59 protein-coding genes (2 of these 59 only partly in view) are annotated in these 54574 nt (G+C 70.9%); 27 read left to right on the forward strand and 32 right to left on the reverse strand.

Annotation, left to right across the window (positions count from 1 at the left end; all coding sequences use genetic code 11):
- Together ACIOD2_RS16775 and ACIOD2_RS16780 are read right to left on the reverse strand one after the other, a co-directional pair.
- Positions 1–401: the start of an ABC transporter ATP-binding protein gene (locus ACIOD2_RS16775; RefSeq protein ID WP_400538735.1), read on the reverse strand. It extends 1171 nt beyond the left edge of the window; only the first 401 of its 1572 coding nucleotides appear in the window; the start codon lies at positions 399–401; its stop codon lies off the left edge, out of view.
- An 80-nt stretch (positions 402–481) separates the two neighbouring features.
- Entirely contained in the window at positions 482–1624 is a 1143-nt protein-coding gene (locus ACIOD2_RS16780; RefSeq protein ID WP_400538737.1) for a BMP family protein, read from the reverse strand.
- 1425 nt (positions 1625–3049) lie between these two features.
- On the opposite strand from ACIOD2_RS16780, the gene sdhC reads away from it, so the two are divergent.
- The 5 genes from sdhC to ACIOD2_RS16805 all read left to right on the forward strand — a co-directional run bounded on the left by sdhC (position 3050) and on the right by ACIOD2_RS16805 (position 7584).
- Positions 3050–3493: a succinate dehydrogenase, cytochrome b556 subunit gene (gene sdhC / locus ACIOD2_RS16785; RefSeq protein WP_285456018.1), complete on the forward strand. Its 444-nt coding sequence runs from the start codon at positions 3050–3052 to the stop codon at positions 3491–3493.
- A 1-nt stretch (position 3494) separates the two neighbouring features.
- Positions 3495–3908, forward strand: coding sequence for a succinate dehydrogenase hydrophobic membrane anchor subunit (locus ACIOD2_RS16790; RefSeq protein ID WP_247060758.1), 414 nt, complete (start codon positions 3495–3497; stop codon positions 3906–3908).
- Positions 3909–3927: 19 nt separating this feature from the next.
- Entirely contained in the window at positions 3928–5682 is a 1755-nt protein-coding gene (gene sdhA / locus ACIOD2_RS16795; protein WP_400538740.1) for a succinate dehydrogenase flavoprotein subunit, read from the forward strand.
- Complete coding sequence (locus tag ACIOD2_RS16800; protein WP_328445266.1) at positions 5682–6452, forward strand: succinate dehydrogenase iron-sulfur subunit; 771 nt, start codon at positions 5682–5684, stop codon at positions 6450–6452. Before sdhA ends, ACIOD2_RS16800 begins: the two co-directional genes overlap by 1 nt.
- Before the next feature lie 253 nt (positions 6453–6705).
- Positions 6706–7584 carry a hypothetical protein gene (locus ACIOD2_RS16805; RefSeq protein WP_400538742.1) on the forward strand — a complete coding sequence of 293 codons (879 nt, stop codon included), beginning with the start codon at positions 6706–6708 and terminating at the stop codon, positions 7582–7584.
- Between the two features lie 87 nt (positions 7585–7671).
- Here ACIOD2_RS16805 and ACIOD2_RS16810 read toward each other — a convergent pair whose 3' ends face one another.
- Together ACIOD2_RS16810 and ACIOD2_RS16815 are read right to left on the reverse strand one after the other, a co-directional pair.
- The gene (locus ACIOD2_RS16810; protein ID WP_400538744.1) at positions 7672–9066 is read right to left on the reverse strand and encodes a S8 family peptidase; all 1395 of its coding nucleotides are present in this window, start codon (positions 9064–9066) and stop codon (positions 7672–7674) included.
- Positions 9067–9140: 74 nt separating this feature from the next.
- Complete coding sequence (locus tag ACIOD2_RS16815) at positions 9141–9374, reverse strand: SCO4848 family membrane protein (RefSeq protein ID WP_400538746.1); 234 nt, start codon at positions 9372–9374, stop codon at positions 9141–9143.
- Between the two features lie 43 nt (positions 9375–9417).
- Here ACIOD2_RS16815 and ACIOD2_RS16820 point away from each other — a divergent pair, with 43 nt between their 5' ends.
- The gene (locus ACIOD2_RS16820) at positions 9418–10668 is read left to right on the forward strand and encodes a D-alanyl-D-alanine carboxypeptidase family protein (RefSeq protein ID WP_400538748.1); all 1251 of its coding nucleotides are present in this window, start codon (positions 9418–9420) and stop codon (positions 10666–10668) included.
- Here the strand turns inward: ACIOD2_RS16820 and ACIOD2_RS16825 are convergent.
- From ACIOD2_RS16825 to ACIOD2_RS16855, 7 genes are all read right to left on the reverse strand, one after another.
- On the reverse strand, positions 10665–11111 hold the full coding sequence (locus ACIOD2_RS16825) for a winged helix-turn-helix transcriptional regulator (protein WP_400538750.1): 447 nt from the start codon (positions 11109–11111) through the stop codon (positions 10665–10667). The genes ACIOD2_RS16820 and ACIOD2_RS16825 overlap by 4 nt on opposite strands.
- Positions 11108–12109, reverse strand: a complete 1002-nt coding sequence (locus ACIOD2_RS16830) for an NADP-dependent oxidoreductase (protein ID WP_400538752.1) — start codon at positions 12107–12109, stop codon at positions 11108–11110. Before ACIOD2_RS16830 ends, ACIOD2_RS16825 begins: the two co-directional genes overlap by 4 nt.
- A gap of 8 nt (positions 12110–12117) precedes the next feature.
- On the reverse strand, positions 12118–13224 hold the full coding sequence (locus ACIOD2_RS16835) for an acyl-CoA dehydrogenase family protein (protein ID WP_400538754.1): 1107 nt from the start codon (positions 13222–13224) through the stop codon (positions 12118–12120).
- Between the two features lie 56 nt (positions 13225–13280).
- On the reverse strand, positions 13281–14297 hold the full coding sequence (gene yhjD, locus ACIOD2_RS16840) for an inner membrane protein YhjD (protein ID WP_400538756.1): 1017 nt from the start codon (positions 14295–14297) through the stop codon (positions 13281–13283).
- A gap of 88 nt (positions 14298–14385) precedes the next feature.
- On the reverse strand, positions 14386–14943 hold the full coding sequence (locus ACIOD2_RS16845; protein ID WP_400538758.1) for an AAA family ATPase: 558 nt from the start codon (positions 14941–14943) through the stop codon (positions 14386–14388).
- Entirely contained in the window at positions 14940–15971 is a 1032-nt protein-coding gene (gene trpS / locus ACIOD2_RS16850) for a tryptophan--tRNA ligase (protein ID WP_400538760.1), read from the reverse strand. Before trpS ends, ACIOD2_RS16845 begins: the two co-directional genes overlap by 4 nt.
- A gap of 46 nt (positions 15972–16017) precedes the next feature.
- Complete coding sequence (locus tag ACIOD2_RS16855; RefSeq protein ID WP_400538762.1) at positions 16018–16380, reverse strand: hypothetical protein; 363 nt, start codon at positions 16378–16380, stop codon at positions 16018–16020.
- 466 nt (positions 16381–16846) lie between these two features.
- Here ACIOD2_RS16855 and ACIOD2_RS16860 point away from each other — a divergent pair, with 466 nt between their 5' ends.
- The gene (locus ACIOD2_RS16860; protein ID WP_400538764.1) at positions 16847–17584 is read left to right on the forward strand and encodes a chitinase; all 738 of its coding nucleotides are present in this window, start codon (positions 16847–16849) and stop codon (positions 17582–17584) included.
- A 53-nt stretch (positions 17585–17637) separates the two neighbouring features.
- On the opposite strand, the gene ACIOD2_RS16865 is transcribed toward ACIOD2_RS16860, so the two are convergent.
- Positions 17638–18135 carry a MarR family transcriptional regulator gene (locus ACIOD2_RS16865; protein WP_323329653.1) on the reverse strand — a complete coding sequence of 166 codons (498 nt, stop codon included), beginning with the start codon at positions 18133–18135 and terminating at the stop codon, positions 17638–17640.
- 64 nt (positions 18136–18199) lie between these two features.
- On the opposite strand from ACIOD2_RS16865, the gene ACIOD2_RS16870 reads away from it, so the two are divergent.
- A complete protein-coding gene (locus ACIOD2_RS16870; RefSeq protein ID WP_400538766.1) occupies positions 18200–18673 on the forward strand; it encodes a cupin domain-containing protein in 474 nt (157 codons plus the stop codon).
- On the opposite strand, the gene ACIOD2_RS16875 is transcribed toward ACIOD2_RS16870, so the two are convergent.
- Positions 18670–19476 carry an exodeoxyribonuclease III gene (locus ACIOD2_RS16875; protein ID WP_400538768.1) on the reverse strand — a complete coding sequence of 269 codons (807 nt, stop codon included), beginning with the start codon at positions 19474–19476 and terminating at the stop codon, positions 18670–18672. The two genes, ACIOD2_RS16870 and ACIOD2_RS16875, sit on opposite strands and share 4 nt — an antisense overlap.
- Before the next feature lie 652 nt (positions 19477–20128).
- Between ACIOD2_RS16875 and ACIOD2_RS16880 the strand changes: the two genes are divergently transcribed.
- From ACIOD2_RS16880 to ACIOD2_RS16890, 3 genes are all read left to right on the forward strand, one after another.
- On the forward strand, positions 20129–20872 hold the full coding sequence (locus tag ACIOD2_RS16880; protein WP_400538770.1) for an MBL fold metallo-hydrolase: 744 nt from the start codon (positions 20129–20131) through the stop codon (positions 20870–20872).
- A gap of 458 nt (positions 20873–21330) precedes the next feature.
- Positions 21331–21915: a TetR/AcrR family transcriptional regulator gene (locus ACIOD2_RS16885; RefSeq protein WP_400538772.1), complete on the forward strand. Its 585-nt coding sequence runs from the start codon at positions 21331–21333 to the stop codon at positions 21913–21915.
- A 79-nt stretch (positions 21916–21994) separates the two neighbouring features.
- Positions 21995–22543 (forward strand): permease, encoded by a 549-nt coding sequence (locus ACIOD2_RS16890; protein WP_400538774.1) that lies wholly within the window; start codon positions 21995–21997, stop codon positions 22541–22543.
- Between the two features lies 1 nt (position 22544).
- On the opposite strand, the gene ACIOD2_RS16895 is transcribed toward ACIOD2_RS16890, so the two are convergent.
- Positions 22545–22841, reverse strand: a complete 297-nt coding sequence (locus tag ACIOD2_RS16895; protein WP_400538776.1) for an SH3 domain-containing protein — start codon at positions 22839–22841, stop codon at positions 22545–22547.
- A gap of 200 nt (positions 22842–23041) precedes the next feature.
- Positions 23042–24265: an NADP-dependent isocitrate dehydrogenase gene (locus tag ACIOD2_RS16900; RefSeq protein ID WP_247060730.1), complete on the reverse strand. Its 1224-nt coding sequence runs from the start codon at positions 24263–24265 to the stop codon at positions 23042–23044.
- A gap of 258 nt (positions 24266–24523) precedes the next feature.
- On the opposite strand from ACIOD2_RS16900, the gene ACIOD2_RS16905 reads away from it, so the two are divergent.
- Genes ACIOD2_RS16905 through ACIOD2_RS16920 form a run of 4 tightly spaced genes read left to right on the forward strand, consistent with a single transcriptional unit; the run spans position 24524 to position 26758 of the window.
- Positions 24524–25033 carry a hypothetical protein gene (locus tag ACIOD2_RS16905; RefSeq protein ID WP_400538779.1) on the forward strand — a complete coding sequence of 170 codons (510 nt, stop codon included), beginning with the start codon at positions 24524–24526 and terminating at the stop codon, positions 25031–25033.
- A gap of 25 nt (positions 25034–25058) precedes the next feature.
- On the forward strand, positions 25059–25439 hold the full coding sequence (locus ACIOD2_RS16910) for a DUF2203 domain-containing protein (RefSeq protein ID WP_400538781.1): 381 nt from the start codon (positions 25059–25061) through the stop codon (positions 25437–25439).
- Between the two features lie 9 nt (positions 25440–25448).
- On the forward strand, positions 25449–26048 hold the full coding sequence (locus ACIOD2_RS16915; RefSeq protein WP_400538783.1) for a class I SAM-dependent methyltransferase: 600 nt from the start codon (positions 25449–25451) through the stop codon (positions 26046–26048).
- A complete protein-coding gene (locus ACIOD2_RS16920) occupies positions 26045–26758 on the forward strand; it encodes a hypothetical protein (protein ID WP_400538785.1) in 714 nt (237 codons plus the stop codon). Before ACIOD2_RS16915 ends, ACIOD2_RS16920 begins: the two co-directional genes overlap by 4 nt.
- 48 nt (positions 26759–26806) lie before the next feature.
- On the opposite strand, the gene ACIOD2_RS16925 is transcribed toward ACIOD2_RS16920, so the two are convergent.
- Together ACIOD2_RS16925 and ACIOD2_RS16930 are read right to left on the reverse strand one after the other, a co-directional pair.
- Positions 26807–27250: a hypothetical protein gene (locus ACIOD2_RS16925; RefSeq protein ID WP_400538787.1), complete on the reverse strand. Its 444-nt coding sequence runs from the start codon at positions 27248–27250 to the stop codon at positions 26807–26809.
- Between the two features lie 193 nt (positions 27251–27443).
- Entirely contained in the window at positions 27444–27857 is a 414-nt protein-coding gene (locus ACIOD2_RS16930; protein ID WP_400538789.1) for a DUF2000 family protein, read from the reverse strand.
- A 49-nt stretch (positions 27858–27906) separates the two neighbouring features.
- Between ACIOD2_RS16930 and ACIOD2_RS16935 the strand changes: the two genes are divergently transcribed.
- Together ACIOD2_RS16935 and ACIOD2_RS16940 are read left to right on the forward strand one after the other, a co-directional pair.
- Complete coding sequence (locus ACIOD2_RS16935) at positions 27907–28686, forward strand: helix-turn-helix domain-containing protein (protein WP_400538791.1); 780 nt, start codon at positions 27907–27909, stop codon at positions 28684–28686.
- A 51-nt stretch (positions 28687–28737) separates the two neighbouring features.
- A complete protein-coding gene (locus ACIOD2_RS16940) occupies positions 28738–29319 on the forward strand; it encodes an HhH-GPD-type base excision DNA repair protein (protein WP_400538793.1) in 582 nt (193 codons plus the stop codon).
- On the opposite strand, the gene ACIOD2_RS16945 is transcribed toward ACIOD2_RS16940, so the two are convergent.
- The 3 genes from ACIOD2_RS16945 to ACIOD2_RS16955 form a co-directional block, all read right to left on the reverse strand.
- Entirely contained in the window at positions 29316–29882 is a 567-nt protein-coding gene (locus ACIOD2_RS16945) for a hypothetical protein (RefSeq protein ID WP_400538795.1), read from the reverse strand. The two genes, ACIOD2_RS16940 and ACIOD2_RS16945, sit on opposite strands and share 4 nt — an antisense overlap.
- 12 nt (positions 29883–29894) lie before the next feature.
- Positions 29895–30329 (reverse strand): TrmH family RNA methyltransferase, encoded by a 435-nt coding sequence (locus ACIOD2_RS16950; protein WP_400538797.1) that lies wholly within the window; start codon positions 30327–30329, stop codon positions 29895–29897.
- A 131-nt stretch (positions 30330–30460) separates the two neighbouring features.
- Positions 30461–31639, reverse strand: coding sequence for an MFS transporter (locus ACIOD2_RS16955; RefSeq protein ID WP_400538799.1), 1179 nt, complete (start codon positions 31637–31639; stop codon positions 30461–30463).
- Between the two features lie 109 nt (positions 31640–31748).
- On the opposite strand from ACIOD2_RS16955, the gene ACIOD2_RS16960 reads away from it, so the two are divergent.
- From ACIOD2_RS16960 to ACIOD2_RS16970, 3 genes are all read left to right on the forward strand, one after another.
- On the forward strand, positions 31749–32072 hold the full coding sequence (locus ACIOD2_RS16960) for an ArsR/SmtB family transcription factor (protein ID WP_400538801.1): 324 nt from the start codon (positions 31749–31751) through the stop codon (positions 32070–32072).
- Between the two features lie 196 nt (positions 32073–32268).
- Positions 32269–33456 (forward strand): MFS transporter, encoded by a 1188-nt coding sequence (locus ACIOD2_RS16965; protein ID WP_400538803.1) that lies wholly within the window; start codon positions 32269–32271, stop codon positions 33454–33456.
- Positions 33428–33649 carry a hypothetical protein gene (locus ACIOD2_RS16970; RefSeq protein WP_400538805.1) on the forward strand — a complete coding sequence of 74 codons (222 nt, stop codon included), beginning with the start codon at positions 33428–33430 and terminating at the stop codon, positions 33647–33649. Before ACIOD2_RS16965 ends, ACIOD2_RS16970 begins: the two co-directional genes overlap by 29 nt.
- On the opposite strand, the gene ACIOD2_RS16975 is transcribed toward ACIOD2_RS16970, so the two are convergent.
- Together ACIOD2_RS16975 and ACIOD2_RS16980 are read right to left on the reverse strand one after the other, a co-directional pair.
- Entirely contained in the window at positions 33646–33969 is a 324-nt protein-coding gene (locus ACIOD2_RS16975) for a DUF3017 domain-containing protein (RefSeq protein WP_400538807.1), read from the reverse strand. The two genes, ACIOD2_RS16970 and ACIOD2_RS16975, sit on opposite strands and share 4 nt — an antisense overlap.
- Entirely contained in the window at positions 33966–34823 is an 858-nt protein-coding gene (locus ACIOD2_RS16980; protein WP_400538809.1) for a bifunctional methylenetetrahydrofolate dehydrogenase/methenyltetrahydrofolate cyclohydrolase, read from the reverse strand. The genes ACIOD2_RS16975 and ACIOD2_RS16980 overlap by 4 nt, the downstream gene beginning before the upstream one ends.
- Positions 34824–35010: 187 nt before the next feature.
- Here ACIOD2_RS16980 and ACIOD2_RS16985 point away from each other — a divergent pair, with 187 nt between their 5' ends.
- Complete coding sequence (locus tag ACIOD2_RS16985; protein ID WP_400538811.1) at positions 35011–37875, forward strand: TNT domain-containing protein; 2865 nt, start codon at positions 35011–35013, stop codon at positions 37873–37875.
- 52 nt (positions 37876–37927) lie between these two features.
- Here ACIOD2_RS16985 and ACIOD2_RS16990 read toward each other — a convergent pair whose 3' ends face one another.
- Both ACIOD2_RS16990 and ACIOD2_RS16995 read right to left on the reverse strand, forming a co-directional pair.
- Positions 37928–38515, reverse strand: coding sequence for a pentapeptide repeat-containing protein (locus ACIOD2_RS16990; RefSeq protein WP_400538813.1), 588 nt, complete (start codon positions 38513–38515; stop codon positions 37928–37930).
- A gap of 44 nt (positions 38516–38559) precedes the next feature.
- Entirely contained in the window at positions 38560–39042 is a 483-nt protein-coding gene (locus ACIOD2_RS16995) for a VOC family protein (RefSeq protein ID WP_400538815.1), read from the reverse strand.
- A gap of 77 nt (positions 39043–39119) precedes the next feature.
- Here ACIOD2_RS16995 and ACIOD2_RS17000 point away from each other — a divergent pair, with 77 nt between their 5' ends.
- From ACIOD2_RS17000 to ACIOD2_RS17010, 3 genes are read left to right on the forward strand one after another with little or no spacing between them, the layout of a single operon-like run.
- Positions 39120–39959 carry a helix-turn-helix domain-containing protein gene (locus tag ACIOD2_RS17000; RefSeq protein WP_400538817.1) on the forward strand — a complete coding sequence of 280 codons (840 nt, stop codon included), beginning with the start codon at positions 39120–39122 and terminating at the stop codon, positions 39957–39959.
- Positions 39925–40353, forward strand: coding sequence for an acyl-CoA thioesterase (locus tag ACIOD2_RS17005; RefSeq protein WP_400538819.1), 429 nt, complete (start codon positions 39925–39927; stop codon positions 40351–40353). Before ACIOD2_RS17000 ends, ACIOD2_RS17005 begins: the two co-directional genes overlap by 35 nt.
- A 31-nt stretch (positions 40354–40384) precedes the next feature.
- The gene (locus tag ACIOD2_RS17010) at positions 40385–41107 is read left to right on the forward strand and encodes a class I SAM-dependent methyltransferase (RefSeq protein WP_400538821.1); all 723 of its coding nucleotides are present in this window, start codon (positions 40385–40387) and stop codon (positions 41105–41107) included.
- A gap of 1 nt (position 41108) precedes the next feature.
- Here the strand turns inward: ACIOD2_RS17010 and ACIOD2_RS17015 are convergent, their stop codons facing one another.
- The 4 genes from ACIOD2_RS17015 to ACIOD2_RS17030 form a co-directional block, all read right to left on the reverse strand.
- Entirely contained in the window at positions 41109–44435 is a 3327-nt protein-coding gene (locus tag ACIOD2_RS17015) for an error-prone DNA polymerase (protein ID WP_400538823.1), read from the reverse strand.
- Positions 44436–44990, reverse strand: a complete 555-nt coding sequence (locus ACIOD2_RS17020; protein ID WP_400538825.1) for a hypothetical protein — start codon at positions 44988–44990, stop codon at positions 44436–44438.
- 2 nt (positions 44991–44992) lie between these two features.
- Positions 44993–46540, reverse strand: coding sequence for a DNA polymerase Y family protein (locus tag ACIOD2_RS17025; RefSeq protein ID WP_400540372.1), 1548 nt, complete (start codon positions 46538–46540; stop codon positions 44993–44995).
- Positions 46541–47183: 643 nt separating this feature from the next.
- Positions 47184–47888: a hypothetical protein gene (locus ACIOD2_RS17030; RefSeq protein ID WP_400538827.1), complete on the reverse strand. Its 705-nt coding sequence runs from the start codon at positions 47886–47888 to the stop codon at positions 47184–47186.
- 348 nt (positions 47889–48236) lie between these two features.
- Here ACIOD2_RS17030 and ACIOD2_RS17035 point away from each other — a divergent pair, with 348 nt between their 5' ends.
- From ACIOD2_RS17035 to ACIOD2_RS17045, 3 genes are read left to right on the forward strand one after another with little or no spacing between them, the layout of a single operon-like run.
- Entirely contained in the window at positions 48237–48725 is a 489-nt protein-coding gene (locus ACIOD2_RS17035) for a GNAT family N-acetyltransferase (RefSeq protein WP_400538829.1), read from the forward strand.
- A gap of 46 nt (positions 48726–48771) precedes the next feature.
- A complete protein-coding gene (locus ACIOD2_RS17040) occupies positions 48772–49533 on the forward strand; it encodes a hypothetical protein (protein WP_400538831.1) in 762 nt (253 codons plus the stop codon).
- Positions 49530–50036 carry a GNAT family N-acetyltransferase gene (locus ACIOD2_RS17045; RefSeq protein ID WP_400538833.1) on the forward strand — a complete coding sequence of 169 codons (507 nt, stop codon included), beginning with the start codon at positions 49530–49532 and terminating at the stop codon, positions 50034–50036. The genes ACIOD2_RS17040 and ACIOD2_RS17045 overlap by 4 nt, the downstream gene beginning before the upstream one ends.
- A gap of 3 nt (positions 50037–50039) precedes the next feature.
- Here the strand turns inward: ACIOD2_RS17045 and ACIOD2_RS17050 are convergent, their stop codons facing one another.
- The 4 genes from ACIOD2_RS17050 to ACIOD2_RS17065 form a co-directional block, all read right to left on the reverse strand.
- Complete coding sequence (locus tag ACIOD2_RS17050; protein WP_400538835.1) at positions 50040–50834, reverse strand: hypothetical protein; 795 nt, start codon at positions 50832–50834, stop codon at positions 50040–50042.
- A 56-nt stretch (positions 50835–50890) separates the two neighbouring features.
- The gene (purH, locus tag ACIOD2_RS17055) at positions 50891–52453 is read right to left on the reverse strand and encodes a bifunctional phosphoribosylaminoimidazolecarboxamide formyltransferase/IMP cyclohydrolase (RefSeq protein WP_400538837.1); all 1563 of its coding nucleotides are present in this window, start codon (positions 52451–52453) and stop codon (positions 50891–50893) included.
- Complete coding sequence (gene purN / locus ACIOD2_RS17060; RefSeq protein WP_323329620.1) at positions 52443–53060, reverse strand: phosphoribosylglycinamide formyltransferase; 618 nt, start codon at positions 53058–53060, stop codon at positions 52443–52445. The genes purH and purN overlap by 11 nt, the downstream gene beginning before the upstream one ends.
- A 79-nt stretch (positions 53061–53139) precedes the next feature.
- A protein-coding gene (locus tag ACIOD2_RS17065; protein WP_400538839.1) for a DUF6350 family protein crosses the window boundary here: on the reverse strand, positions 53140–54574 show its 3' portion. 65 nt of this gene lie beyond the right edge of the window; the window shows 1435 of its 1500 coding nt (coding positions 66–1500); its start codon lies beyond the right edge, outside the window; its stop codon occupies positions 53140–53142.

The following is a 54574-nucleotide window of genomic DNA, read 5'->3' on the forward strand; positions in this document are numbered from 1 at the left end:
TCCGCCAGCCGGGCGCGGGCGGCGCGGCCGATGCCGTGCAGGCCCTCGGCGCCGAGGAAGACGTTCTCGCCGACGGTGAGGTTGTCGGCGAGCATGAAGTGCTGGTGCACCATGCCGATGCCGGCGCGGATGGCGTCCTGCGGGTTGCGCAGTCTCACCTCGTCGCCGTTGATCGCGATGGTGCCCTCGTCCGGCGGCTGCATGCCGTAGAGGATCTTCATCAGGGTGGACTTGCCGGCGCCGTTCTCACCACAGATGGCGTGCACCTCGCCGGCGGCGACGGTGAGGTTGACGTCGGAGTTGGCCACCACGCCAGGGAAACGTTTGGTGATCCCGGTCAGCTGGACGGCGGGCACGCCCCGGTCGGGGACGGCCGCGGCCGGGGCCTCGGCAGTGCTCATGGGCGGGAGAGTTCCATCTCTGTCAAAACACGTGAGGGCTCGGAGGGCGCTTGCCCTCCGAGCCCTGCCCGCGTTGTCAGTTACTTCTGCGGCTTGTCCGAAACGGTGATCGCGCCCGAGATGATCTGGGCCTTGTACCCGTCCAGGACGTCCTTGATGTCGTCGACCTTGCCACCGGAGGTGGCGTAACCGACGCCGTCGACCTTGAGGTCGAACCGCTTCGGCAGGGTCGTCAGGTCACCCTTGGCGACGGCCTCGATGTAGGAGAACACCGCGACGTCGACGCGCTTGAGCATGGACGTGATGATGACGTCCTTGTCGGCCGCGACGGTCTTCTGGTTGTACTGGTCGGAGTCGACGCCGATGGCCAGCGCGTTGCCCGACTTGGCGGCGTCGAAGACACCCTTACCGGAGGCGCCGGCGGCGTGGTAGATGACGTCCGCGCCCTTGGCGATCTCGGCCTGCGCCTTCGCGTTGCCCTTCGGCGGGTCCTGGAACCCGGAGAAGTCACCGGCCGGCGTGAGGTACTCGTCCTCGATCTTGATCTTGCTGGAGACGGTCTTCGCACCCTGCAGGTAGCCGGCCTCGAACTTCTGGATCAGCGGGGTGTTGACACCGCCGACGAAGCCGATGTGGCAGCTCTTGCTCTTGTACGCGGCGGCGACGCCGGCCAGGAACGAACCCTGCTCCTCGGCGAAGACCAGCGGCGTCACGTTCGGCAGCGTGATCGAGTCGTCGTCGACGATCGCGAACTTGGTGTTCGGGTACTTGGCCGCGACGGCCTTGACGGAGTCGGCGTAGGCGAAGCCGACCGCGACGATCGGGTTGAGGCCCTGCGAAGCCATCTGCTCGAGACGCTGCTGCTTGGCCGACTCGGCCTCGCTGGCGGACGCGGTGCTCTCGTTGACCGTCGTCACGCCCAGGTCGGACTTGGCCTTGTCGGTACCCGCGGCGGCGGCGTCGTTGAAGGACGCGTCACCCCGGCCGCCGACGTCGAAGGCCAGGCCGATCTTCAGCTGGCTGCCGTCGACCTTGCCACCGGTGGCGGCGGTGCTGCTCGCCACGGCGGGCGCGGCGGGCGGCTTCTGCGCGGTCACGCAGTCCGAACCGCCCGACGAAGGCGCGGCGCTGTTGTTGCTGCTGCCACCGCTCGAGTCCTTGGCGCACCCGGCCAGGGTGAGCACCCCGGCCATGGCCACGGCGGCCAGCGCGGTTCCACGCATGCGACGCAACGTGTGTCTCCCTCCCCGCTGATCCAGCGGATGGTCAAGGGCGCGTCCCGGCCCAACTGCCGGGTCGACCGCCAGACCGTACCCAACGGACAGGAATGCGCCATAGGAAAGGCACGCTACGTAACACAAACGTTTACTCACGAGTCGCACGCGCGACCGGATGTATACCCAACGTGATCATCGGGCTAGCCGCTCGCCACTTTCGCCGGGTTCGCGGGGGTCGGGACGGCCAAAATGCCGCCGGACGTCACCGATTGTGCCGGGCGTCCGTGATCGACGGCCAGCACGGTCACCCTGTGAGACGACGGGCTCAAGGGCCGGACGCGGCGCTTGGACGCTGGGCCTGGACCACGGTCGGTGATCGTCGCGAAGGTCTTGGCAGCGGATTGGAACCGCCCGCCTCACTGGACCCGGATTGCCACCCCGTACATCGGGGCGCTGCTCAGCTTCACCCCGCACACCTGGCGGCCACCGCCCGCAGCCCGCCGCTACAGGTGCTCCCTCACACCTCCCGCACCACCCGAGCTTTGATCCGCGTCCGGCGGCCGACTGCCCGGCGCCACCCCTCCGCACCCGGGGCCCCTGCCCGGAGCCCGCCGCCGCGCAACCACCCGAAACCACTCCCGCCTCCACCCAGCCGCCCGCATGCCCCTGGCGCCACCTCCGCACCCGCCGACCACTGCCTCGCGCCTGCCGCCATGGGCACCACCCCAGCCCTCCGGCAAACCGGGTCACCGCCCGAACCACTCGCGCCTTACATCCGACTGCCCGCCGCCTGCGGGCACCACTCTCAGCGCCCTCGCGACCGCCGCCATCAGCCCTCCGCAGACCGGCGTCACCACCCGAAGCCACTCGAGCCTTCATCCACGCCCGACACCCGACCGCCCGTCAGCACTCGGCGCCTCCATCCGCATCCGGCGGCCACTGCCGCGAGCGCGCCACCACGGGCACCACCCCAGCCCTCACCACCTGCCCGCCGAAACCTCGTGCGCGTTCGTGCGCGACGTGAGACCCACAGCCACCACCCGACCGGGCGTCCTCCGAGCGAGCGAACCGACCCCACAACGCCACCCAGCGTCCACAGTGGACCCCGATCGGCTGTGACGGCGCCCACATCGCGACACCGGCGCCGCAGGTGGAGGCGATACCCGCTGCGGCGCCCCGAAAGCCGTCACCCGTGTGCTCCAGACCACACCGCCGGGTGGCCCTGGCCCCACTCCGGTGTCTGGTCCATCACAGAGGGGAACCCGGAGGTAAGCCGTCCGTCCGAGGCGGGTCTAGCATCCTTTGCATCCACGCTCGATGACCCTTGATCTCGGCATTGCCGCCGTAGTTCGTCCCCAGTGGACCAGCGACGATCAGTGCGGACCTCACCGGTCACCCGGGCACAAGTCAGACGTTGGAGGCCGTTCACCGATGTCCACCACGGCGAGCACTGCCCCGGAGGCAGGGGCGAGCGATCGGGCGGGTGCCTCACGCCGGCAGGGGACCTTCTACCGGGGCGACCCCGGCATGTGGTCCTGGGTGCTGCACCGCATCACCGGCGTGCTCACGTTCTTCTTCCTGTTCGTGCACGTGCTCGACACCGCGCTGGTGCGCGTGTCGCCGAACACCTACGACCAGGTCATCGAGACCTACAAGACCCCGATCGTCAACCTCCTCGAGGTGGGCCTGGTCGGCGCGGTGCTGTTCCACGCGCTCAACGGCATCCGCGTCATGCTGGTCGACTTCTGGTCGAAGGGCCCGAAGCTGCAGAAGGCGATGCTGTGGGTGATCGGCGTGGTCTGGGTCGTCGTGATGGTCCCCGGTGCGTTCTTCATGCTGAAGCGCACCGTCGAAACGCTCTTCGGGGGTAACTGACATGGCCGACCTCGCCCTCGCGAACCCCCGCGCCCCGAAGCGCCCCGCCGCCCGCCGCAGCAACTTCGAGCTCTACAGCTGGCTGTTCATGCGGATCTCCGGCCTGGCGCTGATCATCCTGGTGCTGGGCCACCTGCTGATCATGAACATCCTCGACGGCGGTGTGCACCGGATCAACTGGGGCTTCGTCGCCGGCCGCTGGGCGTCCCCGTTCTGGCAGTTCTGGGACCTGGCGATGCTCTGGCTCGCCGAGATCCACGGCGGCAACGGGCTGCGCACCATCATCGACGACTACGCCCGCAAGGACAGCACGCGGTTCTGGCTGAAGATCCTGCTGTACGTGTCCATGGTCCTGATCCTGGCCGTCGGCACCATGGTGATCTTCACGTTCGACCCGAACATGCCCGCGAACTGAAGCCCGGAGACCTCCCACCATGCAGTTCCACAAGTACGACGTGGTGATCGTCGGCGCCGGTGGCGCCGGGATGCGCGCGGCCATCGAGTCCGGCCAGCGCGCCCGCACCGCGGTCCTCACCAAGCTCTACCCGACCCGGTCCCACACCGGCGCGGCCCAGGGCGGCATGTGCGCCGCGCTGGCGAACGTCGAAGAGGACAACTGGGAGTGGCACACCTTCGACACGATCAAGGGCGGCGACTACCTGGTCGACCAGGACGCCGCGGAGATCATGGCGAAGGAGGCCATCGACGCGGTCCTCGACCTCGAGAAGATGGGCCTGCCGTTCAACCGCACGCCCGAGGGCAAGATCGACCAGCGCCGCTTCGGCGGGCACACCCGTGACCACGGCAAGGCCGCGGTGCGCCGCGCCTGCTACGCTGCGGACCGCACCGGCCACATGATCCTGCAGACGCTCTACCAAAACTGCGTCAAGTACGGCACGGAGTTCTTCAACGAGTTCTACGTGCTCGACCTCGTCACCAGCCCGGACGAGGACGGCAACCCGGTCGCGTCCGGCGTCGTCGCCTACGAGCTGGCCACCGGCGAGCTGCACGTCTTCCAGGCGAAGTCGATCGTGTTCGCCACCGGCGGCGCGGGCAAGATCTTCAAGACGACGTCGAACGCGCACACCCTCACCGGTGACGGTCTCGGCATCATCTTCCGCAAGGGCCTGCCGCTGGAGGACATGGAGTTCTTCCAGTTCCACCCGACCGGCCTCGCCGGCCTGGGCATCCTGATCTCCGAAGCCGTCCGAGGCGAGGGCGGGATCCTGCGCAACGCGTCCGGCGAGCGGTTCATGGAGCGCTACGCCCCCACCATCAAGGACCTGGCGCCGCGCGACATCGTGGCGCGCTCGATGGTGCAGGAGGTGCTGCAGGGGCGCGGGTGCGGCCCGAACAAGGACTACGTCGTCCTGGACGTCACGCACATCCCCGAGGAGACGCTGAACGCGAAGCTCCCGGACATCATGGAGTTCTCCCGGACCTACCTGGGCGTCGACCCGGTCAAGGAGCCGGTGCCGGTGTTCCCGACCTGCCACTACGTGATGGGCGGCATCCCGACCAACATCCACGGCGAAGCGCTGCGGGACAACGAGAACGTCATCCCCGGCCTGTACGCCGCGGGCGAGGTCGCGTGCGTGTCCGTGCACGGCTCGAACCGCCTGGGCACGAACTCGCTGCTGGACATCAACGTCTTCGGCCGCCGCGCCGGCATCGCCGCCGCGGAGTACGCGCTGTCGCACGAGCACGTCGAACTGCCGGAGAACCCGACTACGGTGGTCGAGGAGCAGCTGGCGGGCCTGCTGTCGGAGCACGGTGACGAGCGCGTCGCCGACATCCGCAAGGAAATGCAGCAGACGATGGACTCGCACGCGTCGGTGTACCGGACCGAGGACACGCTGAAGCAGGCGCTGACCGACATCCAGGGGCTGAAGGCCCGCTACGAGCGGATCACCGTGGCGGACAAGGGCAAGCGGTACAACACCGATCTGCTCGAGGCCGTCGAGCTGGGCTTCCTGCTGGAGCTGGCCGAGGTGCTGGTCGTCGGCGCGATCGCGCGCAAGGAGTCCCGCGGCGGCCACGCCCGCGAGGACTACCCGACCCGCGACGACACGAACTTCATGCGGCACACCATGGCGTACAAGCAGGGCTCCGAGCTCGCTTCGGACATCCGGCTGGACTACAAGCCCGTTACCTTCACCCGCTACGAACCGATGGAGCGGAAGTACTGATGACTGCCATTGCCGAAGCTCCTTCGTCTTCCGCTTCCGACGAGCACACGCCGATCACCGTCACGCTGAAGATCCTCCGGTTCAACCCGGAGGTGGATTCGGAGCCGCACTGGGAGTCCTACGAGGTCCCGGCGCAGCGCACCGACCGGCTGCTGAACCTGCTGTTCTACGTCAAGGACTACCTCGACGGCACGTTCTCGTTCCGCCGCTCGTGCGCCCACGGCGTGTGTGGTTCGGACGCGATGCAGATCAACGGCATCAACCGGCTGGCGTGCAAGGTCCTGATGAAGGACCTGCTGTCGTCGTCCGGCAAGCCGACGACGATCACGATCGCCCCGATCAAGGGCCTGACGACGTTGAAGGACCTCTACGTCGACATGGACCCGTTCTTCGAGGCGTACCGCGCGATCAAGCCGTACCTGATCACGTACGGCAACGAGCCGACGCGCGAGCGCATCCAGTCGCAGGCCGACCGCGACCGCTTCGACGACACGACGAAGTGCATCCTGTGCGCTTGCTGCACATCTTCCTGCCCGGTGTACTGGAACGACGGCTCGTACTTCGGCCCGGCGGCGATCGTGAACGCGCACCGCTTCATCTTCGACTCCCGCGACGAAGGCGCCGAAGAACGCCTGGACATCCTGAACGACGGCGAGGGCGTGTGGCGCTGCCGCACCACGTTCAACTGCACGGACGCCTGCCCCCGAGGCATCCAGGTGACAAAGGCGATCCAGGAAGTAAAGCGAGCCCTGCTCTTCAAGCGCGTCTGACGCTTTCTCCCGCAGCTCCAAAGCCGTGAATGGCCCATTGAGGGACTTAGAGTCCCTCAATGGGCCATTCACGGCTTTCCGGGTTATCCACATGGGGTGGGTTATCCACAGGGGCGCTGATCAAGACTGGCGCGAGCGAAGGTTGGTGCCGCACGATCGGATCATGCCGAGACGAGGGCGATGGGCCGAGCACCCTGAACTGCTCAGAGAGCGAAGCCGGGACGGCGTGATCAGGGCGATCACACTGGAATCGTTGGGCCTGAGCAGCAAGGTCATCTACCGGAGGTGCCTGCCCAGCGGTCCCTGGCAACGCTTGCTGCCAGGAGTCATCCTGCTGCACAACACCACACCGTCGAGGCGCGAACAGCTCCTGGCTGCCCTGCTGTACGGCGGGCCAAGATCCATGATCACCGGCGCGACGGCTTGCCGACAGTACGGTCTCCGTGTGCCCGCCGCGTTCTCACCAGACGACGTGCACCTGCTGATTCACCAGCAGCACAAGGCATTGAGCAGCGAGTACGTGACTGTCGAGCGCACCTGGCGGTTGCCGGCTCCGCACGTGCGCCAAGACATTCCCCTGGCGCCACTCGTCCGTGCGGTCACGGACGCGACACGCCGGATCCGGACCGAAGAACCGATCGGCGAACTCCTCGTGGAGGCGATCCAGCGCGGAAGGTGCTCGCCGACGGCAATCGCTGCGGAATTGGATCGCGGAACCAAGCGCGGCACCGCACTGCCGCGCAGACTCCTTGCGGAATGGCTCGATCTTCGATCGGTCGCCGAAGCGCGGGCCAAGGAACTGAGCAAGCGCCTATCGGTTCCCCCGACGCACTGGAACCCGGTGATCCGTGACGCGATGGGGAACTACATCGGCCGACCTGATGGGTGGTGGGAGGACGTTGCACTGGCCTGGGAAATCGATTCCGTCGACTTTCACTTCTCCCGTGACGACTATGCCCGGACCCTACAGCGGAACACCAGATACGCGGCCGCTGGAATCACGGTGGTCCCGACCCTCCCGTCTCGCCTGAGAGACGACCCAGGCGGAGTCGTGCAAGAGCTCGAAGCCGCCTATCGAGCGGCAGCAGCTCGGCCACGCCCGCCCGTCCTCCTGGCACAAGAGGCGGCTTGAGCACTGCCGTGAATGGCCCATTGAGGGACTTAGAGTCCCTCAATGGGCCATTCACGGCAGTCGGAGCTTGGGAGCTGCGGGAGCGGGTTAGTGGACTGCGTCCAGGGCGTTTACCAGGCCGTGGCCGTAGTAGGAGTTGTCTCGTGCCGGGCCTGTGCACGTCGCCTCGGTGGTGGGGCACGAAACCGGGTCCGCTTCGCCCGTCAGGAAGCGGGACAGCAGCTGCGGTGGGATGCCGCGGAAGCGGGATGCCAGCAAAGCAGCGACACCCGCCGCGTGCGGGGACGCCATTGAGGTGCCGCACTTCGAGCCGTACAGGCCGCCGAAGACCGTTGATGACAGCGGGCAGGACGGGCCAGCGCCGGCGGGGGGTGTTTGGGCGAAGTCGCCGCCGGGGGCTGTTACGTCGATTGAGCCGTAGTTGCTGAACGACGACTTCGTGCCCGCGTAGCCCACCGAGGACACCGTCACCACTCCGTCGATCGCCTTCGGGAGGATGCCGCACGTCTTGTCCACCGGGTGGGGGCGGTTCGGGTCCGTGGTCTGCGTTGTCGTGTCGAAGCCCGAGTTGCCGGCCGCCGAGACGTTCAGGACTCCGTGGTGCGTCGAGTAGGTGATCGCGCGACGGACCGCTTCGTACGCCGCGGCGTCGCCCGGCTCCTTCGAGCAGAAGAACATGCCCGGGTCGATGTAGTAGCTGTTGTTCGTCACCGGGAAGCCGTGCTTCGCCGCCCAGACGAAGCCGCAGACCGCCGACTCCGGGAAGATGTAACCGTCGTCGTTGACGACCTTCACCGAGGCCAGGCGAACACCCGGCGCGATGCCCGTGAAGCCCGCCGCCGGGTCCTTGCCCGCGATCGTGCCCGCCACGTGCGTTCCGTGGTCGGACGTCGTGGGGGCCCACGACGCCGGCGAAAGGTCCGGCGCGCCCGTGATGCAGCCCGCGGACTCCGACGGCGAGATCGCGGCCTTGAGCGCCGGGTGCGTGGCGTCGATGCCCGAATCCAGCACGCCGACCGTCACCGAACGGCTGCCCTGGTACTTCTTGTTCGCCTCGGGCGCGTGGATCGCCTTCATGTCCCACTGCTGCGCCGACAGGTCACCCTCGGCGGCCACCGACTGGGTGTCCTCCAGCGTCCGGACCGCCCCCAGGGAGGACCGGGCAGCACCAGCGGAAGCCACGTCCTTGCCGCCCGAGTAAGCCCGGTAGACGCCGATCTTCTGCTGGAAGTCCGCGTTGCGCGAGCTGGCGATCGCGACGCCGATTTCGCCGTAGTACGCCACCTTCGTGCCGCACTTCGCGGCCAGCTCCTTGTCGACGGCCGACGCGCGCGTGCCCGGCTGGTAGGTGACGACGTACGTGTAGGCCGTGCTCGTGGTGTCGCAGGCGACCGGGGCGGCCTCGGCGGCCGGGGCGACGGCCAGCAGGCCACCTCCGACGACCAGCGCCAGCGGAGCCGCCATTCGGCGTAAACGGGACATTCCACCTCCATGTTCGGTGGCGTCAACCTAAGCCAGCCCGAAACCGGGCGCCACCGACCAAAGGTGGACAACCCTCAGGCGGCCCGCGCCGCCCGGAAGCCGCGCCAGCCCAGGATCCCGATGAGCGTCCCCAGCACGAACGACACGACGGTCAGCACGGCGTGCACCACGAAGTACGCGGTCGGCGAGCCGTCGGGCGTCCAAGACTGGTCGCTCGCCCAGAGGTTCTTGGCGAAGGTGATCCAGATGATCCACGACCAGACGCCGAAGGCCAGCAGGAACAGTGAGGTGCGCCGGGAAATCCGCATGCCCCTGAGTATGCGCGGGCGGCAACGACGCTAGATTGCGTGGGTGCACTCCGTCGCCTCCCGGTCGCTCAAGGTCTTCACGACGACGCTCACCGCCGGTCTCCTGGCCATGGGCACGCCGGTCCTCGCGGCCGCCGCGCCGCCGCAGGGAGCGCAGTGCGCGAACCACCAAGCGCCGCCGCCCGCGGTCGACACGTCGGAGAAGCCGGCCCCCGGCCGGGTGGCGCCCGCGCCGCTGCCGGTGCCCCAGGCGCCGGTCGGCGGCCCGCGGCTGGCCGAGTGCGGCCTCATCACCCCGAACGGCGCGCTCAACCCGCCGGAGGGCAACACCGCCGCGTCCTGGGTGGTGCAGGACCTCGACACCGGCGCGGTCATCGCGGCCAAGGACCCGCACGCCCGGCAGCGGCCGGCGTCGCTCATCAAGACGCTGCTCGCGCTCGTCGTCGTCACCCAGCTGAAGCCCGAGCAGGTGCTCGTCGCGACGAAGGAGGACGCCGAGCAGGAGTGCACCTGCGTCGGCATCGTCGCCGGCGGGAGCTACACCGTCGACCAGCTGCTGCACGGCCTGCTGATGCACTCGGGCAACGACGTCGCGCACGCGTTCGCCACGGCGCTCGGCGGGGTCGACGCCACGGTGACGAAGATGAACGCGCTGGCCGCCCGCATCGGCGCCCTCGACACCCGCGCCGCGACGCCGTCGGGGCTGGACGGGCCGGGCATGTCGACGTCGGCCTACGACCTGAGCCTGATCTTCCACTACGCGATGAAGCAGCCGGAGTTCGCGAAGACCGTCGCGACCAAGGACTTCGAGATCCCGCCCGTCGGCGGCAAACCGGCCATCCCGGTCTACAACGACAACAAGCTGCTCGGCGTCTACCCGGGCTTCCTCGGCGGCAAGACCGGCTTCACCGACGACGCCCGCCACACCTACGTCGGCGCGGCGCAGCAGAAGGGCAAGCGGCTCGCCGTCGTCATGCTGCGGGCCGAACAGAAGCCGACCAAGGTCGTCGACCAGGCCGGGAAGCTGCTCGACTACGGCTTCGCGCTGGAGGCCGACCACGCCGAGCCGGTCGGCCGGATCACCTACCAGTCCCCCGCCGCGACGCCCGAGAGCGGCGAACCGACGATCCTCCCCGACGGCAGCACCGCGACCAACAGCGGCACGTCCACCGCGGCGGCCGCCAAGGACGACCCGTTCGGCGTCACCGGCTGGATCATCACCCTGGTGGTGTTCCTGATCATCGTCGGCGCGTTCGTGGTCGGGCACCAGCGCAAGAAGGCCGAAGGGAACTAGCGGAACGCGGGCCCGAGCTCCGGCGTCACCTTGTCGGTGGCGATCGCGCCGCCGCAGTGCCCGCAGGCCACGTAGGTCTCGGTGATCTCGCCGCAGTCGTTGTGCCGCAACAGGATCGGCGGCCCGTCCGGCCCGGCGAGGTGCTTGTCACCCCACTGCATGAGCGTGACGACGGCGCCGAACAGGTCACGTCCGGCCTGCGTCAGGTGGTACTCCGGCCGGTCCGGAGTCGACTCGACGCGCGACAGCACGCCCGCTTCGACGAGTGTCTTCAGCCGCGCGGACAACGTCGGGCGCGGGATCGACAGGTTGCGCGCGAACTCGCCGTAGCGCCGGACGCCGAAGAACGACTCGCGCAGGATCAGCAGGCTCCACCGCTCCCCGACCAGGTCGAGCGCCCGGCCGACCGAGTCCGCCGTGAACCGGTGCCGGAGGTCGGTCACAGCGCCAGCACCAGCTTGCCGGTGTTCTCGCCGCGGAACAGCTTCAGCAGCGTCTCCGGGAACTTCGCGATCCCGCCCGTTACGACGTCTTCGCGCGCCTTCAGCTGGCCTTCGCGCACCCAGCCGGCCAGCGCCTCGATCGCCTCCGGGTACCGGTCGGCGTAGTCGGAGAAGACGAACCCGGTCATGGACGCGCGCCGCACCAGCAGCTGCATGTAGTTGGCCGGACCACGCGGGCCTTCAGTGCTGTTGTACTGCGAAACCGCGCCGCTCAGCACGATCCGGGCGCCGCGCGCGAGCCGGGCGAGCGCCGCTTCCAGGACGTCGCCGCCGACGTTGTCGAAGAAGACGTCGATGCCGTCCGGCGCGTGCTCCTTCAGGTCCGCGCGGAGGTTCCCGGCGCGGTGGTCGACGGCGGCGTCGAAGCCGTACTCCTCGACGAGCGTCCGGCACTTCTCCGCCCCGCCTGCGATGCCGACGACGCGGCAGCCGTGGATCTTCGCGAGCTGGCCGGTGACGATGCCGACCGACCCGGCCGCGGCCGACACCACGACGGTCTGGCCCGGCTCCGGGCGGCCGACGTCGAAGAGCCCGAAGTACGCGGTGATCCCGCTGATGCCGAGCGTCCCGAGGAACGTCGGCGCCGGGGCGAGCGACGTGTCGACGACCTGCACGTCCGTGCCGTCCGAGACGGCGAAGTTCTGCACGCCGAACGTGCCGAACACGCTCTGCCCGGCCTTGAACCCGGGGTGGTTCGACTCGACGACCTCCGCGATCCCGGCCGCGCGCATGACCTCGCCGATCCCGACCGGCGGCACGTACGACCGGCCCGGGTTCATCCAGGTGCGCATCGCCGGGTCCAGCGAGAGGTACTTGACCTCGACCAGGAACTCGCCGTCACCGGGCGACGGGACGGCGTCCTCGGTGTACTGCCAGTCCTCGTCCTTCGGCAGGCCGGACGGCCGGGCGGCGAGGCGGTACTGGGCGTTGACGGGCACGGGACTCCTCAGAACTGTTCGGTGCGGGCCGGGACGCCCAGCAGCAGCTTGCCGGACAGCTCGAAACTGGCCGGGTTGACCTGGAAGTGCGCGGTGGCCGTGTGCGCGTCGCGGAACCGGCGCTGCAGCGGCGACGTCTCGTAGATCGCCGCGCCGCCGGCGAGGTCGTACATGCTGTCGGCGACCTTCGCGGCGGTGCGCGTCGCGTGCGTTGCGGCCAGCCGGAGGCCGAGCTTGAGACGGTCCGGCACCGGGTCGGTGCCCTGCGCCGCCTGCCAGGCGTCGTCGATGCTCGCGTAGTAGAAGAGCCGGGCCGCGCGCAGAGCGGCCTCGGCCTCCGCGACGGCGGCCTGGGTCTGCGACCGCTCGGCCAGCGACCGGCTGGAGCCGAGCGGCTTGCGCGTCGAGGCCAGCTCGACCAGGTCGTCGATCGCGCCGCGGGCGTTGCCCAGCGCGGCCGCGGCGACGGACAGCGCGAAATAGCCGAAGAGCGGGAACCGATGCAGCGCAACGGCTTCCTCGGGCGGCCCGCCCATCACCGAGAAGACGCGGTGTTCGGGGACGAACAGTTCTTCGGCCACGCAGTCGTGGCTGCCGGTGCCGCGCAGGCCGTTGGTGTGCCAGGTGTCGAGCACCTCGATCTCCGCCTTCGGCAACGCGGCGACATACAACGCACTCTCATGCACGAACCCGGCGAAAAGCCAGTCGCAGTGCGGGATTCCGCTGCAGAACGACCAACGTCCGGAGACGACGTAACCGCCGTCGGCCTTCTTGCCGGCCCCGCGCGGCGCCCAGACGCCGGCCGCGACCGTGCGCGGGTCGCCGAAGACCTCCTCGGCGCACTTCCGCGGGGCGTAGGCCGAGAGCAGGCTGCTCGTCACGGCGATCGAGACGCACCAGCCGGCCGACGCGTCGCCGCGCGCGACCGTCTCCGCCGTCTCGAGGCTGACGGCCGGTGGCGCTTCGGGCCCGCCGAGGTGACCGGGGACGCCGCTGCGCAGGAGCTGGGCGTCGGTCAGCTTGGCAACGAGCTCGGCCGGCAGCGCGCGGTTCCGCTCGGTGACCGGCGCGAGCGTCTTGGCGAGGGCGGCACACTCGCGGGCGGCGTCCAGCATGAAACCTCCGGTTCAGAATTCTTACCGGTTCAGTTTCTTTACCGACCCGCTCGCTGTCAAGACTTGCGACGGCCACCCAGCCACGCGAGCAGCGCCCCGGCGCTGAACGCACCCGCGACGGCACCTAAGCCCGGCCCGCGCTGCACGGTGACGTTCTGCTCCAGCCGCACCGGCACCGGCGGCGCGATGACCTTGCGCTGGTTCTCCTTGGCCGTCGCGGTCCACGCCGTGACGAGCAGGAGGAAGCGCGAGACGAAGTTGGCGAACACGAGCAGGCCGATGACCGGGCCGAACAGCGCGAACGCCGGCGACTTCGTGACGCTGGCCAGGTAGAACGTGGCGGCCTGCTGCAGGATGACGAACCCGATGGACGCGAACACCGCACCCTTGACGGCGCTGCGCAGCGCGACGCGTTCGCGGGGCAGGCGCGCGATGACCCAGAGGAAGACGAGGGTGTTGGCGGCCAGGCCGAGCACGATGGTCGCGATGCGGAGCAGGACCTTCGCCCAGGTCTCGTCCGCCAGCCCGACGAGCCCGAGCAGGAAGTTCCCGACACCGCCGCCGATCGCGGTCAGCGCGAACGAGACGACGAGCGCGACACCCAGCCCGACCAGCGCGACGAGGTCCTTGAGCGTCTGCTTGACGAACGGCTGCGGCTGCTTCTCCTGACCCCACTGCGCGGTGAGCGCGTCACGCAGGTTCGCCATCCAGCCGATGCCGGAGTAGAGGGCGATGAGCAGGCCGAAGATCCCGATTCCACTGCCGGCGCCGATCGCGGCGTCCACGATGCCCTGGACGAGGCTGCGCAGGCCCGAGGGCACCGAGTCGTTGATGCTGGTCTTGATCTGATCGATGATGTGCGGGTCGTGGTTGACGACCAGCCCGACCACGGCGAAGGCGACCATCAGGATCGGGATGACCGACAGGACGCTGAAGTAGGTGATGGCGGCCGCGTAGTGGTTGCCGTACCGCTCGGTGAAGGCCTCGTTCGCCCGGATCAGGTGATCGAGCCACGGGTACTTCCGCCGCAGCCGCGGCAGGAGCTTTTCCTTCGCTTCTTCTTCGTTCGCCACCGTGAAACGCTAACCACGCCGGGTGACTCCCGCAACGCGAGCGGCCTGCGTGAGGGAGGCGAGAAGGGCCTGGTAGGTCAGTTCTTGATCACTGGCGCGCGCCGGGACGACGGTGATTCCCGGTCGCGCCCGGATGTCCAAGGGCGTCGAGAAGGTCCTGGTACGTGTGGTCGATCTTGCCCGCACGGAGAACCCTCACCCGCGGCCGATCTTCGGCGAAGGCGGCGACCCGGTCGTACATCGCCGTGAACTGGTCGTCGGTGAGCGGCTCGGCCGTCTCGATTTCCGACACGCCGCGTGCCACGCAGCGCCGGCGAGCCTCCTCACGGCCGGGGAGCAGCAGGATCTCGTGGAAGCTCGCGCCGGTTTCGCGGGCCAGCGCTTCGAGCCGCTCCGGGAACTCCGGCCGGGCCAGCAGCTGCGGCACCACGACGTCGTACCCGGCGGTCAGGTGCGTGCGCGCGGCGGCCACGGCGATGTCCCGCGCGAGGAGACCGGCCGGGCCCGGCGTCGCGCGCCAGCCTCCGATGAAGGAACGAACGTGGTCGACATCGAGCGCCAAGGCCGGCGGGTGGTCGTCGGCGTAACGCCGGGCGAGCGTCGACTTGCCGCTGCCCGGCGGGCCGTTGAGCAGGACGAGTTTCACCGCACCGGCGGCAGGAAACCGATCCGCTGGTACGTCTTGGCCAGCGTCTTCGACGCCACCTCGCGCGCGCGTTCGGCGCCCGCCGCGAGAACCTTGTCCAGCTCGGTCACGTCGTCCAAATAGGACTTGACCCGGTCCTGGATCGGCGTCACCCAGTCGACGAAGGCCTCGCCGAGGTCCTTCTTCAGGTCGCCGTAACCCTTGCCTTCGTAGGCGGCTTCGAGGTCCGGGATCGTGCGCTCGGTGAGCGCCGAGAAGATCGTCAGCAGGTTCGAGACACCCGCCTTGTTCTCGGCGTCGAACACGACCTCGCGGCCGGTGTCGGTGACCGCCGAGCGGATCTTCTTCGCCGAGCGCTTCGGGTCTTCGAGCAGCTCCACGAGACCGTTCGCGGCGGAGGCCGACTTGCTCATCTTGCTCGTCGGGTCCTGCAGGTCGTAGATCTTCGCCGTGTCCTTGATGATGTACGGCTCCGGCACGACGAACGTCTTGCCCAGCCGGTTGTTGAAGCGCTGCGCGAGGTCGCGCGTCAGCTCCAGGTGCTGGCGCTGGTCCTCGCCGACCGGGACGGCGTCCGCCTGGTAGAGCAGGATGTCCGCGGCCTGCAGGATCGGGTACGTGAACAGGCCGACGCTCGAACGGTCGGAGCCCTGCTTCGCGGACTTGTCCTTGAACTGCGTCATCCGGCCGGCCTCGCCGAAGCCGGTCTGGCACTCCAGGACCCAGCTCAGCTGGGCGTGCTCCGGCACGTGGCTCTGCACGAACAGGGCGCTGCGGCTCGGGTCGATGCCGATGGCCAGCAGCTGCGCGGCCGAGACGCGGGTGCGCTGGCGCAGCACCTTCGGGTCCTGCTCGACGGTGATCGCGTGGAGGTCGACCACGCAGTAGAACGTCTCGTGCGTGTCCTGCATCCGCACCCACTGGCGCAGCGCGCCGAGGTAGTTGCCGAGGTGGAACGAGTCGGCGGTCGGCTGGATCCCGGACAGGACCCGCGGGCGGCGGGCGGCTGCGATCTGCTCTTCGGACACGCGAGGATTCTTTCAGGCCGTGGCGCACCGACGGCGCCGAGGGGCCTCAGGCGTGCGGGTGCGGGGCCAGGAACGGGCGCGTCGGGGCCACGTCGGGCTCGGACAGGACGGCCTCCGCCAGCGCCGTCACCGGGCCGGTGACCTCCGGGACGACCGGAACGGCCTCGACGACCTCGGCGGTGGAGCGGGTCTTGCGGCGCTGGCGCAGCACACCCAGCGTCATGCCGACGATGCCGAGCGCGACGGCGACCAGGCCGACCGGGCCCAGCACACCGAAGCTGTCGGTGTTGGTGTCGGCCTGCGCGGTCGTGACGTCGGCCAGCGCCGTGGCCGCACCGGCGGCCAGCAGGCCGGCCGGGACGACGACGAGGACCGCGGCGGCGCGGAACCCGCGCAGCGTGGACCGCATCAGGAGATGACCTGGGTTGCGCACCGGAGTGCCTCCCGCGAGTGACGAGCGAAACGCTCACCCAAATGAGTGAGACGCTGCGTGCTACTGGTCAAAAAACTACCGAGCGTGTCAAGGCCTGAAGACCCGCTCGACTCGGGGCCCGAGACTAGCGCCCATCGGAGAACACGATCTGGGCACCCCCAGGGTTCACATCGATCACCCGAACGGTGTTGCGGAAGACGGAACGCTCATACCCAAAGTAGAGAGTGGCCGATCGTTGTCCGGTCGTTGGTCACCCGTTCATCGCAACAACACCTCACGTTCTGCCATTCGCCGCAGTTCACGCTGCTCCGATCGCGGCCTCTTCGCTTCGACCCCGTTTCACCCGTTGGTGATTGGTCTATACCTCTTGACGTAACTCCGAAAAGAATTCACGGCTTGGTCGGACCGCGCACGACCGGGCATGACAGCAGAGGAGTCCCGCATGTCGTTCCCCCGGTTCCTGAAGCGCGCCGGAGTGGCGGTGGGCGCACTCGCCGCCACCGCCGCGGCCGTCGCGCTCCCCACCACGACCGCGTCCGCCGCACCGTCCACTTCGGACGCTTCCTTCGTGGTCAGCGAGGCGCAGTTCGACCAGATCTTCCCAGGCCGCAACAGCTTCTACACCTACAGCGGCCTGACCGCGGCGCTCGACGCGTACCCGGGCTTCGCCAACACCGGTGACGACACCGTGAAGAAGCAGGAAGCGGCCGCGTTCCTGGCGAACGTCGACCACGAGACCGGCGGTCTCGTCTACGTCGTCGAGCAGAACACCGCGAACTACCCGCACTACTGCGACACCAGCCAGTCCTACGGCTGCCCCGCGGGCACCGCGGCCTACTACGGCCGCGGCCCGATCCAGCTGAGCTGGAACTTCAACTACAAGGCCGCGGGTGACTCGCTCGGCATCGACCTGCTGAACAACCCGTACCTGGTCGAGCAGGATTCGGCCGTCGCGTGGAAGACCGGGCTCTGGTACTGGAACACGCAGACCGGCCCCGGCACGATGACGCCGCACGACGCGATGGTCAACCAGCGCGGCTTCGGCGAGACGATCCGCAGCATCAACGGGTCCATCGAGTGCAACGGCGGCAACCCGGCCCAGGTCCAGAGCCGGGTCGACAAGTACACGCAGATCACCGGGGTCCTCGGCGTCCCGACGGGTGACAACCTGTCCTGCTGACCTCCGGCCGCGGACGAACAGGGCCTTCCCTTCCGGGGAGGCCCTGTTCTCGTTCACGGGGTGTCGTACTCCCGGAGCAGCTTGCGCAGGACGTCGTCGAGCAGACCGAGTTCCTTGCCCCGCAACGAAGAGAGCAGCTCGGTGACGTTCGCGGTGTGCTCGGTCATCGCGGCGTCGACGACCTCGAAACCCCGGTCCGTCAGGCGGATCCGGAAGCTGCGGCGGTCGTTCGGGTCGAGGGTGCGCTCGACGAACCCGGCGGCTTCGAGCCGGTCCAGGCGGCTCGTCATGCCGGCGCGGGACATCATCAGCGTCGCGGACAGCTCGGACGGGATCAGCGTGTAGGGCTTCCCCGAGCGGCGGAGCGCGGCCAGGACGTCGAACTCCCCGCGCTGCAGGCCGAACTTGCCGAAGACGCGCTCCTGCGCCGGGCCGAGCACCAGGCTCAGCCGGCCGAGCCGGCCGGCCACGCCGATGGCGGTCAGGTCGAGGTCGGGGCGTTCGCGGGCCCACGCCGACACCACGGCGTCGACGGCGTCTTCGTCAGTCACGCGGACAGTCTATTCGCTCCCAGATAGTTTGACAGCGAACTATCTGCCGTGGAACCATCTCGGCATGACAACCTTGCTGGTACGCCACGACGAAGCCGAGCAGCTCGGCACCACACCCGACACGATGACGCTGCTCGCCGACGTCTCCCAGACGGGTGGGCACCTGAGCACCAACCGCGCCTGCCTGAGCCGCGGGCGCGACGGCGCGACCCCGCACTTCCACACCTCGTCGGCGGAGATGTTCTTCATGCTCGACGGGGAGTTGGAGGTGCTTCAGGGTGAGGAGGTGGTGACGGTGCGGACGGGCGACATGCTGTTCGTGCCGCCGCACACGACGCACGCCTTCGGCGCGACTGCGCGGTCCGGCGCGGACGTGCTGATCGTGTTCACGCCCGGCGTCGAGCGGTTCGAGTACTTCCGGATGATCGACCGGATCCGGCGCGGCGAGGCGTCACCGGCGGAGATCCTGGCGTCGCAGGAACGCTTCGACAACCACTTCGTCGACAGCGAGACCTGGCGCGCGACCCGCGCGGCCTAGATGTCGTAGGTCGCGGTGACCGGCGCGTGGTCGGACCAGCGCTGGTCGTAGGCCGCGGCCCGCTCGACGACGACGTCCACGACCTTCTCGGCGAGGCCGGGGGTGGCGAGCTGGCAGTCGATGCGCCAGCCGGAGTCGTTGTCGAACGCCTGGCCGCGGTAGGACCACCAGGTGTAGGGGCCGGGGCCTTCGGGGTCGAGGCGGCGCTGGACGTCGGCGTAGCCGGCCTCGGTGTAGACCCGGCCGAGCCACTCGCGTTCCTCGGGCAGGAAGCCGGAGTTCTTGCGGTTGCCGCGCCAGTTCTTGAGGTCGGCGTTGTCGTAGGCGATGTTCCAGTCCCCGACGACGACCACTTCCCGCCCGTCGGCGGCGGCCTTGGCCCGGAGCTCGACGAGGTAGGGCAGGAACGCGGCCATGAAGCGTTCCTTCTCGTCCTGGCGCTCGGTGCCGACGTCCCCGCTGGGCAGGTAGAGGCTCGCGACGACGACCTTCGGCAGGTGGACTTCGAGGTACCGCCCGCTGTCTTCGAACTCGGGCTCCCCGAAACCGACCCGGACCGCATCGGGCTCGACGCGGCTGTAGACGGCGACGCCGTTGCGGCCCTTGGTGGCGGAGGGAGCGTGCACCGCGAACCAGCCATCGGGGTCGACGACGTCCGCGGGAAGCTGCTCCGCGGTGGCGCGCACCTCCTGGCAGCAGACGACGTCGGCCTTCGTGGCGGCGAGCCACTCGACGAAGCCCTTCTTGGCGGCGGCGCGAAGGCCGTTGACGTTCACGGTGGAGACGGTCAGCACGAACAGCACGCTACCGGCCGGGGGTGCGGTGGTCGCGGTGCCGGGTCGGGTGTGCGGTTGTTTTGCGGCTGGGCGCGGCGTTGGCGGTGGCCGCCAGGTGCGCTGGGGTCGGGCGTGCGGAGTTTCGCGGCCTGACGCGGCGTTGGTGGTGGCCGCCAGGTGCACTGGGGTCGGGCGTGCGGTGTTTCGCGGCTGGGCGCGGCGTTGGTGGTGGCCGCCGGGCGCGCCGGGGTCGGGTGTGCGGTTGTTTCGCGGCCTGACGCGGCGTTGGTGGTGGCCGCCGGGTGCGCCGGGGTCGGGCGTGCGGTGTTTCGCGGCTGGGCGCGGCGTTGGTGGTGGCCACCGGGTGCGCCGGGGTCGGGCGTGCGGTGTTTCGCGGCTGGGCGCGGCGTTGGTGGTGGCCACCGGGTGCACTGGGGTCGGGCGCAGCGGCGCGTTGGCCTCGCGGGCACGGCGGACCGTCGGCTGGGCTGGGCGTCGGGCGCACATTGGCCGTCGCGGACGTGGTGGGACGACGGGCGCGGCGCCGGCAATCGCAGGCGTGGCAGGCCGCGGGGCGCGGCGCTGGCGGTCGTGGGCATGGCAAGCCTTCGGGCGCGCGCCGTGGTCCGGGCGGCGAAATCGGGGCGAGGGACGCGACCGCTCTGTCAGACTGCCTGGCATGAGTCAGCTGACGGTGCTCGGCAGTTGCGGGGCGTTCCCGGAGGCCGGGCGGGCGTGCACCGGGTTCCTGCTCGAACACGACGGGTTCCGCGTCGTGCTGGACCTCGGGTACGGCGCCGCCTCGCGGTTGTTCGCGCACAGCCGGGACCGGCTGCCCGACGCCGTCGTCGTGACGCACGAACACCCCGACCACTGCGCGGACGTGAGCGCGCTCGGGCGAGCCTGGCACTTCACCGTCCAGGACCGGTCGCCCGGCCGGCCGCGGCTGCCGTTGCACTGCACGCCCGGCACCGTCCGGCGGCTCGAAGCGCTGGAGCCGCGCCCGGACCCGAGTGAGCTGTTCGAGGTGCACGACCTCGGCGAGCCGACGACGCTCGGACCGTTCCGGCTGACGACGTTCGCGCTGCCGCACCACGTGCCGAGCTTCGGCGTGCGGCTCACCGCGCCCGGCCTGACGGTGGCGTACACCGGCGACACGGGCCCGTCGCCGGTGCTGGCGGACCTGGGCCGCGACGCGGACCTGCTCGTCAGCGACGCCACCCACCGGACGCCACCCGACGGCCCCCGCTTCCTGCTGACCGCGGCGGAGGCCGGCCACTGGGCAGCGGCCGCCGGCGCCCGGCGGCTCCTGCTCACCCATTTCTGGCCGGGCACCGACCGAGCCGCGGCGGCAGCCGAGGCCGGCGCCGAGTTCGACGGGGAAGTGCTGGTCGCGGAGGAGGATCTCACCGTCGTGCTCTGACCCCCGTCAGGCACGGTCCCCGGGCTCGATCCTCCTCCGGACGACCTGCATCACCGCTGCGCTCCCCAGCGCAGCGCGCGACTTCCCCCGGACGCATGCACTCCCCAGCGCACCACGCCCCTGGCCGCCACTCGACCACGCCGCCCGCGCTCCCCAGCACGGTGCACAGCCCCGTGGCTCGGCGTTCAGCCGCGACCTCGGCCTCCCACGCGCACAGCCACTCAGGCCGCCATTCAGCGGCCTGCTCGCCCGCGAAACTCCCCCTGGAGACTCCGCGGACACCACCGCCGCCATGGCGCACCCACCGCCCAAGCAACCCTCCTCCCTCGGCGATCCCCTCGCCGACCTGCAACTTCCGTCGGGATCAGTTCTAGCAGCGACCACCGACAAAAAACGCACCTTGACGCCAATGGCTATGGATCGTAGCTTTAAAGCTATGCCTCATAGCCAGTCGAACCATGTCGCCTAGAGCCGGGCTCACCACCACCGCCGTCGTCGACCTCGCGCTGGGGATCGTCGACGAAAGCGGGCCCAACGACCTCACCCTCGCCAAGGTCGCCGAGCGGGCCGGGGTCGCCGCGCCGTCGCTCTACAAGCACGTCAAGAACCTCGGGGACCTGCGGCGGCTCATCGACCTGCGGGTCGTCCAGGAGATGGCCGATGCCCTGCGCACCGCCGCCACCGGGCGGGGCGGGGCCGACGCCGTCGCCGCCCTTGCCGATGCCTATCGCGACTACCTGCGGAAACACCCACACCGGACCGCCGCGCTGAGCAGCGATCCCGATCGGGGTGACGCCGAGTTGAGCATCGCTACCCACGCCGTCGCCGAAGTCGTCTTCGCCGTGCTGCGGCCCTACGGCTTCGACCACGCGCGGGCCGTGCACGCGACGCGCTGTCTTCGGGCGGCCGTCCACGGCTTCGCGGGACTCGAAGCCTCCGGCGGGTTCGGGCGGCCCGAGGACGTCGGCCAGAGCTTCGAAGTCCTCAAGACCATGCTCGTCCAAGGCCTCGAAACCTATGCAGAGAAAGAGAATCCACGATGACCTTCATCATCGCCGTACTGCTGTTCACCGTCGGGCTGGGTGTGCTCGACGCCCGCTTCCCGTGGACGGAGGCCCGCAGATGATCGCCGGGCACTTCGGGCTGGCGGCCGCGGTCAAGGCCGGCCGCCCGGCCATTCCCGTGTGGACGCTCATGCTCGCCACCGCGTGGCTGGACGTCGTGTTCGTCCCGCTCTACCTGACCGGCGTCGAGACCATCGACGGCGAGGGGTACGGCGGCGGCGTGATCCACGCCGACTACACGCACTCCCTCGTCGGCGCGCTCGTGCTCGCCGCACTGTTCGGCGCCGTCGCCGCGTGGCGGCTCGGCCGGGAAGCCGGCCTGGTGCTGGGCGCCGTCGTGTTCTCGCACTGGCTGCTCGACCTCGTCGTGCACCGCGCGGACCTGCCGATCCTGCCCGGCAACGCCGGCGACCTGCCGACGTTCGGGTTGGGGCTCTGGCGGCTGCCCGCCGTCTCGGCCGTCGTCGAGCTGCTGATGCTGGCCGTCGGCATCGGCCTCTACTGGCGCGCTGCGGCCAAGCACGACCCGAAACGCGCGCGGGTGCTGGGGCTGACCGCCGCGCTGTGCGGGGTCATCACCCTGGGCACCGACCTCCTGGGGGTGTAGGTCAGCAGGCGGAACCCTCGACCGGCGCGGTGAACGCGGCGGCGACCCACTTGTCGTCGGCCACCTTCCGGAAGCCGTTCTGGACGCCGGGCAGGGCGTCGAACTGGGCGTCACGCAGGTACTTCCCGACGATCTTCGCGTTGCCGTCTGCGGTCTCGCGGGCGTTGAGGACGTCCGCGGTCACGGTGACCTTGCATCCCGTGGCCGAGGCTCCCGACGCCTGCTTGTCCGTGTTCAGCGCGTAGATGACGATGACCGCGACGATGGCACCGAGAATCATCAGCGTTTTCTTCGACATAACGAGGACCACGCCTTCCTTCACCACGAATCCCGTCCTGCGCCAAGGGTAGGCAATCCTTTACCCGGACGAACAGCACCGGGTGGCCTAACCACCCGGAGGCGCCAACCAAACCGCCCCGGCGGTGACGCACCGTGTCCGTCCGAGCCACGCAAAAGCCCCCTTCCCGGCATTCCGGGAAGGGGGCTTCCGTCGTTCGATCAGCCCTGGGCGATCTTCTTGGCCAGGTTGTCGTCCAGCGTCGCGAGGAACTCCTCGGTCGTCTGGAACGGCTGGTCCTTGCTGATGAGCAGCGCCAGGTCCTTCGTCATCTGGCCGGACTCGACCGTCTCGACGACGACCTCTTCCAGCTTGTTCGCGAAGCCGATGAGCTCCTGGTTGCCATCCAGCTTGCCGCGGTGCTCGAGGCCGCGGGTCCAGGCGTAGATCGACGCGATCGGGTTCGTCGACGTCGGCTTGCCCTGCTGGTGCTGGCGGTAGTGCCGGGTGACCGTGCCGTGCGCGGCCTCGGCCTCGACGGTCCGGCCGTCCGGCGTGCGCAGCACCGACGTCATCAGGCCGAGCGAGCCGAAGCCCTGCGCGACCGTGTCGGACTGGACGTCACCGTCGTAGTTCTTGCACGCCCAGACGTAGCCGCCCTCCCACTTCATCGCCGCGGCGACCATGTCGTCGATCAGGCGGTGCTCGTAGGAGATGCCCTTGGCGTCGAAGTCGGCCTTGAACTCGGCCTGGAAGATCTCCTCGAAGACGTCCTTGAACTGGCCGTCGTAGGCCTTGAGGATCGTGTTCTTGGTGGAGAGGTACACCGGCAGGCCGCGGTCGAGACCGTACTGGAGCGACGCGCGCGCGAAGTCCTCGATCGACTTCTTGTAGTTGTACATCCCCATGGCGACGCCGCCGCCCTCGGGGAACTTCGCGACCTCGAACTCCATCGGCTCGGAGCCGTCGTCCGGGGTGTAGCTGATGGTCAGCGTGCCCGGGCCGGGGACCTTGAAGTTGGTCGCCTTGTACTGGTCGCCGTGGGCGTGCCGGCCGATGATGATCGGCTTCGTCCACGTCGGCACCAGCCGCGGGATGTTCTGGATGACGATCGGCTCGCGGAAGATCACGCCGCCGAGGATGTTGCGGATGGTCCCGTTCGGGGACAGCCACATCTTCTTGAGGCCGAACTCCTCGACCCGCGCCTCGTCCGGCGTGATCGTGGCGCACTTGACGCCGACGCCGTGCTTCTTGATCGCGTTCGCGGAGTCGATCGTGACCTGGTCGTCGGTGCGGTCCCGCTCCTCGATACCCAGGTCGTAGTAGTCCAGGTTCACGTCCAGGTACGGGTGGATCAGCTTGTCCTTGATGAACTGCCAGATAATGCGGGTCATCTCATCGCCGTCGAGTTCGACGACGGTGCCCTGGACCTTGATCTTGGCCATGAGCAGCGGTGCTCCTTCCGCGGATCTTCGCGTTCTTCTCTATAAGTCTCGCCGGTAGCGGTACAAGCGTACTGCTTGACGCAGCTGGATGGTTCAAGTAGTGGTCGGCATCAAGTCTCCACCCGTGGATTGTGGCCGGGATCACCGGGCACGACCCGCCGGTCACCCGATCCGACCGCTCGCAGAGCGATCGTCGCGCGATGGGGTGAACCAGGGCACGATGCCATCCGTGAACTCATCATGCGGGAGGTGACGGCCATGTCGACCCATCGGTACAGCGAATACGAAGACGAATACGAGGACTACGAAGAGCCTGCGGACGTGCTCGACGAGCGGCCGCGCCGGGGTGTCGCACACCTGGTGAGCGCGCTGGGCGGGCTGCTGCTCACCCCGGTCGCGCTGGGACTGCTGAGCTGGGGCGGGCTGCGGCAGCAACAACTGATCCAGGCGACCCTGAGCACCAACCGCGACCCGCTCGGCATCGCGCTGCTGGCCGGCGGGGCGATCCTGCTGCTGGTCGTCGCCGCGCTCGGGGCGCTGTCCGCCGTCGGCCCGATCCTGGGTGGGCTGATCTACGGCGTGCTGCCCGGCGTCGCCGCGATGGCCGTGCCCGAATGGGGCTTCAAGCTGGTCAACCTGATGCCGAAGAGCGACATCGCCTACGGCGTCATGGACTTCCTGTTCATCGGCGGGTTGCTGGGTGTCGGCTTCCTGCTCGTGGGCAGCGGCCTGGCCAACGCGCTGGTCCGGCGGCGCCGCGAAGCCTGACGAGCGCCGATGGCAAAATCGGCGGATGGGACTGTTCACCGTCGCGGAGGCATGTGACGAACTGAAGCGGCTGCGGCCGGTCCTCGACGAACTGGTGCGCGTCCGCGCCGACGCGGCCGAGCTGGCCGCGTCGCTGCGGCCGGGTGGCCGGGCGACCGAGCTGGGCGGGCTGCCCGAGTGGAAGGCCGCGCAGGCCCGGCTCGACGACCTGATGACCACGGTGCAGCACACCGGCGCCGAGCTGAAGGGCTTCGCGCCGCTGCTGGTCGACTTCCCGGCCGAGCTGGACGGCACGGACGTCCTGCTCTGCTGGCTCGAAGGCGACCCGGAGCTGGGCTGGTACCACCGGACCGACCTCGGCTTCGCGGGCCGCCGGCCACTGAAAACCGCTGGTCGTCCCGGCTAGGTTGAGGTCGTGGACCACGACAGCAGGGCCGCCGTCTTCGACGGCACGGCCGAGCGCTACGACGAAGATCCCTTCCACGCTTCGGTGGCGGAGGCGCTGGTCGCGCCCCTGCCGGACGGTCCCGAGCTGGTCCTCGACGTCGCGTGCGGGACGGGCTTCGCGGCGTACGAAGCGTTGCGACTGAAGCCGTCGCGCGTGCTCGCCGTGGACCTGTCCCCGGCGATGATCGCCCGAGCCGAGTCGAAGGCGGCTTCGCTGGACCCGTCGGGCGTGATCACGTGGCAGGTCGGGCCGGCGGTGCCGATGCCGGCCGAAGACCACACGGCCGACGTCGTGCTGTGCGCGTCCTCGCTGCACTTCCTGGGCGCGGTGGCGTTCGCCGACTGGCTGCGTGTGCTCCGGCCGGGCGGGCGGCTGGCGTTCTCGGTGGTGTCGGGGCTGCGGTTCCAGCCGTCCGGGCAGTTCGCGGAGCTGGTGCCGAAGGACCTCACGTTCCCGACGGACGAGGCTGGGGCCGGGGCGCTGGCGGCGGGGTTCGTGGACGTCTCGGCGAAGACGTTCGCGGTCGGGTCGCGGAGTGTCTTCGTGGTGCACGCGGCGGCTCCGTGAAGCTCGAGGACTGGCTGTCGCGGTTCGCCGACGGCCACCTCACGGACGTCACCTCGGACGCGGGCCGGGTCACCCTGCGGCTGGAGGCGTACACCGACTACCGGTTGACGCCGGGCGAGGTCAGTGGCATCGAGGTCTGGGAGCTCAGCGCCGATCAGGGCGAGCTGGAGATGGCCGGGCCGCCGGTCGCGGGCCACTCGCTGGAAGAACCCTGGTGCTGGGAAGACAGCGGGCTGGTCACGGTCGAGTTCATCGCGCCCCTCCGGGTCCGCGTGACGGCACCCGCCTTCGAGACGAAGCTGCTGCGGACCGAGCGGCGGCCGGTGCTCCCGGCTCCTTCCGCAAACGCTTGCACCGTGCGGCTCACCGCCCCGCTGGACCCCGCGCGGTGGCAGGAGGCCCTCGGCCCCACGGTGACCTGGCGGATTCTCGGCGGCGAGGCGAACACGCCCGCCGATCCCGACGGCTGGTTCCTGCAGCGCCGGGACCGGCTGGCGACTTCCCAAACCGGCGTTTTCTGCCGGACCGCCAGTGACCGCCTGACCCTCGACCGCCACGACGCGGACGACGGCCTGTGGCAGGCCGTCCGGCTGCTCGCGGCCGGGACCGCGAGCCGCGTGTGGTGCGGGAACTGCGTGTTCGCCCCGGCCGACTGGGTCACCTGGCTGACGACCGGGGCGCTCCCGCCCCTGGAGCGCCTCAGGCCGTGAGGGGCACCTTCATGGACTTAAGCGCCATGAGGGTGCCCCTCACGCGCGTCAGGCGTGGAAGTGGACCTCGCCGCGGGTGGCCGGGCCGTCCGGGGTGCCGCAACGCTGGACGAACGTTCCGTCGTAGTCCGTCACCTTTCCGTCGGCCGACCGGTCGAGGCGGTCGATCGTGAAGTCGGCGTAGTCGTCGCCGCAGACCAGACCGCCCGTGTAGACGAAGATCCCCGGGCCGGCCAGCGCCGGGTCGCCTTGACCGCGGAACCGCGCGCCCGTGTAGGTCCCGGTGTGCAGGGTCTCCCCGGCCGGGGGACTCAGCTCGACGTTCAGGTCCTTCAGGCCGGACTGGACGTCGATCCACAGCACGCCGTTGGACTCGAAGACGGCGATCTCGTCACCCGGCGCCGAGTAGCTCGCGGAGCCCTTCAGCGGGTGCGCGTGGTCTTCCGAGGTGTACGCGACCGTCGACACCGGATCCGCCGACGCCACCGGCACGACGGCCAGACCCAGCGCCAGCGTGACGCGGCGAGAACACCGGTACGCAGCAAGGATTTCATCAACAACCTCCCCAGTCAGGGCCGCCTCCCGCGGCACTGACGGCGATGATGGCACCGGTCGCGACCCGCGCGCCGGGTTTGCGCGGTTCGCCACTTTTCGCCGAGCCGTGCAACGGTTTCCGGTGTCCCGGTCACCGGTGCAGCGACGCGCCCTTGAGGATCTTGTCCACGGCGTTCTTCGGGCCGTGCAGCGCCAGGCCCGCCAGCGCCAGCTTCTCCCCCGGCACCGCGCGGACCGCCGCCCGGTTGTCGGCGTCGTTGCCCGTGTGGAACAGCTCGTCGGTGAAGATCGAGAGGCGCAGGCCGCGGCCGAGGGCGCGCCCGTGCGCCGCGGTGAGGACGTCCGCGGTGCCGGAGAAGACCAGCACCGGCTGGCCGAACATCGGCAGGTAGGCCGTGCCGTCGGCGTCTTCGTAGGGCTCGCCCATCAGCTCGGACTTGACGTGCGCGAGGCCGCTGACCAGGAACGCGGTGACGTTGAGCCGCTGCCAGGACGCCAGGTCGTCACGCAGCAGGACGGCGATCTTCGTGTCGAAGGAACTCATGCGAAAAGCGTCGCCCGCCGCCGACGCCCGCGTCTTGTACGTTCTTGACATGGAGGCGCGCGTCTCGGCTTGGCGGCCGGCGGTCCCGGGGATCGCCGAGGTCTTCCACGCGCGGTTCATCACGCACGCCTACCCGCTGCACACGCACGACACGTGGACGCTGCTGATCGTCGACGACGGCGTCATCCGCTACGACCTGGACCGCCACCACCACGGCGCGCTCGGCCCGGCGGTGACGCTGCTGCCGCCGAACGTCGCGCACGACGGGCGGGCCGCGACCAGCCACGGCTTCCGCAAGCGCGTGCTGTACCTGGAGGCGCCGGTGCTGGGCGAGGACCTGATCGGCGCGGCCGTCGACCGCCCGAGCCTCGCCGACGGCCTGCTGCGCACCCGGATCCACCAGCTGCACGAGTCACTGGCCGACCCCGGCGACGCGTTCGAGGCCGAAAGCCGCCTCGCGCTGGTCGCCGACCGGCTGCGCGTCCACCTCGGGCAACCCACGGCTCACGAACCGAAACGCGGGCTCGCCGACGAGCTTCGCGATCTGCTCGACGCGAAGCTGCCCGAAGCGATGACGCTCGCCGAAGCCGCCGACACGCTCGGAGCGCACCCCGCGTACCTCGTGCGCTGCTTCGGCGCGCGGTTCGGCCTGCCGCCGCACCGCTACCTCACCGGCCGACGCGTCGACCGGGCCCGGCGGCTGCTGCTCGACGGCGCGCCCGCCGCCGACGTCGCCGCGGCCGCCGGCTTCACCGACCAGGCGCACCTGACGCGGCACTTCAAGCGCTACCTCGGCACCACACCCGCCCGGTACTCGAAAACCCGCTGACCGGGCACGATCGAGCACGTTCGAAGAAAGCTCTTGTGTCAAGATGTCGGCATGCTGCGCGAACTCCACCTCACCGGCGACCCCGCGGCCGACAAGCTGCTCAACGACGATCCGTTCGCCCTGCTCGTCGGCATGCTCCTGGACCAGCAGTACCCCATGGAGCACGCCTTCGCGGGCCCGCGGAAGATCGCCGACCGGATGGACGGCTTCGACATCGCCAAGATCGCCGCGACCGACGTCGAAACGTTCGTCGAGATGTGCGTCGTACCGCCCGCGATCCACCGCTACGGCGGCTCCATGGCACGCCGCGTCCACGCGCTCGCCCAGCACATCATCGAGACCTACGACGGCCACACGGACGGGATCTGGACCGCCGGGCGCCCGAAGCCCGACGCCGCCGAGGTCCTCAAGCGACTGCGCGCGCTGCCCGGTTTCGGCGAGCAGAAGGCGAAGATCTTCCTCGCGCTGCTCGGCAAGCAGCGCGGTGTCGCGCCGAAGGGCTGGCGCGAGGTCGCCGGTGCCTACGGTGACCGCGGTTCCCGCCGGTCCATCGCGGACGTCACCAACGCCGAGACGCTCGCCCAGGTCCGCGCGTTCAAGAAGGCCGCCAAAGCGGCGGCCGCCGCCGGCTAGCGCACCCACACGCGCAACGGGCCGAGCGGCTCCGCGCTGTGGTCGAAGGCGACCCGCAGCGCGTCACCGTGTTCGTAGCCGACCACCGGGGCGCCGGGGAAGGCCGACGCCACCGCCGCGACCGCGCCCGGCCACCGCCGCGGTGGCCCTTCGAAGTTCGACAGGCCGGTGACGCCGGCGCCGCGGTGCGCGACGACGACGTCGTCCCCGCGGGCCAGCACCACGACCGAGTCGTCGACCGGGTAACCGTGCTCGGTGCTGCGGTGCCAGCCCGGTTCGGGAACGCCTGGGCCGCAAGCGATCCACGTCGCGTCGAACAGCACCGCGAAGCCCTCGCCGGAGAGGTCGAGCGTCGCGAAGCTGTCCTTCACCGAGCAGCCTGGCGAATCGTCGACGAACGGCAGGATGTCGGCCGCGGTGGCGCGCGGGTCGAGCGTCACCGCGTCCGGGTAGTACCCGGGCGTGCGACGGCGGCTCGTCCAGGCCCGCGGGCCGAACCGTCCGCCGCCGCTGACCAGAGCGCACCAGGACGCGTTCTCCGCCACCGCCTCGCAAACCACCACGCACCAACCCTTTCACAGCAGGCCAGCGAGTTTGTACAACACGAGACTGCCCGCCACCGCGACGTTCAGGCTCGCGCCGGTGCCCACCATCGGGATCTCGACGACGGTGTCGAGCAGGTCCAAGGCCTCCGGCGGGATGCCGGTCTGCTCGTGGCCCAGCACCGCGATGGTGCGGCCGCGGGCAGGCGGCAAGTCGGCCAGCCGCACGGCTTCCTCGGCCAGCTCGACGCCGACGACCCGCGTGCCCGCCGCCCGTTCGCGGTTCAGCCAGCCCGGCGGATCGTGCACCCAGTGCACGCATGCCGGGCGCCGCAACGTGTTCCCGCGCCGCAGCGCCTCCGGCACCCACGGGAACCGCGGCACGGCGAGGCACGCGCCGACGGCGTCACAGGTGCGCAGCAGGGTGCCGAGGTTGACGCCGTGCAACGGCCAGAGCGGGGCGGCCACCAGGTGGCCCCAACAGGGATGTGACTTGCTTCGCCGGGCTTCCCGCAGCTCGCGTGGCGTGCGGACCCGGACCGAGGGGCTCACCGGCGCCGAGGCGCGGAGCCTCCAATGTTGTCGACCATGCCTCGAGTTTAGCCGACGGCGACCTCTTCACGGCGTTCCCGGACCCGGCCCCACGCTACGCTCACCAGCAGCAGCGCGACGAGCGTGAGCGCGGCCGCGACCTCGGGCAGCACCCGCGGACCGGCGGAGTCGAGGACCGCGCCGCCGACGACGCCCGACAGGCCGACGCCCAGGTAGATCGCCGACGCGTTGAGCGAGAGCACCAGGCCCGCGTGGCCCGGGGCCAGCTCGATCAGGCGGTGCTGCACCGGCGGGCTGAACGACCACGTCGCCACGCCCCACACGAACAGCGTGACGCCGGCCGCGATCGGCGTCGTCGTCGCGATCGGCAGCAGCGCCAGCACGACGGTGATCCCGGCCGTCACGACGAGCAGCGGCGCGCGGGAACCCCAGCGGTCGGCCGCCCGGCCACCGGCGAAGTTGCCGACCGCCCCGCCGACGCCGTAGCAGAAGAGCAGCACCGTGACCGCCGTGCCGTGGACACCCGCGGTCGCGGCCAGCAGCGGGGACACGAACGTGTAGACCATGAACGCGGCGAGGCACCCGAGGACCGTCACGGCCAGCATGACGAGCACGCGCGGGTCGCGGCCGGCGGCGAACCGCTCGCTCAGGCTCACCCGCGGCGGCGCCGCGACCTTCGGCAGCGCGACCTGCACCGCCGCCGCGCTGGCCAGGGAGAAGGCCGCGACCAGCGCGAACGCCGTCCGGTAGCCGAGGTGCTGCGAAATGAGGCTGCCCAGCGGGACGCCGAAGATGAGCGCGACGGTCAGGCCGCCGAACACGAGCGCGATCGCGCGGCCCCGGCGTTCGGGGCTGGTCAGCTGGGCCGCGACGGCACTCGCCGCCGGGGTGAACACCGCGGCACCGATCGCGGTCACCACCCGGGCCACCAGGAGCGTGCCGTAACCGGGCGCGAGGGCGGCGAACAGGTTGCCGGCCGCGGTGACGGCGAGCGCGGCGACCAGCAGCGTGCGGCGTTCCCAGGTGCCGGTGACGGCGGCGAACAGCGGCGAGCCGATCGCGTACGCGATGGCGAACGCGGTCACGAGCTGCGCCGCGGCGGTGGCGGAGACGTGCAGCTCACCGGTCAGCGCGGGCAGCAGGCCGGCGACGATGTAACCGCTGGTCCCGACGCCGAACGCGCCGAAGGCGAGTACCGAGATCCTCGAAGGCGAGGGTGCGGACATAGGTGAAGCCCCCCAAGCGAGCAGGTGATTGGTTCGACGAACGTCGTAGTTCGATGATGACCGTACTACGGAGGGGCGACAATTTCGACCGGCGTCGTACTATGGACCCATGGCCAAGTCCGTCACCCTGCCGCCGCTCGTCTACCCCGAGCGCGACGAGATCACCGTCGAAGGCGTGCTCCGCGCCCTCGCCGACCCCGTCCGCCTGGCGATCGTCCGGCAGCTGGCCGCGTCGGAGCGCGAACTCTCGTGCGGCGCGCTGACCGTCTCGGTGACCAAGTCCACAATCACCCACCACCTGGGCATCCTGCGGCAGGCCGGTGTCGTCGCGGGCCGTCAGGTGGGCACGACCCGGTTCAACTCGTTGCGCCGCAAGGATCTTGACGCCCTGTTCCCGGGCCTGCTGGACGGCGTTCTCGCGGCGCCTCGCTGACCCACGCGGCACAGGTGTGGATCGTCACCCGTTATCGGGATGACAACGACCCTCTTCGTCGGTTGGACTGTGCATAGGGCAGCTCACGGCGTCGGTGCCGCATGGCTGTCTTCCTTTTTGCCCCCCGGCTGAACCGATCCAGAAGATTCACTTCGGTTCGGCCAAGTAATCGATTTCTCACCCTGAAAGGAGTGCCGTGCCCGTCGCGCTGCTCGCGCTCGCCATCGGAGCCTTCGGCATCGGGACCACCGAGTTCGTCATGATGGGCGTGCTGCCCCAGACGGCTGCCGATTTCGGCGTCGACATCCCGACCGCCGGCTACCTCATCTCCGGATACGCCCTCGGCGTCGTCGTCGGCGCCCCGCTGCTCACGGCCGCCGCCGTCCGATTGCCGCGCAAGACCATGCTGCTGGCCATGATGGGCCTGTTCACGCTGGGCAACGCCCTCTTCGCGCTCTCGCCGAACCAGGAGTTCGGTGTCGCGTTCCGGTTCCTCGCCGGGCTGCCCCACGGCGCGTTCTTCGGCGCCGGCGCGGTCGTCGCGTCCGGTCTCGTCGGCCCCGGCCAGCGCGCCAAGGCCGTGTCGATGATGTTCCTCGGCCTGACCCTGGCGAACGTCATCGGCGTGCCGCTGGGCACGCTGCTCGGCCAGCAGGTCGGCTGGCGCGCCACCTTCGGCGTCGTCGCCGTGATCGGGCTGGTCGCCGCGGCCGCCATCGCCAAGCTGGTGCCGCACCAGGGCAAGCCCGCCGAAGCGTCGCTGCGCACCGAGCTCGGCGCGTTCAAGCGGCCGCAGGTGCACCTGGCGCTGGCGATCGTCACGTTCGGGCTGGGCGGCGTGTTCGCCTGCCTGAGCTACATCACGCCGATGCTGACCGACGTCGCCGGCTACTCGCCGTCGAACGTCACGCTGCTGCTGTCCCTGGCCGGCGTCGGCATGACGATCGGCAACCTGCTCGGCGGCCGCCTGGCCGACAAGGCCCTGATGCCGGGCCTGTACGCGGCGCTGCTCGCGCTGGCGTGCGTGCTGGGTGTGTTCACCATCACCGCGCAGGGCAAGGTCGGCGCCGCGATCACGATCTTCTTCGTCGGCGTCGCCGGGTTCATGATCGGCCCGATGATGCAGGCGCGGATCATGGAGAAGGCCGGCGGCACCCCGTCGCTGGTCTCGGCGGCGGTCCAGTCGGCGTTCAACATCGCCAATTCGATCGGGGCCTACCTCGGTGGCCTGGTCATCGCCGGCGGCCTCGGCCTGCTCGCCCCCAACTGGGTCGGCGCACTCCTGGCCGTCTTCGGCCTCTCGCTGGCGATCGTCTCGGGCACATTGGACCGTCGCGAAGCCCGCGTCGAACGACGTGAACGCGAACTCGCGATGGCGTCATGACCAACATCGCCGCAGTGCTCGATGCGGCGCCTACCTCGGCGGCCTGGTCATCGCCGGCGGCCTCGGCCTGCTCGCCCCCAACTGGGTCGGCGCGCTCCTGGCCGTCTTCGGCCTGTCGCTCGCGATCGTCTCGGGCACATTGGACCGTCGTGAGGCCAAGGCCGAGCGCCGCGAACTCGCGATGGCGTCCTAAGAGGAGCTGAGCGGGCCGCCGATGATCGTCAGGGCCACGAAGAGGATCAAGGCGGCCAGGCCCACGTAGGTGATGATGTCGACGACCTTGCCGCGGATCGCCAGCAGCCCGGCCTTCTCCGTCGACAGCACCGCCCGCAGCACCGCGGCGACGAGGAGCGCGGCGCCGATCAGCGCCGCGCCCTCGCGCCAGTGGTACTGGAAGATCCGCAGGGCGGCGACCGCCGCCACCAGCAGAACCGCCGCGAACGGCAGCTGGGTGAACCTCGCCTGCCGTGGCCGGCGGTCCCGCTGGTCCCGCCGGTCTTCGGTCATGGTCATCGGGCCTGGACGGATCGCTCCGCCGCTTCGACGACGTTGCTCACCAGCATCGCCCGGGTCATCGGGCCGACACCGCCGGGGTTCGGCGAGATCCAGCCCGCCACCTCGGCCACGTCCGGGTGAACATCGCCGGTGAGCTTGCCGTCCACGTGGGACACACCGACGTCGAGCACCGCGGCGCCCGGGGCGACCATGTCCGGCGTGATGATCCCCGGCACGCCGGCCGCGGCGACCACGATGTCCGCGCGGCGAACCTCCGCGGCGAGGTCGCGGGTGCCCGTGTGGCACAAGGTGACGGTGGCGTTCTCGCTGCGGCGGGTCAGCAGCAGGCCCAGCGTGCGGCCGACGGTGATACCGCGGCCGACGACGGTGACGCGCGCGCCGTTCAGCTCGACGCCGTGGCGCTTCAGCAGCTCGACGATCCCGTACGGCGTGCACGGCAGCGCGCCCGGTTCGCCCAGCACGAGCCGGCCGAGGCTGACCGGCGCGAGGCCGTCGGCGTCCTTGTCCGGGTCGACGCGCTCCAGCACGCGGTTCGCGTCGAGGTGTTTCGGCAGCGGCAGCTGGACGAGGTAGCCGTGACAGGCCGGGTCGGCGTTGAGGTCGTCGATGACGGCCTCGAGCTTCTCCTGGGTGATGTCGGCCGGCAGGTCGCGGCGGATCGAGTTGACCCCGATCTTCCCGCTGTCCGCGTGCTTCATCCGCACGTACGAGTGCGAGCCCGGGTCGTCTCCAACCAGGACAGTGCCCAGGCCCGGTGTCACACCCTTCGCGGCCAGCGCCGCGACGCGCGGCTCGAGCTCCGCGAAAATGGCGTTCTTGGTGGCCTTGCCGTCGAGAATCTTCGCCGTCACGGGGTCCATTCTGGCAAAGAGGCCCCCGCGCGTCGCTTCCAGGCGTACGCGGTCGCAACGCGTAGAGTGATCGCTACTCCCGAGCGGCCCCCGGTGATCTTGCCCGCGATCAACCTGTGATCTATGGCACGTCGCATCACCCGAGGTCAGACCGTGTGCCGCCGGGCGGCGGAGCGGCAAAACCCACATGCGGGGTGCACTCGCGCGCGCGAACAGTCAAAATGTCCCCGTGGCACAACCGACGACGCAGTTGAACGCGACGGAGCAGGACACCCTGGTGAAGCAGATCGGGCTGGCTTTGCTGCGCGCCGCCCCCCGCGACTGGCGCAAGGTCAGCGCGGAGTACCGAGCCGTCGGGAGGTACCACGAGCTGACCGGCGAGATCGTCACCGAAGACGGCACGGTGCACGAATGGCTCGCCACCCACGACATCGCGACCCTCTTCGGACGGTTGCGCGGTGGCATGTACCGCGACGGCCGAGGCACGTGGTTCAACGCGAGGTACCAGCTGGACCACCCGTCCAGCTACAACCTCGAGTACAACCGCGACGAACCCGTGTGGAACCTCGCGCCACCCCCACAGGCCTATTCGGACGAACTCCGCATGTTCCCCCGCACGGAGGAGAACGTGCCCGAGTGGCTGATCCGGCGGATGTCCGGGCTCGGCCCGGAGCAGCCCGGCCCGCACTTCCGGATCGCCCGGATCTTCGACACGATCGGCCCGGCGGGCCGTCCGGTGATCAACCGGCCGGAGCTCGAGGTCGACGAGCAGGACCGCCTGCTGGAGTACCTGAACCGCGCGCCGCTGGTCGTGACCGAGCGCGGGTACGACATCGACAGGCTGGCGCAGGCGCCCGAGGCGACCGTCCCGGTCGCGTTCCACAGCGACGGCCAGTGGATCTGGCCCGCCGCCGTCAACTTCTACCTCGACAAGTACGGCGTCTCGCCGGAGCCGGACCTGGTCGAGCACGTCCGCGCGGTCGGCTTCAAGCTGCCGCCGGTCGACGAGCCGACGCTGCAGGCCGCCGGGGCGTACCTGACCCGGGGCAACCAGCATCCGCCGCAGCAGCGCCCGGGCCCCGGCGGACCGCCGCCGCAAGGTCCACCCCCGGGCCCGCCGCCGCAGCAGCAGATGCCACAGCAGCAGGCACCGCCGCAGGCCCCCGCGGGCCCGCCGCCGGCCGCGATGGCCGCCGCCGCGGCACCGGCGCCGCCTGCCGCGCCACCGCAGCAGCACCAGGAGCCGCCGGCGCAGGTCGAGCCGCCGCTGCTGACGCACTCGGCCGAACCCGAGGCCCCGGCCGAGGAGCACTACGAGAACGAGGCGCAGCCGGAGTACGCCGAAGAGGGTGAGTACGCCGAGGACGGCTACGACGCCCAGGAGTTCGAGGACCGCTTCGCCGAGGACGACCAGTACGCCGAAGACGGCCACTACGAGCAGGCCGGGTCGAACGGCACCACGCCGGAGCCCGGCCGGGTGCCGGATCTTGACGAGACCGCCGAGTACGTGCCCGATCAGCCGATCGGGGAAGAGCCGGGCCGCGGGGCCTTCCAGCCGCCGCACGACGGCGTGGCGTTCGACGCCGGTCAGCCCGAGCAGGACGACGAGCCGTCGCACGCCGCCTTCCAGCCGGGCCGGCACGAGGACGACGCCGCGTTCCCGCAGGACGACGAACCGGCCCACGCCGCCTTCGAGCCCACGCAGGACCCGGCCGGGCGGACCGTGTTCCAGCCGGCCCTGCGGGACGACGCCGGTCCGCAGCACGACGACGAGCCCTCGCACGCGGCGTTCCAGCCGGACCAGGAGGACGAGCCGGCGCACGCCGCCGCGTTCGACCCGGGCCCGCCGACCATGATCACCCAGCCCGAGGTGCCCGGTGTGCTGCCGGTGCCGGAGCCGCCGGCCCCGCAGCCGGCCGCTCAGGCCGAGCCCGCCCCGCAGACGACCCCGCGGTCGGGGCGCCGGGCGCTGCGCCGCGAGACCCCCGACCACCCCGTGCTGGCCGGGCTGCAGACCAAGCTGGACGAGCTCGACGTCCCGGAAAGCGGCTACAAGCTGGGCGAACCCGCCGAGCACGGCTGGAGCGTCGAGCAGGTCGAGGACGGCTGGCGCGTCGGCTGGTACGACGGCAAGCTCAGCAACCCGGCGGTGTTCGGCGACGCCGAGGACGCGGCCGCGTTCATGCTCGGCAAGCTGCTGCTCCACCCGGAGGGCCACGTCCCCGCCGAGGAGCCGCCCGCGCCGGAGCCCGAACCGGAACCCGAGCCCGAGCCGGAACCGGCGCCGCAGCGGGTCGTCGCGACGCTGTCGCCGGAGATCGCGACCGGCTCCTACCCGGTCCGCAAGCCCGAGCCGGTGCCCCCGCAGGAGCAGACGGCGTTCACCAGCGCCGACGAGCTGTTCGGGGACCTCGAAGACGACGAGCCGCCGACCCCGCCGCGGCCCTCCGGTCCGCCCGTGCCCGCGCCGGTGCCCGCCGGTCCGCCGCCGGTGGCCCAGCAGCAGCTCGCGCAGCAGCAGGCCGGACCGCCGCCCGCGGCCCCGGCACCGCCGCGGCGTGAGCCGCCGCAGGCCGCACCGACGGTCCTGGCGCCGGTGCCCCAGGGCGCTCCGATGATCCCGCCGGGGACGTCACCGCAGCGTCCGGAGCCGGCCCGCCCGGCCGTCAACGGCGGTGGTGGTGGCGGCGGCAACCAACAGTGGCCGATCGGGCCGATGTCCGGTGAGCCGCCGCTGACGCTGTTCCGCGGCAAGGAGCTGCGTGAGCTGCCCGCGGGCAGCGAGCTGGACCGCTTCGGCGGCCCGAACGGCAACCTGACGTACGCGGCGGGCACGCCGTTCGCCGAGCGCTCGCTGGTGCCGGAGTGGATCAACCGGCCGTACCACGTGTACCGCGTGCAGCGGCCGCTGGAGACGCTGGCCGGCGTCGCGATCCCGTGGTTCAACCAGCCCGGTGGCGGGTCGGCGTACCTGCTCCCGGCGTCGATCGAGGAGCTGGTCGCCGACGGTGCCCTGCTCGAGCTCGACCCGGGTGAACCGCCGATCGACTGAGTCTGTCTGCTGAAACCGGCGGCGAGCTTCCTGCTCGCCGCCGGTTTTCTGTCTAGCGGACGACCAGGCCGTGCGCGGCGGCGAAGGCGATCGCGGTCTCCATGTCGACCTGCGCGCCCCGGAGGTCGGCCTGCACCAGGGCGTTCGCGTCGAGTCGCGCGCCGCGCAGGTCCGCGCCGTCGAGCTTCGCGGCCTGCAGGCGGGCGCCCGTCAGGTCGCTGCCGCGCAGGTCGGCGCCGGTCAGGTCGGCCTCGGTCAAGTTCGCTTCACGCAGCCGCAGCCCGGAGAGCCCGAGCCGGCGCAGCCGCGCCTTCGCGAGCGACGCCAGCGAGAGGTCGCACTCGGTGAGCGCGATCCCGCCGAAGCCGCTGTCGCCGAACGACGAACCCAGCAGCGAGCACGACGTCCAGCGGCTGTCGACGAGCACCGTCCGGTCGAAGGTGCACGAGCGGAACGCCGACGCCTCGTGCCGCGAGCGCGACAGGTCGGCCCGGCTGAAGTCGCAGTCGTCGAACGTGCAGCCGCGGGTCTGCAGCCCGCTCAGGTCCGCCCCGGTGAAGTCGCAGCCGGTGAACCGGCGCTTTTCCCACCACTGGCCGGACAACCCCGCTTCGCGGTAGTCCTCACCGGTTTCCAGCACGGCCCCAGGGTGTCACACCGCCGTTGCCGCGCCACAACCGTCCACTATGGACGGCGGTTGACCAGGTCCGCACCCTGGACGTAGTTCATCGCCGCGACGTACTCGGGCAGCTGGGCGCGGCGCATCATCTCCGCTTCGTCCAGGTTCTCCAGCCGGGTCTGGATCCACCAGAGGTTGCCGAACGGGTCGCGCACCCGCCCGACGCGGTCGCCGAAGAACAGTTCCGTCTGCCGCGTCACCTCGGTCGCGCCCGCCTCGACCGCCCGCCGCTGCGCCTCTTCGCTGTCCGGCACGTAAAGCCGCAGGTACGCGGGGGTTTCCGGCCAGTCGTCGGCGGCGTCGAAGGCCATCACGACCGCGTCACCGATGCGGACCTCGGCGTGCCCGATCTTCCCGTCTTCGCCGACGACGCGGCCGAGCTCCTCGGCGTCGAAGGCGCGCTTCAGGAAGTCGAGCAGCCCGGCGGTGTCGTGGCCGATGATCCACGGGGTGACCGTCGTGTAGCCGTCGGGAACGGGGTTGACCATGGTTCCTCCTCCTTAGTGGTGTGTCATCAACGCTAACGGCGAATTAGGACGGATCCTGACCGCTGCATACTGGCGTCATGGGAGTTCCGCTGCGGCCGCTGGCGGTCACCGCGCGCACGCGGTCGAGCTACCGCGAGTTCGCGCCGCCGCCCGCGCTGGCGGACGTCGTCGCCTGCGGCTGGCACGGGCACACCGGCTGGGCGCGGCCGCTGCGCGTGCTCCCGGACGGCTGCGCGGACCTGGTCTGGGACGGCGACGCGCTCACGGTGGTCGTCACGGCCGGCGCGTCGCTGCGGTTGTGGGTGCCGGCCTCGGCGTCCCGGGTCGGTGTGCGGTTGCGGTGCGGCGCGGCGGGCGCGGTGCTGGGGACGCCGATGGCGGAGCTGCCCGCGGGCGCGACCCGACTGAGCGACCTCTGGGGCGCCACCGCCCGACGCGCTTCGGACGTCCTGGCCGCCACCGAGGATCCCTTGGCACAGCGGGAAGTCCTCGAAGGACTGGTCGCCGGGCGCGGCGCGGCTCCCGACCGGCGGGTGCTGGCCGCGGTCCACGCGCTGGGCGGCCCGGGGACGCGGACCACCGACGTCGCGGACGAGCTGGGCGTCAGCGACCGCGCGTTGCGGCGGCACCTGGCGCACGCGGTCGGCGCCGGGCCGAAGCAGGTGCACCGGATCCGGCGGTTCCAGCGGTTCCTGCGCCGGCTGGAGCCCTTGGCCGCCCGGCGGACGTCACTGGCCGCCGTCGCCGCCGACCTCGGGTACGCCGACCAGTCGCACCTCGGCCGCGACTGCCGACGGCTGTCCGGCTCCTCCCCCGCCGCGCTCGTGCGCGTGGCCGAAAAGTTCCAGACGCCGCCGGGCGCGCGCCGCGAAGATCCGGGACATGACCTTTCGCGTGACGATCGCGGTGCGCGCTGACGACCTCGACGTCAACGGCCACGTCCGCGGCCCGGCCTACCTCGCCTACGCCGACCACGCGCGCTGGACGTGCGTCCAGGCCGCCGGGATCGACCCGGCCGAGCTGACCGCGCGCCGGATCGGGCCGGTCAACCTGGAGACGACCGTGCGGTTCCGGCGTGAACTGCGCGGCGGCGAGGTCGAGGTCGGCTGCGAATTCCACTGGGGCACCGGGAAGACGTCGCGGGTGACGCAGGAGTTCCGGATCTCGGACGGCACGCTCGTCGCCGAGGTCGAGAGCGTCTCGGGCCTGCTGGACCTGGACCGGCGGCGGCTGGTCGCGGACCCCGGCTCGTACTGGCGTGAGCTGGCCGCGCGTCCGGAGCTGCTCGGCCTCGCGCCGAAAACCGGATGAGATCCTCCGTGGCGGTCACTACGTTGGCGATGTGCCTGATCACGCCTTCGACGACGCCGGCCTCGCCGCGCTGTACGACGCCCTCAACCCGCGCGAGAGCAGCGGCGACTTCGCGTTCTACCTGCCGATGATCATGGCCGCGGAGTCGGTGCTGGACGTCGGCTGCGGCACCGGTTCCTTGCTGCACTGGGCGCGCGAGTCCGGCCACACCGGACGGCTGGTCGGCCTCGACCCGGCCGAAGGCATGCTCGCGCAGGCTCGCCGCCGTGACGACGTCGAATGGGTGCTCGGCGATTTGTCGACCGCGCCGTGGGACAGCGAGTTCGACTTCGCGGTGATGACCGGGCACGCGTTCCAGGTGCTGCTCACCGACGACGAGCTGCGGACGGCGTTCGCGGCGATCCGGCGTGCGCTGAAACCCAACGGCCGCTTCGGGTTCGACACCCGCAATCCCGCGCGTCGCGCTTGGGAACGGTGGACGCCGGAGAACGTGTCGCAAACGGGCACGGTGCGTTCGTGGAACGACGCCGGCCCCTTCGTTGACGGCCGCGTCACCTTCAAGACGACCTTCGAAAGCCCGGACTGGGACGCGCCGCGGTTCAGCGAGTCCACGCTGCGCTTCCTCGACGTGCCAACGCTTTCCGCCTTTGTCGCCGAAGCCGGGCTGGTCGTCGACGAGCAGTTCGGATACTGGGACCGCACGCCCGTGACCGATTCCAGCCCGGAGATCATCACGATCGTCCGCCGCGCCTGAGTCATTGGAAGTCGCGCGACTTCACCTTGATCCGCATCGGCAGCGCCTCGACGCGATCGGCGAGGACGCTGACCACGCCGTCGGCCTTCTCGACCACCCCGCGGATCAGCAGCGCCGGGCTGCTGCGCGCGACGCGGTGGTAGCGCTGCCACAGGCCGAGCGTGCAGATCACGTTGACCATCCCCGTTTCGTCCTCGATGTTGAGGAAGGTGATCCCGCCCGCCGTCGCCGGCCGTTGCCGGTGGGTGACCGCGCCGCCGATCAGCACGCGCGCGCCGTCATCGTGGTCGGCTAGGCGATCGGCCGGGACGACACCGAGCGCGTCGAGGCGGTCGCGGATGAACTCGGTCGGGTAGCTGCCCGGCGACACACCCGTCGCCCAGACGTCCGCCGCCGCGAGGTCGAGGCCGTCCATCCCGGGCAGCACCGGCGCCTGCGCGCTGATCAGGCCCGGGAGCTTCTCCGCGCGTTCGCCGGCGACCGCGCCCGCGGTCCACAGCGCCTGACGGCGGTCGCCGCCGAAACTCTCGAACGCCCCCGCCGTGGCCAGCGCCTCGATCTGCGGTGTGGTCAGCCGGACGCGGCGGGCGACGTCGGCCATGTCCGTGAAGTCGCCCTCTTCTCTTTCCTCGACGATCTTCTTGGCCAGCTCCTCGCCGATCAACCGGACGGTGCTCAAGCCGGTGCGTACAGCGTGCAGCTTTCCCTTGTCCGGCATCACTTCGAGCGTCGCGTGCGGCAGGCTGCGGTTGATGTCCGGGCCGTGCACGGTGACACCGTGGCGGCGCGCGTCGGCGACCAGCGACTGCGGTGAGTAGAAGCCCATCGGCTGCGCGCGCAGGAGACCGGCCAGGAAGGCGTCCGGGTGGTAGAGCTTGAAGTAGGCGCTGGAGAACACCAGGTGCGCGAAGCTCAGCGCGTGGCTCTCGGGGAAGCCGAAGTTCGCGAACGCCTTGAGCTTCAGGAAGATCTTCTTCGCGAGCTCTTCCTCGACGCCGTTCACGGCGGCGCCTTCGAGGAACCGCTGCCGGAGCCGGTCCATCTTCTTCTCGGACCGCTTCGACCCCATCGCGTGCCGCAGCTGGTCGGCCTCCGCCGCGGTGAAGTTCGCGACGTCCAGCGCGATCTGCATCATCTGCTCCTGGAACAGCGGCACACCCTTGGTCTTGTGCAGCGCCTTTTCCAGCAGCGGGTGGTCGTAGGTCCAGGTCTCCTTGCCCTGCTTGCGGCGGATGTAGGGGTGCACCGAGCCGCCCTGGATCGGGCCGGGCCGGATCAGCGCGACTTCGACGGCGAGGTCGTAGAACTCGTCGGGTTTCAGCCTCGGCAGCGTCGCGAGCTGCGCCCGGCTCTCGACCTGGAAGACGCCGATCGCGTCGGCGCGGCACAGCATCTCGTAGACGTTCTGGTCGGTGAGGTCGAGCTCGGCGAGGTCGATCTTCTCGTCCTTGTAGTCTTCGACGAGGTCGAGCATGTAGTGCAGCGCCGAGAGCATGCCCAGGCCGAGCAGGTCGAACTTGACGAGGCCGGCGGCGGCGCAGTCCTCCTTCTCCCACTGGATCACGCTGCGGTCGGCCATCCGCGCCCACTCGACCGGCACGACCTGGCTCACCGGCTCCTGGCACATGACCATCCCGCCGGAGTGGATGCCGAGGTGGCGAGGGAAGTCCTCGAGCGCGAAGGCGAGCTGCACGACCTCGTCCGGGATGTCGTGGTCGTGGTCCTTTTCGGTGGTGCGCAACGATCCCCAGCGGTCGATCTGCTTGCTCCAGGCGTCCTGCTGCCCGGGTGAGTACCCCAGCGCCCGCGCGGCGTCCCGGACCGCGGAGCGCGCGCGGTAGGTGATGACGTTCGCGACCTGCGCGGTTCTCAGGCGGCCGTGTTTCTCGAAGACGTACTGGATGGCCTCCTCGCGCCGGTCGGACTCGATGTCGAGGTCGATGTCCGGGTAGCCGTCGCGGTCCGGGGCGAGGAAGCGTTCGAAGAGCAGCTCGTGGGCGACGGAGTCGACCTTGGTGATGCCCAGGGCGTAACAGACGGCCGAGTTCGCGGCCGAACCCCGTCCCTGGCAAAGGATCTTGTTCTCGTTGCAGAACCGCACGATGTCCCAGACGATCAGGAAGTACCCGGGGAAGCCGAGTTCTTCGATGATGGCCAGCTCGTGGTCGATCTGTTTTCTCGCTTTTGCTTCGTGGTCCTTGCCGTCGAAGTGTTTCTTCGCGCCTTCTTCGGTCAGTTCGCGCAGGTAGGTCGTCTCGGTGTGGCCTTCGGGGACGTCGAAGGGCGGCAGCTTCGGCGCGATCAGCTTGAGCGGGAACGCGCATTCGATGCCCAGCAACGCCGATCGCCGCACCGCGCCGGGGTAACGCCGGAACATGACGTCCATTTCCGCGCCCGAGCGGAGGAACGCGGCGCCGTCCGCGGGCAGCCAGCCCTCGAGCTCGTCGATCCCCCGCCGGGCCCGGATCGCGGCGAGGGCGTCGGCCAGCCGGGCCCGCTCGGGCCGCGCGTAGTGCGCCGCGGTGGTGGCCACGGTCGGCAGCCCGAACTCCTTCGCCATCTCGGCGAGCAGGTCGTTGTGCGTGCTGTCGAGCGGCTGGCGGTGGTCGGTCAGCTCGACGTAGACGTTGTCGTGGCCGAATCTTTCGACGAGATTTTTGAGGCTTTCCGCGGCGGCCGCCGGGCCGTGCGTGACGAGGGCCGAGCGCACCGCGCCCTTGCGGCAGCCCGTCAGCACCACGCACTGCCCGGCGACCTCCTCGGCGACCGCACCGAGGTCGTAGACGGGACGTCCCTTCTCGGCCTTGGGGCTCTTGCCGTCGAAGCCGGACAGCTGCCCGGCGGTGATGGCGCGGCAGAGGGCCCGGTAGCCCTGGTCACCGCGCGCCAGCAGCAGGAGGTGCTCGCCTTCGGGGTCGGCGACGCCGTTCTGCGGGTTGCTCAGCCCGAAGCTGAGCTCGGTGCCGAAAACGGTGTCCACACCGAGTTCCCGCGCGGCTTCGGCAAAGCGCACGACGCCGTACATGCCGTCGTGGTCGGTGAGGGCGATGGCGTCGAGGTTCAGCCGCGCGGCCTCCTCGACGAGTTCTTCGGGGTGGCTGGCGCCGTCGAGGAAGCTGAAGTTGGAGTGGCAGTGCAACTCGGCGTAGGGCACCCGGACGGCCTCCCCGCCGTCGTCGCTGCCCCGCCCGGGCAGGTCACCGGGCCGCCGGTAACCCTCGCGGTGACGGCCCCAGGCAGGGCTGTCCCCGTGGTCCCCCGGCGGAAGATCCCCACTCAGCCGCTGAGCGAGGTCCTTCCACGGAACGGGCGGGTTGTTCCACCCCATCTAGCGGCTCCGGTTCTCGTCGTCTGTGGCGGCGTCAAGCGCTTGGCGGCGGCTTCGCTCGATGGCGTCATCGAGTTCCCGCCAGGGGCGCTGCTCGTCGAGGGGACTTGGTTTTTCGTCAGGGTCGCGCGGAGGCCAGCTCGGCTCCTCGGGTTCGGCCACGCGATCACGGATCTCGGCACGTGCGGCTTTCCGCCGGTGCCAGTTGGAGGGGTGATTCCAGCGGCTCCGCTCCTCGGCCGCGCTCCGGCTCTCCGGGGCTCTCAGCTGCTCCGGCTCTTCAGCCGCGGGCTGGCCTTCCGCATCTCTCCGGATCTCCGGTGCGCCCGGCTGCCCCAGCCCCTCCGCTGCAGGCTGACCCTCCAGCCCGTTCCGGCTCTCCGGATCGCGCGGCCGCTCCAGGCCCCTTCGATCGTCCGCCGCGTTTCGGCGGCGGTTTTCCCCCGAAACGCGGGGCAGCGGGATCACCACATCGTCGGATTCCGGGTGGGGCCGCGGCGTCCCCGGGTCGGCCAGCAACCAGTCGCGCAGCAGGCGTGCGTAGTCCTCGTCCATGCTCAGTCGTACACTCCCTCAACCGTCCACAAAGGATTTTCCGTGCCGGCGCAGTGCACCAGCACCGCTTCGGGTGGCTCGTCGTCGCTCGCCAGCAGCAGCTGGAGCCGCGCGCGCTGTGGCCCCGGCCGCCGCCGGTCGCCCGCTAGCGGCCACGGGCCCGCCCAGCCCACGACGTCCCGCTGCGTCCCACCCGCGACGCTCAGCCGCCGCGGCGCTGCGGTCACCCACTCGCGGGCGGTGATCCCGACGGTGCGGCCGTCGGCGTCGAAGACCTGGGCGGGCACCGGACGGTCGAGAACCGTCGCCGGCGAAGGCGCCGGAAGGCGTCCCGGCCAGGTGGCGTCCGCCGGCGTCGTGCGATCGCGCGGGTCGCCCCACGGCACCAGCCGGATCCGGGCGGCCGGGTCGCGGCCGCCGTCGAGCAGCGGGGTGAGCACGCCTTCGGGCCCCAGCAGGCCCTGGACCCGCACGAACGCCCGCGCGGCGCGTTCGTTGTCCTCCTCCAGGCTCCCTTCGCCGCCCAGTTCGAGCTGCAGCGACCGGCCTTCGACGGTCTCCTCGGGTTCCAGCCGCAGCCGCGTCACCCCGGACGTCGGCCGCCGCCCGGGCGCGGCACGCAGCCAGCCCTCGAACTGCCAGCGGACGCGGTCGGCGACTCCGGCGGGCGTCAGCGGTTCGGCGCACCGCCAGACCCGGCCGAGCTGTTCGCCGTCCTCGGTGACGGCGTAGATGCCGAGCCGGGTGCAGGCCAGGCCGTGGCCGGCGAGGCCGGCGCAGAAGCGCGTCGCGAGGCCTTGGGCGAGGAACGTCGCGACGTCCACCCGCTCGATGACGGGGTCGAACTCCTCGGTGAGCGTCAGCTCCGGCGGCGGACGGCGGCGCAGCGGCGGACGTTCGGAGCGTCCCCGCGCCAGCCGGTGAGCGAGCAGCCCGTCCGCACCGAACCGGTTGACGACGTCGCGTTCCGGCAGGGCGGCGAAGGCGCCGAGTGTGCGCAACCCCAGGCGTCGCAACAGGTCGACCAGCTCCGCGCGGTCGTCGAGCTCGGTGATGGGCAGGGGCGCGAGAAACTCGGCAACCCGCCCGGGTTCGACGAACTCACCCCGCCGAGCGGCGAGCGTCGCGGCGAAGAGCCCTTCGGCGACACCGACCTGACACTCCACGCCCGCGGCGGCCGACACCTCGTCGACAAGCCGTTCGACGAGAGCGTGTTCCCCACCGAAGTAGGTGGCGGCCCCGGCCACCGGAACGGCGACGAGACCGGGCCGCACAACCTCTACCCCGACAACCAGCCCCTCGACGGCCCGCGCGACGGCCTCGAACAACCGCGCGTCGCGACCGTCATCGGCCCCGAAGACGGCCAGCTCCGGACACAACGACTGGGCTTCCCGCCGCCGCATCCCCCGTCGCACACCATCCCGCCGTGCGACGGCATTGCCGGCGACAACCCGGTTGGCACTGAACACGGCAGCGGGCCGGGTGACGGCAACACCACCGACAGCCGCGGCCGCGACGGCAGGCCAGTCGGGGCACCACAGGACGAGCATCCGGGTGGGGAGATCGGAGGAACCGCGTTGGCTGGGGACGGTCATGTGCGCTCCCCCGGCCGAGCTCGGGTGGCGCCGCCTTGCGGCGATCCAGCGGTCGACGCCACCGGCAGCTGGGCTCGACCAGCCGCCATGTGTTCAGCGGGTCGACTCCCGTGCTTAGGGAGCCGACACACGTGATTGAAGGGTCGACACACGTGATCGGAAGGTCGACACACGTGTTTGGAGAGCCGACACCCGTGATCGGAGAGCCGACACACGTGATCGGAGAGCCGACACCCGTGATCGGAGAGTCGACTCGCGTGATTGGAGAGCCGACACCCGTGATCGGAGAGCCGACACACGTGATCGGAGAGCCGACACACGTGATCGGAAGGTCGACACACGTGACTGGAGAGTCGACTCGCGTGACTGGAGAGTCGACTCGCCGGCTTGGACGGTCGGCTCCCGCACGCGGGCAGCGGGTTCGCGTGCACGGGCGGGCAGCTCGCGTACTCAGCCGGGCGACTCGCGTACCTGGATGGACAACTCGCGTACTCAGCCGGACGACACACGTACCTGGATGGACGACACGCGTGCCTGGAGGGTCGGACCGCGTGCCCAGGCGGTCGGGGCAGTGGGGGCGGGGGCGTCCGGGGTGGGGTCATGCTGTCTCCTCGCGGAGCGAGGGGGCCGGGGCGAGGTGAGCGGCGGAGCGGAGCGAGCCGTCGCGAGCCGGGAGCCACAGCTGCGCCGAGACCGGGCGGGCCGCCGCGCCGCGGCCTCGCGCCCGGACCAGCGCCCGGCGTTGGCGGAGGTGGCCGTAGCCGTCTTCCAGGCCGGACCAGGGTTCGAGGCGGCAGGACAGCTCGACGTCCGCGGCCGGCCAGGCGCCGAACGCCAGCAGGACCGCGCCTCGGTGGCGGGCACGGGCTGACAGGCGACGGGCTACCGCCGGCTGGATCGTCGACGTCGAGGTGACCACCAGGTCCACACCGTCGAGCAGGGCCGCCAGCACCGCCGGGAGGTCCGCGCCCGGGCGTGGGACCAGCGCCAGGCGGGCGATGTCCACGCCGTACTCGGCCGCGGCCGCCAGCCCGAGTGAGGGCAGGCCGACCACCGCCGCCCACGACCCGGCGGCGGTGGCTTCGGCCAGCAGGGCGAGCAGCAGGGAACTCGACCCGTGGACCGCCACCGTGGTTCCGCGCCGGAGCCCGGCACCGGGCAGCAGCCCGGCCAGCGCCGGGGCGACCGGGAGCACCCTTCCCGTCACCCGCGCCTGGTCGGCCTGAGCCGCGACCCTGCTCGCCGTGCTGACCCCGGGCAGGGCCGCCAGCCGGGCCACCGGCGGCTCCACCACAGCGGTCACCGCACGCACCTCCCCACCAACGGACCGGAGAAGACGGCCGCGCCTCTCCCAAAACACGACCGGCACCTCTGGTACGCCGCGGGGAAGGCGGCGGATCCACGTCGAACACCTGTTCGACGTCTTCAGTCAACCGCGAACCGCCAACCCTGTCAAGTCACCCGGAAGTGGGTACGACGTCTGGAAAGCCAGGACGGCCCGACGATCGAACGAAGCCCGCAATCCGGCCCAGCCGGTCAGGGTGACGTCGGCGCGGCCGGCAGCGCCCGGGGACGTCGAGGCGGGCCGGGAGTCACCCCGCCGCCGTTATCAACTTGCCCGCGCACCAAGGACCTCATTAGACAGACATGTGTGGAGATCGAAGCCGCACGGCCCGAAGACTGCCCCGAACTGCTGGTCCTGCAGCGCTGCTGCTGGGTGCAGGAGGCGATCCTCAACGACACCCTCGACATCCCCGCGCTGCACGAGACCCTCGAAGACCTGCGCGACTGGACGAAGACCTGGTCGGTCTGGACGCTGCGGGACGGGCACCGGCTGGTCGGCGCCGTCCGCGCCCGGCTCGACGGCGACCGCTGGGAGCTCGGCAGGCTGATGGTCGCGCCCGACTTCGCCGGCCGCGGGCTGGGCCGCCGGCTGCTCGCGCACGCCGAAGCGCAGGCGCCCGCCGAAGCGCGCCGGTTCGTCCTGTTCACCGGCGCTCGCAGCACCCGCAACATCACGATGTACCAGCGCGCGGGCTACCGGCTCACCGACCTCCCGGACGCGCCGGGGCACATCCGGGGCGCCGTTCACCTCGAGAAGGACGTCACACAGCGCGAAATGTTCGGTCCGCCCGCTTGACGCTGCGGGGTCGGCTAGATTCCCCGGTGGACTTCTGGGGGTGACGATGGCGAACGGACGCGGACGGCCGATCCTGTGGGCCGCCGGAGTGCTGGTCGTGGCCGGCGCGGTGCTCGCCGTCGTGCTCACGAGCGGGAGCGGCGGGCTGCCCGGCGCGAAGGCCGCGGCCCCGGGTCCGACGACCGTGGGCGCGGAGTGGCGCACCTTCCGCGCCGAAGTCACCGGGATCCGCCCCGGCCCCGACCTGTTCAGCCTGTTCGTGCAGGTCGCCCTGCCCGGCAAGGACCCCGGCTGCGTCCAGGACCCGCGGATCGAGCAGGTCGTCGAGGCGAAGACCGACATCCGTGCCGACGTCTTCTACTCGACGCGGCCCGCGGCGGGCGGCTGCGAGGCCAAGGTGCCCGCCGAGCTGCGGCTGACCACGTCCGGCCCGATCGCGGACCGGACGGTGATCCTCAACGCCGACAACGGCAACTCCTGGCACAAGCTCGGCGCCGGCTGGGGCCACTGCGCGCCGCAGGGCACCTGCGCGCCGCCCGCCGACCACTGCGACCCCGCCTGGATCGGCGCGGCGGTGTCCGCGACCGGCGCCGAGAGCAGCGGCACCACCCGCGTCTGCGACGCGAACTGGCTGCTTCTCGACCTGCCGGCACACCAGGCCGAACCGCCGTCCCGCACGGCCTTCCGCTGGAGCGACGCCGGGTGGACGTCGTTCGCGCAGGCCAAGACCGCGGGCTGCGCGGAGATCCGGGCGGCCGACCCGAAGTTCCCGACGGCGCTCTGCAAGACGCTGCCGGCACCCGCGTGATCGACGTCGTCCTGCGGCCCTTCCGCGAAGAGGACCTGCCCGTCCTGGACCGGTTCGCGACCGAGCCGGCGGTGCTCGGCGTCCACCAGTGGGCCGGGTTCGCCGATCCGCGGGCTCGCCGCCGTCGCTGGGCCGAGGACGGTTTCCTCGGCACCCGGGACACCGCACTGGCCGTGGTGGCGGACGACGCCGTCGCGGGGATGGCGAGCTGGGAGGCGGCCGACCGCGGCGGCCCCGCGGGCGGCTGTTTCGAGATCGGCTTGACGCTCCTGCCGGAGCACCGCGGCCGCGGCACGGGGCTCGCCGCACACCGGCTGCTCGTCGCGCACCTGTTCACCGTCACCCGCGCGCACCGGCTCGAAGCCTTCACCGACGGCGAGAACGTCGCCGAGCAGAAGACGCTGGAGCGCGCGGGGTTCCACTGCGAAGGCGTGATGCGCCAGGTCACCTGGCGCAACGGGAGCTGGCGCGACGAAGTGATCTACGCGCTCTTCCGCCCCTAGACGCTAGCGCGGCAGCCGCTTCACGATCTCGGCGCCGACGGCCTTCACGGCGTCGTCCACCTCCTGCTGGGGCATCGGCGAGTTCGAGAAGAACCCCTTGTCCCAGCCGGAAATCTCGACCGTGAAGACGTTCGTGCCCTTGAGCACGTTCAGTTCGGCGCCGCTGAACGCGCTCTGGGTGATCAGGCGGACCAGCGCCGCCTTGTCACCGAGGCCGCGCACCTCGGTCGGCGCCACCTCCGGTTTGGTCGGCATGAAGCCGTTCTTCGCCTGCTGCGCGGCGCCTTCGCCGGAGTACTCGACGACCCGGATGTTCATGGTGGCGTCACGGACGTTCTCGTCCGGTCCGGGCTTGAAGGCGCAGCCGATCTGCTTCAGGCCCGGCACGTCCGCGCCGCCGCCGTCGTTGGTGCGGCTGAAGCTCGGGAACCCGGCCTTCTCCAGCACCGGCGCCGGGATCTGGCATTCGCCGGGCACCGGCGACGACGACGGGGCCGCGCCGGTGCTCGCGTAGTAGTCGCCCGCGAAGATGCCGAGCGGGATGCCGGCGCCGAGCAGCACGACGACCGCACCGACGATGCCGAGGATCAGCCCGGTCTTCTTTTTCTTGGGCGGCTGCACCGGAGCGCCGTACCCGGGCGGCGGGTAGCCCTGCTGCGGCGGATACCCGGGCGGCACCTGACCCGACTGCTGGGGATACCCCTGCTGCGGATAGCCGGGCTGCCGGCCGTAACCGGGCGGCGGCCCTTGCTGCCCGTACCCCGGCTGTCCCTGGCCGAACGGCGGCGGTTGCTGCATCGAGCCCTCCCTCTCGAAGCCCCGCCGCCGGCGCCGAGACGCCGGCGGCGGGTGGATCAGTGCGCGAAGTGCCGCGTACCGGTGAGGTACATGGTGACCCCCGCCTTCTCCGCGGCCGCGATGACCTCGGGGTCACGGACCGAGCCGCCGGGCTGCACGACCGCGCGGACACCCGCTTCGACCAGCACTTCCAGGCCGTCCGGGAACGGGAAGAACGCGTCCGACGCGCCGACCGAGCCCTTGGCCCGGTCACCCGCGCGCGAAACCGCGAGCCGCGACGAGTCGACGCGGTTGACCTGGCCCATGCCGACGCCGACGGTCGCGCCGTCGGCGGCCAGCAGGATCGCGTTCGACTTCACCGAGCGCAGCGAGCGCCACGCGAACTCGAGGTCACGCAGGGTCTGCTCGTCGGCCGGGGTGCCGGTGGCCAGCGTCCAGGACGCCGGGTCGTCGCCCGGCGCGTCGATCGCGTCGACGGTCTGCACGAGCACACCACCGGAGATCTGGCGGAACTCGATCGGGGCCGGGTGCGCGATCTCCGGCAGCTTGAGCAGCCGGATGTTCTTCTTGCGCTGCAGGATCTCCAGCGCTTCGGCGTCGAAGTCCGGCGCGAGCACGACCTCGGTGAAGACCTCGGCGATCTGCTCCGCGGCCTCGCGGCTGACCGGCCGGTTCGTCGCGATGACGCCGCCGTAGGCCGAAACCGGGTCGCACGCGTGCGCCTTGCGGTGCGCCTCGGCGACGTCGGTGCCGACCGCGATGCCGCACGGGTTGGCGTGCTTGATGATCGCGACGGCGGGCTCGGCGAAGTCGAACGCGGCCCGGCGCGCGGCGTCGGTGTCGACGTAGTTGTTGTAGGACATGGCCTTGCCGTGCAGCTGCTCGGCGTGGGCCAGGCCGGCCCGGTGGCCCCGGTACAGCGCGGCCTTCTGGTGCGGGTTCTCGCCGTAGCGCAGCACCTCGCCGCGTTCCCAGCTGATGCCGGAGAACTCGGGGAAGCCGGAGTCGTCCGCGGGCGCGTAGACGTTGGCGAACCACGACGCGACGGCGATGTCGTAGGACGCCGTGTGCGCGTACGCCTGGGCCGCGAGCCGCTTGCGGTCGTCGAGGTCGAAACCACCGTCGGCGACGCGCTCCAGGACCCAGCCGTAGCGGGCCGGGTCGACGACGACCGCGACGCTGCCGTGGTTCTTCGCGGCGCCGCGAACCATGGCCGGGCCGCCGATGTCGATGTTCTCGACGCAGTCCTCGGGGCTCGCGCCGGAGGCGACGGTCTGCGTGAACGGGTAGAGGTTCACGACGAGCAGGTCGAACGCCGCGATGTCCAGCTTGCGCAGCTGCTCGACGTGGTCGGGGTTGCCCTGGTCGGCGAGCAGCCCGGCGTGCACCCGCGGGTGCAGCGTCTTGACCCGGCCGTCCAGCGACTCCGGGAACCCGGTGACCTGCTCGACCGGGGTGACCGGGACGCCCGCGTCGGCGATGACCTTCGCCGTGCCGCCGGTGGACACGATCTCGACGCCGGCCGCGTGCAGGCCCGTCGCCAGGTCCAGGAGGCCCGCCTTGTCCGAGACGCCGATCAGCGCCCGGCGGACCGGGCGCCGTCCCAGGTCAGTGCTCACGAAATGTCACCTTTCGTCCGTCCACGGTGCAGCCACCGCGGCCGAGTCGCTCGATCGTTTCCACCAGCAGCCTGCGTTCGACGGCCTTGATCCGTTCGTGCAGGACGTCTTCGGTGTCGTCGTACTCCACGACGACGGCCTCCTGGGCGATGATCGGCCCGGTGTCGACCCCGGCGTCCGCGAAGTGCACGGTCGAGCCGGAGACCTTCACGCCGGCTTCCAGCGCGTCGCGGACCGCGTGCATCCCCGGGAACGACGGGAGCAGCGCCGGGTGCGTGTTGACCACCGTGAACCGGCCGAGGAACTCGCCACCGAGGATCTTCATGAACCCGGCCGAGACGACCAGGTCGGGCTGGTAGGCGCCGACGGCCTCGGCCAGCGCCTTGTCCCAGGCGGCGCGGTCGGGGTGGTCGGCGACGCGGACCGTGAACGACGGGATGCTCAGCCGTTCGGCGCGGGTCAGCGCCTCGATGCCGGTGCGGTCGGCGCCGACGGCGACGACCTTGGCCGGGAAGCCGGACCGTCCGGTGGCGTCCAGCAACGCCTGCAGGAGGGTGCCGGAACCCGACGCGAGCACGACGAGCTTCACCGGAGTGGGCAGCTCCAACCGTTGAGACAGAGCAGGCTCCTTAGCCGCCGGCGGTGCGCAGCCAGGGCGCACGGCGCTTCACCAGGTCGCGTCAACCCTAACGGTCGGCCTCGCCCGGCTCGACGTCGCCGCAGGTCTCGGTGCCTCCGGTCACAGCCTCGCCGGGCTCCGGAGCGTCTTCGGGGTCTTCCGGGGCGTCTTCCGGGGCGTCTTCGGCCGGGTCTTCGAGGCCGAGTTCGGCGTCCGCCTCGGCGTCGAACTCGGCGTCTTCGTCGTTGAAGGCAGCTTCGTCGTCGACAGCGTCGTCGTCCTCTTCGGACTCTTCGAGTTCCTCCAGCGCTTCGGCTGCTTCGTCGGCGTCGACGTCTTCGGCGTCCTCGAAGGCTTCGTTGTCTTCAAGCGCTTCGGGCGGTGCGGGCGGCTCGTGCTCACCCGCGAAGAACGCCGTGAACGCGCCCGGGATGACGATCCAGCAGAACCCGACCACCGAGGCGACCCCGACGGGCACGCTCACCGGGTCGAACGGGCCGTCACCGAGCCGTCCGCCGGACAGCGTCCCCAGCACGACGCAGCCGAGCGCGACCACCGCGCCGGCCACCGCGACCGTGCGGATGCGCTGGGCCGGGTCGGCGTCGACCTTGCGCAGCGACCAGCCGACCAGCACGCCGGTCGCGGCCGGCAGCACCAGCAGGGCCGGCCACCAGGCGCTCGAGTGCTCCGGCAGCCCGCCGAGGATCGGGACGCCGGGGACGGTGCCGCCGTGGTAACCGAACATCCCGACGTTCAGCGGGCCGATCGAGAACCCGGGACCGGTGACGAACGACAGCGACGCCGTCACGGCGTTCGGCAGGTACATCAGGGACAGCAGGAAGAGCCCGAAGCTGCTGCCGAAACCCGGCTCGTACATGTCGGCCACGGTCGACCAGGACACCGCGGTCGCCACGGTGAACACGGCGGCCCCGCAGGCCACCAGCGCCGCGAGCCCCAGCGCGCCCGCCCGGAGCCCGCGCAGGGCCAGCGGGTCGAGCCGCTCGGCGACGACGTCCGGCAGGCCGCAGGACCACACGATGCCCACGGCCGACGCCACGGCGGCGAGCAGCCCGGGCACCGCGCAGGCGAGCAGCGGGTTCGCCGTCACCGGCGAACCCTGCGCGCAGAGCGCGATGACGAGCCCGAACACCGCGTGCGCGCCGGTGATCGCCACGAACACCGGCAAAGCCTCGCGCGGCGACCGGCAGCCGAGCCGCTGGGCGGCGCCGGAGGCCGTCCGCGCGGCCAGCGCGACCGCGCCCAGCGTCGGCAGCAGCGGCAGCAGGCCGAGCGGGTGCCCGCCGATCCCGAGGCGCACCTGGTGCGCGGCGAGCCAGCCCGGCCCCGCGGCCAGGAGCACGCCGAAGCCGGAGAAGACGGTGCGTTCGGCGGTGAGCGTGACCAGGGTCAGCACGGTGGCGACAACGGCGTAACCGGTGACCAGCGGGCCGAGCGCCGCCGCGAGCAACACCCGCACCCGCGCCGCGCCGGTCGGTTCGAGG

The organism is Amycolatopsis sp. NPDC088138, from assembly GCF_044741685.1.
Taxonomy (GTDB): Bacteria; Actinomycetota; Actinomycetes; order Mycobacteriales; family Pseudonocardiaceae; genus Amycolatopsis.

What these genes read in the sequence shown, in the direction of transcription:
- ACIOD2_RS16780 (WP_400538737.1), bottom strand. Translation starts at nt 1,624, where the DNA reads ATGCGTGGAACCGCGCTGGCCGCCGTGGCCATGGCCGGGGTGCTCACC.
- sdhC (WP_285456018.1), top strand. Translation starts at nt 3,050, where the DNA reads ATGTCCACCACGGCGAGCACTGCCCCGGAGGCAGGGGCGAGCGATCGG.
- ACIOD2_RS16790 (WP_247060758.1), top strand. Translation starts at nt 3,495, where the DNA reads ATGGCCGACCTCGCCCTCGCGAACCCCCGCGCCCCGAAGCGCCCCGCC.
- sdhA (WP_400538740.1), top strand. Translation starts at nt 3,928, where the DNA reads ATGCAGTTCCACAAGTACGACGTGGTGATCGTCGGCGCCGGTGGCGCC.
- ACIOD2_RS16800 (WP_328445266.1), top strand. Translation starts at nt 5,682, where the DNA reads ATGACTGCCATTGCCGAAGCTCCTTCGTCTTCCGCTTCCGACGAGCAC.
- ACIOD2_RS16810 (WP_400538744.1), bottom strand. Translation starts at nt 9,066, where the DNA reads ATGTCCCGTTTACGCCGAATGGCGGCTCCGCTGGCGCTGGTCGTCGGA.
- ACIOD2_RS16815 (WP_400538746.1), bottom strand. Translation starts at nt 9,374, where the DNA reads ATGCGGATTTCCCGGCGCACCTCACTGTTCCTGCTGGCCTTCGGCGTC.
- ACIOD2_RS16835 (WP_400538754.1), bottom strand. Translation starts at nt 13,224, where the DNA reads ATGCTGGACGCCGCCCGCGAGTGTGCCGCCCTCGCCAAGACGCTCGCG.
- ACIOD2_RS16855 (WP_400538762.1), bottom strand. Translation starts at nt 16,380, where the DNA reads ATGCGGTCCACGCTGCGCGGGTTCCGCGCCGCCGCGGTCCTCGTCGTC.
- ACIOD2_RS16860 (WP_400538764.1), top strand. Translation starts at nt 16,847, where the DNA reads ATGTCGTTCCCCCGGTTCCTGAAGCGCGCCGGAGTGGCGGTGGGCGCA.
- ACIOD2_RS16870 (WP_400538766.1), top strand. Translation starts at nt 18,200, where the DNA reads ATGACAACCTTGCTGGTACGCCACGACGAAGCCGAGCAGCTCGGCACC.
- ACIOD2_RS16880 (WP_400538770.1), top strand. Translation starts at nt 20,129, where the DNA reads ATGAGTCAGCTGACGGTGCTCGGCAGTTGCGGGGCGTTCCCGGAGGCC.
- ACIOD2_RS16885 (WP_400538772.1), top strand. Translation starts at nt 21,331, where the DNA reads ATGTCGCCTAGAGCCGGGCTCACCACCACCGCCGTCGTCGACCTCGCG.
- ACIOD2_RS16890 (WP_400538774.1), top strand. Translation starts at nt 21,995, where the DNA reads ATGATCGCCGGGCACTTCGGGCTGGCGGCCGCGGTCAAGGCCGGCCGC.
- ACIOD2_RS16895 (WP_400538776.1), bottom strand. Translation starts at nt 22,841, where the DNA reads ATGTCGAAGAAAACGCTGATGATTCTCGGTGCCATCGTCGCGGTCATC.
- ACIOD2_RS16900 (WP_247060730.1), bottom strand. Translation starts at nt 24,265, where the DNA reads ATGGCCAAGATCAAGGTCCAGGGCACCGTCGTCGAACTCGACGGCGAT.
- ACIOD2_RS16905 (WP_400538779.1), top strand. Translation starts at nt 24,524, where the DNA reads ATGTCGACCCATCGGTACAGCGAATACGAAGACGAATACGAGGACTAC.
- ACIOD2_RS16910 (WP_400538781.1), top strand. Translation starts at nt 25,059, where the DNA reads ATGGGACTGTTCACCGTCGCGGAGGCATGTGACGAACTGAAGCGGCTG.
- ACIOD2_RS16930 (WP_400538789.1), bottom strand. Translation starts at nt 27,857, where the DNA reads ATGAGTTCCTTCGACACGAAGATCGCCGTCCTGCTGCGTGACGACCTG.
- ACIOD2_RS16935 (WP_400538791.1), top strand. Translation starts at nt 27,907, where the DNA reads ATGGAGGCGCGCGTCTCGGCTTGGCGGCCGGCGGTCCCGGGGATCGCC.
- ACIOD2_RS16940 (WP_400538793.1), top strand. Translation starts at nt 28,738, where the DNA reads ATGCTGCGCGAACTCCACCTCACCGGCGACCCCGCGGCCGACAAGCTG.
- ACIOD2_RS16955 (WP_400538799.1), bottom strand. Translation starts at nt 31,639, where the DNA reads ATGTCCGCACCCTCGCCTTCGAGGATCTCGGTACTCGCCTTCGGCGCG.
- ACIOD2_RS16960 (WP_400538801.1), top strand. Translation starts at nt 31,749, where the DNA reads ATGGCCAAGTCCGTCACCCTGCCGCCGCTCGTCTACCCCGAGCGCGAC.
- ACIOD2_RS16975 (WP_400538807.1), bottom strand. Translation starts at nt 33,969, where the DNA reads ATGACCATGACCGAAGACCGGCGGGACCAGCGGGACCGCCGGCCACGG.
- ACIOD2_RS16985 (WP_400538811.1), top strand. Translation starts at nt 35,011, where the DNA reads ATGCGGGGTGCACTCGCGCGCGCGAACAGTCAAAATGTCCCCGTGGCA.
- ACIOD2_RS16995 (WP_400538815.1), bottom strand. Translation starts at nt 39,042, where the DNA reads ATGGTCAACCCCGTTCCCGACGGCTACACGACGGTCACCCCGTGGATC.
- ACIOD2_RS17000 (WP_400538817.1), top strand. Translation starts at nt 39,120, where the DNA reads ATGGGAGTTCCGCTGCGGCCGCTGGCGGTCACCGCGCGCACGCGGTCG.
- ACIOD2_RS17005 (WP_400538819.1), top strand. Translation starts at nt 39,925, where the DNA reads ATGACCTTTCGCGTGACGATCGCGGTGCGCGCTGACGACCTCGACGTC.
- ACIOD2_RS17015 (WP_400538823.1), bottom strand. Translation starts at nt 44,435, where the DNA reads ATGGGGTGGAACAACCCGCCCGTTCCGTGGAAGGACCTCGCTCAGCGG.
- ACIOD2_RS17020 (WP_400538825.1), bottom strand. Translation starts at nt 44,990, where the DNA reads ATGGACGAGGACTACGCACGCCTGCTGCGCGACTGGTTGCTGGCCGAC.
- ACIOD2_RS17025 (WP_400540372.1), bottom strand. Translation starts at nt 46,540, where the DNA reads ATGCTCGTCCTGTGGTGCCCCGACTGGCCTGCCGTCGCGGCCGCGGCT.
- ACIOD2_RS17040 (WP_400538831.1), top strand. Translation starts at nt 48,772, where the DNA reads ATGGCGAACGGACGCGGACGGCCGATCCTGTGGGCCGCCGGAGTGCTG.
- ACIOD2_RS17050 (WP_400538835.1), bottom strand. Translation starts at nt 50,834, where the DNA reads ATGCAGCAACCGCCGCCGTTCGGCCAGGGACAGCCGGGGTACGGGCAG.